Origin of the sequence: Clostridium sp. 1001275B_160808_H3, assembly GCF_015550425.1 — a bacterium.
Lineage (GTDB): Bacteria > Bacillota > Clostridia > Clostridiales > Clostridiaceae > Clostridium.
This window is the reverse complement of sequence record NZ_JADNAT010000009.1, coordinates 57,672-115,342: the sequence shown is the minus strand read 5'-3', so window position 1 is coordinate 115,342 and position 57,671 is coordinate 57,672. Positions and strand designations below refer to the sequence as shown.

Genomic DNA, 57,671 nt, shown 5'->3' with positions numbered 1-57,671 from the left:
AACTCTTCTATTTGTGCATTTATAGAGTTAATTAATACTTCTAAAACACTCATAACTACCTCCTAAATTAAATCCTTTAATACTTCACCAGTTTCTAATATATAAACTTGATTATTGTCTATATCCGTACCTAGTGGTATAATGTCATTGAATGTTTTGTTATGCTCTTTCCCTTGTTTGGTCGCTGGGGATTGAGCTTTTTTATATTGTTCCTCTACTAGTCTTGTAACCGCTTTTACATTTAATTGATTAGTCATATCCGCTTTGACTTTCTCAACTTCTTTTGCTAGTTCTAGTGCCTTTTCCCTTTCAAGAAATTCTTGTATAAGTTTTCCCATGTTTTATACTCCTCCCTAATTTCATTACTATTTAGACATTGTGATTTTTTAATTTTCACACCTTACTAAAACCACTTTCAATATTTCACATATATTTTTAAACTCTTCTTGGTTTGTCCTTTTATTAAAAGCAATTCTATTTGCTTTAATATCGTTTGTTACATCTCTCATAAATGAATAGAAATCGTCTTTTGATAAGCTATCTTTTAGTTCTGTTAAGTATTGAAGTAACATGATAATCCTCCTATTCAATTTTTAATACCAATAAACCTCTCCATTTGGATATTCTCTAACATTAAGCTGGAACAACTCTTTACCGTCCTTATTAGCTATTCCTACTGTTAAATTCCCAGTCTTAGTTATATAGCTCCATACTACATGTAAATCTGTTCCTTCTTCATATATCTCTTTAAATCTATCTAACAATGATTTCATTACTCACACCTCTTTAATGATATTTCTTCTAATTTTTTTGGCTCTATTACCGTATTATTAAAATAGTCACTTATTACTCTTGTTAATCTTTCACTAATTTTTTCTGGATCTACTATTATTACATTAAAATCCTTTTTAACTCTTCTCTTCTTTTCCACTACAAATCTCCTCCTTAATACACACTATTTATAAACTTATTAATAAAATATTGCTGTCCTTTTCCTGTAACCTTTGTGGTTTTACTAACTGTAATATGTCCATCAGAATGTACTATTGGTGTTTCTTTTATTTCAAATAATCCTTGATCCATTGCCCTTTGTGTTGGCATATTATAGTCAGTACCCTTTCTTTTGATTAAATAGCCATTATTTCTGAGCCATGAGAACAGTTTATTCTGACCTGTATCAACGCCATTTTGTTTCAATAACTTAGCAAGTTCTCCTACTAAAATTGAAGAACTGCTTGTACTAACTGCATCTGCAAATATTACTTTTGGAGCATTAACTTTCTTTTCTTCTTCAAGTAACCTTCTTTTTTCTTGCTCTTCTTTAAGGCTAGTTGCTAATTGTATAAGAAAATCTGGACTTGTAAGAGCCTTTTCTAAAGTATTCTCTGTCATATAAGCTCCATTATTTCTTATAGTTGGTAACACTTCATCAGTAACCCAATCTTGAAACTTTTCAGCTTCTTTCTTTTTAGATTTAAATATTAGCTTGTACACCCCGCTTTCTGTTAAAAAGTTTTCTCCAGCATTATTTAATTTTCGGATATGCATGTCATGCACATCTGAATTTTTAAGTTTTTTAACTTGTTTACCATTAAAAGCTCTTATACTACTATTAACATCTGCTATATCCAAACACTCTGCTACATGTTTTGTATTAAATAAAATTTGTCCATCCCATTCAAATACTTCTACATTGTGATTTTCAAAAACCATTAAGTTATTCATTTTTTAACTCCTCCTTAAATCACTCGTTCAAATTATTGAACTTTTTGTTTAAAAAAATAATCTTGTATTTCCTCTAAGGTTATATTTAATAGTTGAGAAATTTTAGTTATTTCATCCTGTGAAAAAAATATTTTATTATTTAATTTTAAAGATAATGTTCTCTCTGAAACCCCTAATGCTCTTGCTAGATTTCCTTGAGTACCAAATTTTTCTACTATTTTCCCCCTTAATTTATCATAATTAAAAGCCATGATATCACCTCCTGCCCCAAGTTCAATTTATTGAACAACTCGATAATACTATGCCATATTTTTCTTGTCAATACTTTTCGTTCAATTTTTTTAACTTTTTTGTTTAAGGTATTGAACTTTTATTCAAAATAATATACTATATTATTGAAAGGACGGTTGTTATGAATAATGAAAATACATCAACTAGATTAAACCAAATTATGAAAGAAAGAAATTTAAGACAAGTAGATTTATTGGAGATGGTAAAACCATTTTGTGAAAAATATAATGTTAAAATTAATAAATCTGATATAAGCCAATATTTATCTGGAAAAGTAAAACCAGGTCAAGAAAAGCTTTCAATGTTAGGAATGGCATTAAATATAAATGAAACATGGTTAATGGGCTATGAAGTGCCTAAGGAAAAACAATTTATTATTGAAAAACCAACTTTATCTGAAAGTGAAGTACTATTATTAAAAAATTTCAACACGCTTAATACAAGTGGAAAATCTAAGTTAATAGAATATAGTAATGATTTAATTGAAACCCCAAAATATATAGAAGATATAAAAACTATTGATCTTTCTAAGAAAGAAAAGCAAATATGGGAAGAAAAAGAGAAAGAACATTTAATGCCTATAGCTTGTCACGATGATAACCTTACCACTGAAGAAAAGGCTATCGTCAATAAAAAAATAAATGAAATCTTAAATAATTTAGACAAATATTAATATATAAAATTAAATATGGAGTACAGATGAGTAATTATGAGAATTTATTATCTTTTGCACATATTAACGGAATTAAAGTTATAGAAAGTGATCTTGGTATAGATAAGCCTTTTGGCAAGTGCATAGGTAATTTAATTATTATAAATAATAGGGTTAATGAACGTGAGAAGCTTTGTGTCTTATATGAAGAGTTGGGACACTTTAAACTCAATGTTGGAGATATAACTGACCAAAGTAATATAAATAATATAAAACAAGAATTAACTGCTCGTAGATGGAGTTATGAAAATCTAGTATCTCTAGATAAAATAATAGATGCTATTCTATCCGGAATAGATAATATATACGATTTAGCTGAAAATTTAAATGTAACAAATGATTTTCTAATTCAATCTATTGAGCATTATAAAAATAAATATGGGGTTTATTATGTTAGTAAAACTCACCTACTAACGTTTGAACCATTAAATGTTATAAGTTTTTAAAATATTTAACACTGATATTCTTACTGAAAAATTCTTTACACTGAACAGAACGTATATTCGTCAAGGAGGTTTATTATGGGCTTTTTAGATTTTTTTAAAAGAAAAAAGAAAATTAATTCAAATATAGATGATAACATATCTTCTATTAAATCACTAACTAATGAAATCAAACATTATAGTTATAATGACTATAAAAAATTAAAAACCATTTCTGTATTTTTAAACTGGGCACAAAAAGGCTATTCTGTAGGACTATCGAATACATATCCTAGTTATATGAAATATGAGTTGGATATAGCAAATCCTTCACAATTTCACAAAGAAATGATCTCTAATGGTTATCTAGAAAAACCTGATTTGGATTCATTATTTGTTAATTTTAAAGTATCAGAACTGAAACAAATTTTAAGTGACAATAATTTACCTAAAACCGGAAATAAATCTTGTCTAATTGAGCGTATTTTAAATAACATTTCCGAAGAATCTTTAAAAAAAATACAAAATAATTTTACTGGTTATGTTTTATCTGAAAAAGGAAAAGCTTTTATTAATAAAAATTATGATTTTATTGAAATGCATAAAAATCCTAACTGGATGATATCTTTAGATGAATATGTTAACAAAAAGAGACAGCTAAAATTTGATACAAGCTTCTATGATATAGCTTGGGGAATATTCAATGATAGAAATATTCAATATGTATCTGAAAAGAATTGGGGCCTTGTAAGAAATAATATATTAAATATGTATGAAATATTAATTAAGGAAAATAAACCTAAAGAATCTTTATCTTTTCTTTTATCTGTACTTTATTATGATTTAAGTGGATTAAAAAATAATAATATGCTTTATAAATTTGAAGATATAGGTTCAGCTCCAGGAATAATTGATAGAATATTAAAATTGAAAGACTTCTATTCTGATGATTTAATAAATGATTGTGCATTTTTAAAGCAACTTCCTTTTTCTTATTTTTCTATAGATACATTTAAACTTCTAGTAAATGATTTAATAGAAAATGATGAAATAAATTTAAATGCTTATAAAAAATATATACAAACTCCCAATAAAAATCTTATCGATATTCTAAAGGAGTGATTAATTTGAAAATTGCAGCTTATTTAAGAAAATCAGTAAAAGGAGATGATAGCTCTATCTCTATAGAAGCTCAACTTGAAATTATTAAAAATTATTTTAATAAAGAGAACTGTGAGTTTACTGTATACGAGGATAATGGCTTTAGTGGGGGTAGTATAAATAGACCTGCATTTACAAAAATGATGGAAGAAAGAAATAACTATAATGTAATAGCATGTTACAAACTCGATAGAATGGCTAGAAATACATTAGACTTTCTTACTACGTTTGAAATGTTAAAAAAAGAAGGTATTGATTTAGTCTGTGTACAAGATAATTATGATCCTAGAACCCCTTCTGGGAAAATGATGATGACCTTATTAGCCTCATTAGCTGAAATGGAAAGAGAGAATATTAGAAGAAGAGCTATAGATGGAATGTATAGTCTAGCAAAACAAGGAAGATGGACAGGTGGCTTCCCTCCTTTAGGATGCAAAGTTGTTACTTTATCAGATGGTAAATATCTAGAAATTGAAGATACTGAAACAATTCATTATATCTTTAATCAATTCTATAAAGGTAAAAGCGTTAGAAAACTTTCAAATGAACTTGGTCTCTCTGAGAGATGTATATCATTAAGCCTAAAAAAGCCTATCTATATTGCCTCTGATGAAGCTTCTAATAGATATTTAGAATCTATCGGTTATACTGTTATAGGTGAGCCTAACGGAAATGGTTATATGACTTATATACATAATAAAAATAATGACTCTAAGACTGTAAATCTTGCTGTTATAAGTAACCATAAAGGTATAATACCTTCTAATATATGGATTGATGTAAAAGAAAAATTAAATTTAAAAAATCATCATAAATATCCTAGAATATCAGAGAAAACTTGGTTAGCTCAAAAAATCACTTGTAAAACTTGTGGTTCTACAATGATAATCTCACTAGGAAATAAAAGAAAAGATGGTACACGTCCATTATATTTCAAATGCAAAAAGAGCTGTTTACCATTTATTAAAGTTGATGAAGCTGAAAATAAAATATTAGAAACTCTAAAGAAAATATCTGTTAAAGATTTGAACTCTAGCAAAAAAAATTTAGAATTTGAAACAAATATAATTAATAATTTACAAAAGAAAATGAGAGATAAAGAGAATTTATTGAAGGGACTAATAGATAAAATTAGTATAGCTTCTGATTCTTTAGCCTCAACTATGCTAAGTAGAGCTGAGGAACTTAATAATGAAATTGAAATTCTTAATACAGAGCTAACACAACATCAATTGTTGATAAATAGCAAGGCTAATAATAAAAATTTGCTTAAAGATAGAGAAAAGGCTAAAAATTTCTTCATTAAGAATTTTTATAATATTACCTTAGAAGAAAAACAAAACCTAATAAATCTAATTATTGGTGATTGTATTTGGGATGGGGAAAATCTTTTTATAAATTAATAATTGTTATTTAGATACTATTGGTTCTTCTAAAGTTGTGATATTAATATCTTTTTTATTAATTTCTTTTAAGATACAATATAGAGAGCTTGATTTTCCACTTCCTGTAGGGCCATTAATAATTACTAATCCATTTTTTAGTCCAAGTATCTTTTTTATTTTTTTTATTTGATTTGTATTTAAATTTAAACTATCAATATTATAATTAAATATTTCTCCATATAGGATTCTAATTACTAATTTTTCGCCATAGATTATCGGAATAGTAGATAATCTTAAATCATAGTTCTTTCCATTTACTTTTATTAGACTTTTACCATCCTGAGGCCTTCTTTTTTCTGTAATATCCATATTCCCACATACTTTTATTTTGGATAATAATTTTTGATATTCTGCATTTTTTATTTTTGTAACTCCTATTAATATACCATCAACTCTAAATCTTATGAAAACATCTTCCCTATGGGGTTCAAAATGAATATCTGATGCATTTAATTCTATTGCTTTAAGTAATAATACATCAAATAGCTCCTCTAGTTCTCCTAAAAATATATTTTTAATTAGTTCATTAATAAAGTCTTCACTTAATTTTACAATTTTTATTTTTTTATTAAACAAAAACTCTATTTCCTCTTTATTTTCTAATATCTCCTTTGATGCTAGTACTATTACTCTATCTTCCTTTATCATAATAGGTAAACATATATTTTCTATAGCTTTTAATTTATTTAATTTTCTAGCTATTTCTAAATTAACTTTCTCCAAGTCAAATTCAAAAATACTCATATAACATCACCATTTAAATTTATATCCAATAAAGTTAAAATTATACATATAAAATTAAAAGAAAAAAGATATTTATAAAATAAATTATAAATATCTTTATCTACACTCTATAAAATTGTATGTTCCCGACTCACCATCAATTATGCTTATAGCATCATTAGTACATCTATATACTTTTTCTGTTATAACATCTTCACCACCAACAAAGATTATATTACCATCCTTATCTTTAGAAAGACCTTTTTCTAAGTTTATTAATTTTGGGAAATCATACACTAATCTCCTAGCTTTCTTATCATGATACTTGTATAATGAATAGCTATTATTTTCCAATTTACCCAATATGAATATACCATCTGGAGTAGACTCAACATCACTAACATCCAAAACATCTTCTATTACTTCATTAACTTCCCCAGATTCGTCTATAACTTTTAATATCTTTTGTTTTCCTTCTTTTTCTTGAACAAAAACTATTCCATTATCTAAAACTTTTAAAAATTCAACGTATCCTAAATCTAATTTATATAAAAGCTTTTCTTCATTATTATTAATGTTATAAGTAAATATTCCATTAATTTTATCTTCACTTATTCCATAATATACTAAAGTATTTTCATTTAGCCAGTCAACTAACTCACCTGAAATTGAAACCTTAGTATCAATTGATATATTCTTATTTTTAGACAAATCTTTAATTTTTAAATCTAAGAATTCATCCTTTAAAAAATAAGCTAAATATTCTCCATTTTGTGCTAGCTTAGGTGAAATGACTTTCTTCCCGTCTTCTATTCTTTCTTCTTTTCCTAGATATTTTATTTTATATTCACCATTTTCATTATATATAAAATTACCACTTTCTAAATCATAAGCTGTAATTATATATTCAGTATCTACTTTTTCATATTTATCATTTGTTAAATTATAAATTTTGTATTCCCCTGAATTTTCTATGGCAATTGCTCCATTTAGTATATCAACTTTATTTTCTTCTTCTATTTCACTTTTACATCCATAAAGAAATATACTTATTAACAAAATAAAATTAACAAGGAAAATATTCCTTATTCTTTTTTTATTCATCTTTTACCTCTTTTAATTAATATAGCTCACCTTTACAAATAAACTCTGCAGATCCTATCATATATACATCATTATTTATAATCTCTACCACTAAATTTCCTCCTAAAGTTTCTACATTAACCTTATTTGAGCATACCCCTAATTTTTTTAAAGCTACAACTGAGGCACAACATCCTGTTCCACAAGCCAAAGTAGCTCCAGCACCTCTTTCCCAAGTTTTTACCTCTATATTGTTAATATCGATTACTTTTACAAAATTAACATTTGTTCCTTCAATAAATAAACTATTTTTTTCTATAGCTTTTCCTTCACTAATATTATATTCATCATTATTATTAATTAAAATAGTATGAGGTACTCCCATCAATAAGGTAGTTAATTGATATTCCTTTTCTTCAATTTTAATTACTTCATTTATTAATGAGTTTTTATTATTTAAAGGAATATCTTTGCCGCTGAAACTTGCCTTTCCCATATTGACTTTAACTAATTCAACCTTATTTTTATCATTTATATAAAGTTCTACGAACTTTATTCCATCTCCAGTTTCTATGCTAATTATATTCTTTTCCACTAATTCATATTCATATAAATATTTTGCAAAACACCTAATAGCATTTCCGCACATATTAGCACGAGATCCATCACTATTTATTATTACCATTTTAGCATCTGCAATATTAGATTTTCTTATTATAACTAATCCATCTGCCCCTATTCCAAATCTTCTATTACAAACAGTTTTAGCAATTTCAGTTTCAGTTTTAATCAGCTCATTTTCATCATCTCTAATAAAAATAAAATCGTTTCCTAATCCTTGCATTTTTATAAAATTCATAAAAACTCCCCCCTTAACCTTATATGCCATTGATAAATTTGCTAATTAAGTGTTATACTATCTTTATCTTATTACCAAAGAAAGGATGATACTTATGGCTTTGGATGGCATCTACTTATATAGTTTAGTATATGATTTAAAAAAATCAATATTAAACTGTAAAATAGATAAAATTAATCAACCAGAAAAAGATGAAGTAATTTTAACTCTAAGAAAAGATAGACAAAATATAAAATTATTAATTTCAGCTTCTTCTAAGTTTCCTAGAATTCATTTAACTAATATAAGTAAGCCTAACCCCTTACAAGCACCAATGTTTACAATGGTTATGAGAAAATATTTAATTGGTGGTCGAATAACAGACATAACTCAATTAAATGGTGATAGAATTCTTCAATTGCATATTGAGTCTACCGATGAATTAGGATTCGATAGTAAATATATATTAATAGTTGAAATTATGGGAAGGCATAGTAATATAACTCTTGTTAGAGAAAGAGACAATAAAGTTATGGAATGTATTAAGCATATTTCGGCTGATATAAATACTTATAGAGTTTTATATCCTGGTGTAAATTATGTATATCCTCCTAACTCTAACAAACTAAATCCCTTTGATTTCTCAATTAACGATTTTGATTCATATTTAAATAATAATGATATAAGTATTGATGAAGGAATATTTTCGAAGACATTTACTGGTATAAGTAAATCTCTATCAATAAGTATATATGAAAATTTCCTACAAGATAATAATACCATAAATCAAGAAAATATTTTTAATTTCTTTAAAAATTTTATGATAAATCTAGAAAATAATTTTAATTTTAAAATCTATAAAGATAAAGAAGTTTTCAAGGATTTCCATTGTGTCAAATTAAGTAATTTAGAAAGTGCTTATTCTTCAATATCTTTTGAAAATCCAAGTGAATTGCTTGATGAATTTTTTACAGTAAAAGATAAACAAGACAGATTATTAAATAGATCTACAGATTTGCAAAAATTAATTTCAACTAATATAGATAGATGTAACAATAAAGCTAAGAAATTAAAAAATATTCTTAAAGAATGTGAAGAAAAAGAAAAATATAAGATTAATGGTGATTTATTAACCTCATATATATATATGTTAAAAAAAGGATTAAAAGAAATATCCTTATTAAATTTTTATAATGCTGAAGAAGAATATGTAACTATAAAACTGGATGAAAATAAGACACCATCTGAAAATATACAATATCTTTATAAAAAATATAATAAACTAAAAAAATCTGAAGAATCTGCATTAGAACAATTAGAAAAAAATACAGAAGAACTTGAATATCTAAATTCAGTTATGACAAACATATTAAATTGTGAAAGCTATATTGAAATAGATGATATAAAAAAAGAATTAATTGAAACTGGATACTTAAAATTCAAAAATACTAATAAAAATAATAAAAAAGATAAATCATCTAAGCCTATACATTTAATTTCTTCTGATGGAATAGATATTTATATTGGTAAAAATAACATTCAAAATGACTATTTAACATTAAAGTTTGCTAATAAAAACCATACATGGCTCCATACAAAAAATATTCCTGGATCACATGTTATACTTTGTAGCGATAATCCATCTGATATAGCTTTAGAAGAAGCTGGAATACTTGCTTCTTATTATAGTAAAGCTAAGAACTCTACAAAAGTTCCTGTTGATTATACTAAAGTAAAAAACTTAAAGAAACCTAATGGCTCAAAACCCGGTATGGTTATATATCATACTAACTATACTTTATATACAGAACCATCATTATATAGTAATTTAAAAATTGAAAATAATAAAATAATAAAATAATAAAATAATAAAATAATAAAATAATAAAAAAGAAACCATATCTTGTATTTGCAAATATGGTTTCTTTAATTTAGCCTTCAATAAAAATTTTATACTTAATTAAATGCATCCAATAATTAATAATGTTTTGTTGCTTTTGTAATTTGTAGTATTACTTAAATTAAATATTATATATGATTTATGAGCATATCACCATCATTTTTAATAAGCTCATTATCAAAATATTGGTAGTAATAGCATTTTAATTTACCATTATATAATTTCCTATTTTTACTTGATTTTTTTCCAAATGGCCCTTCAAAGCCTTCATAAGATGTAAGAATATTATAATCCCAATTGAAAAATTTCTTTTTAAAACTTCCAAATGTTTTATATAACTGCTCTACTTCTTTTTTTTCTCCTAATCTTTCTCCATATGGAGGATTAGAAATTATAAATCCATATTTATTACTACTTGAAAAATCTTTAAAATCTCTTCTTTGGAATTCAATATATTTTGAAACTCCTGCCTTTTCAGCATTACTTCTTGCTACTTTAAGAATTCTACCATCTATATCATATCCTATTAACTTAATATCTTTATTTTTAATTGCTCTTTCAGCACCTTCTCTTACTTGTTCAAAAATATCTGAATCCATTGTTGGCCAAGTTTCGCACGTAAAACTTCTACACATTCCAGGTGCAATATTTTGCATAATCATAGCTGCTTCTATAAGGATAGTACCTGAGCCACAAAATGGATCAACTAAAACAAAATCTTCCTTCCATCTTGAAATAAGAACCATTGCTGCTGCTAAAGTTTCTTTAAGTGGTGCTGCACCTGCCTCTTCTCTATATCCTCTCTTATGTAATCCTGGTCCTGATGTATCTATAGTTAATGTTACTACATCTTTTAAAATTGATACTTCAATTTTATATAATGGACCACTTTCTTCAAACTGGTTTATTCCATAAGAATTGCTCATGCTATCTACAATAGCTTTTTTTACTATAGATTGACAATCTGGAACGCTATGTAAAGTTGATTTAACAGATTTACCATTAACATGCATTATACCATCTTTAGGTATTATTTCACTCCATTTTATATTTTTTGTACCTTGGAATAGTTCCTCAAAACTTCTTGCTTCAAACTCTCCCATTTTTATTAATATTCTATCTGCAGTTCTTAAATGGATATTAGCTATTGCAATATCCATTTCATCTCCAGTAAAATGAACTTTACCATTTTCAGTTTTTAAATCTTCATAGCCTAAAGCTTTTAATTCTTTTGCTGTAATACCTTCTAAACCAAAGGTAGTAGTTGCAATTAAGTTATATTCCATATTTTTCTCCTCTATTTTCCTTCGTAAATTTTTACTGAATCATTTCCATCGATTTCTGCTATTTCAACTGCTATTATTTCACTCTTAGCCGTAGGAAGATTCTTTCCTACGTAGTCAGCTCTAATTGGTAGTTCTTTATGACCTCTATCTATTAATACAGCAAGTTGAATTTGTTCTGGTCTTCCAGAGTCAATTATAGCATCAATTGCTGCCCTTACTGTTCTACAAGTATATAAAACATCATCTACCAAGATAACCTTTTTACCTATAACCTCTACCCCTAAGTCAATATTATTTACTCTTGGTGTGTCTTTTATCTCTGTAATATCGTCTCTATATAAAGTTATATCTACATAACCAACAGGAACTTTTACTCCTTCAATACTTTCTATATTTTTTGCAATTCTTTCTGCTAAAGGATATCCTCTTCTTTTAATACCTACTAAAACTACGTTTTCTACACCCTTATTTTTTTCTATTATTTCATGAGATATTCTTATTAAGGTTCTTTTAATAGCTTTGTCATCTAGCAAATTTGCTTTTAATTTCATTTAATCCACCTCTATTTTCTTATATTTTCTAATAGTTCTAAATAATATTTAGGTAAGTCTGAATCAAACTCCATATACTCATTACTTCTTGGATGAATAAATCCTAATGTTTTCGCATGCAATACTTGCCCTTGTAATTTAAATTTTTGCTTTTTATTACCATACAAAGGATCTCCTACTAAAGGATGACCAATTGAAGCCATATGCACTCTTATTTGATGTGTCCTTCCAGTTTCTAAAGTACATTTTACTAAAGCAGTTCCATTATTATATTGTTCTAGTACATTATAGTGAGTTACTGCTCTCTTACCATCCTCCACTATAGCCATTTTTAATCTATCTTTCTTATTTCTTCCTATAGGCTTATCTACTGTACCTTCTATCTTACTAAACTTACCTTCAACTAAAGCATAATATTCTCTTTTAATAGTATGATCTTTAAATTGTTTAGCTAAATGATTATGTGCATCATCATTTTTTGCAATAACTAATATTCCAGATGTATCTTTGTCTATCCTATGAACTATTCCTGGTCGTATAACTCCATTAATACCTGATAGATCCTTACAGTGATAAAGTAACCCATTTACTAATGTACCACTATAATTCCCTGGAGCTGGATGCACAACTACTCCTTGCGATTTATTTAAAACTATTACATCTTCATCTTCATATATTATGTTAAGATCTATATCCTCCGGTTCAACATCAAGTTCAATTGGTTCTGGCATAATTACAATAATTTCATCTTGGTTTCTCAATTTGTAATTACTCTTGACTTCTTTATTATTTACTAATACAACTCCTGAATCAATTAGTCCTTGTATAAATGATCTTGATTTTCCTTCTATAATATTAGATAAATATTTATCTATTCTAAGTCCTATATTTTCTTCTTCAGTTATTTTAAATATTAATTCATCCATTAATACGAATCTCCACTTTCTTCATAATTGTTAACTCATTATAATTCTTAACACATTATAATACATTAAAACATTACACTCAATAGTTTAAAATTTATTAAAAATAAAAAATCCGTATTAAACGGATTTTATGTATTAGTTTTTAGCGAAAAAGCTCTTTATTTCGTCCATATCCTCAGTATAAACTTCTTCTAATTCCTCTATGTTTTTACTGGATAGTTCTATGCTTTTTTCTACAGCTACTTCTTGTAACGGCTCTGCAATATTATAATTTTTAGTTAAATCTTTTTCTAATTCATCAAAAGTTTCAGTTTGAGCATTCATAAAGTTTCTAAATTTAGCTCTAAACTTTACAAATTCTTGCTTAACTTTCTCATATTCATCATTTATTGAAACTACATCGTTATGAGCCTTATCTAAAATTTTCTTAGCTACATCATTAGCATTTTTCAAAATCATTTCAGATTCTTTTTGAGATGCTTCTCTAGCTTGCTCAGCTGCATTTTGAGCCAATAGCAATGTATTTTGAATAGTATTTTCTATCTTAACATAATGTTCTAATTTTTCATTTACTCTTGATAGATTTTCTTTTAATCTTGAATTTTCTTTATAAAGCTCTTCATAATTTTCTATAATTTCATTTATAAATTCATCAACCTCATCAGTATCGTATCCTCTAAATCCCTTTTTAAATTCTTTGTTACTTATATCCATTGGAGTAAGCTTCATAAAATCACCTCTACACATTATATATATTTTTTAATTACAATTCTCTTTTTACCACTTCTAGTTCCGCCAATAACATCTCCAATTATAAATTTTCCAATTCCTCTAATTGTAATTCTAGTGTCTTTCACAATGTCTTGACTTTTATCTTTTGCTTTTACATAATTTATTAAAACCTTGCCACTATCTATAAGCTCAATAGCTTTTGCTCTTGACAGGTTGGAGAGTTTTGCAACAATACTATCAGCTCGTAAAGAAGAAACATTAATAACTATTTCTTCAAAATTAACAGATGGTATATCACTAATATTATCTATAACCTTTATCTCTATTGGGGATTTCCCGATATGAGATAAATTACTTATTATATAACCACTTATTTCATCTAAAACAGGCAAATATGCCTTATTTTCTTTTACAATTATATCACCTAATTTATTGCGTTCAATTCCTAAAGATAAAATTGAACCTAAATAATCCTTATGCTTTAAATTAGAAAAACTTGATTTGTTCTTAATTTCCAATATTTTTATAGGATAATCAACATTGTAATAATTATTAAAACAAATCATTCTTCTTTCACACTCTTCAAAGAAACCATTTGCTTCAAATGTAACTTCATTATTACAACAATAATTTTCAAAAAAGCTCCATATATTAGGTGAATAAAAGCTATTTGTAAAAACAGTTATGTCTTTTTCATAAGCTATCTTATATTTTTCATATATTTTTATAGCATCCTTTGCATCATCTTCATTAAAACTTTTTAATATTGTTTCTTTTTTAAGCATTAAAATAACACCCTAATGTAAGATAATAACATAATAGCAAATAGCGGTGAGAAGTCAATCATACTATTTCTTAAAAGTTTATCTTGTAAAATCCTAAAAGGTTTTAATATCGGACTATTAAATGATGCAATCAGCCTATAAAAATCACTTTCTCTAATACTTGGTAAAATAGACATTATAACTTCTGCAAAGATAGTTATCTCTAAAACTCTTGTTATTAAATTTATTGCTGCAAATATTATTCCTATTTAAATCTCCTCCTACTTGTTCCAATTAAATAATGCCTTTGAACTAAGTTCATTTTTTAATTCATTTGTAACTTCTACATTTGAAGGTGATAATAAGTAAACTCTTTGTTCAATTTCTTGTAAAGTAGCACCTAAAACATAACAAGATCCACTTATAAAATCTACTAATCTTTGTGCTACTTTTGTTTCTAAAGTAGTAGCATTAACTAAAACTATTTTTCTTGCTTTAATTGCATCTGCGATTTCTCTAGCATCATCATAATTAGTAGGCTTTGTTACCATTACTTTAGCAGTTGATGCAGTATGAATATTTACCACTTTATTTCCTTTTTGCTTTGATATAATTGGCTCAATTTCCTCTTGTACTTCTTCTTCCTCTACTTCAGTATCTTCTAAATCTTCAAAATCATCCTCATATTCACCAAGACCAATTATTTCCCTAAACTTTCCAAACATATTACCCATTCTTCAATCCTCCCACTACATTTCTTTTACCAAATATTCCTTCTCCAACTCTTATCAAGTTAGAACCTTCTTCAATAGCTATTTCATAATCATTTGTCATTCCCATAGATAAAATCTCCATAGAAATATTGTTATATGATTTTTTACTTAAATCATCATATATACTTTTCATTTTCCTAAAATAATATCTATTTTTATCTTCATTTCCTTTTGGAATTATGGCCATTAATCCTTTAATCTTGCAATAATTGCAGATTTTAATTTCATTTATCAAATCATTTAGTTCTTCTTCAAAAATTCCACTTTTACTTTCTTCTTTACCTATATTAATTTGAATTAAAAGATTCGCTATACAATTTTTTTTAGAAAATTCGCTTTCTATCTTTTTTAATAGCTTAATACTTGATAAAGAATGTATTAAGTGAACTTTACCAACTAAATATTTTACTTTATTAGTTTGTAAGCTTCCTATGAAATGCCATCTTATATCTTTTTCAAGAGATTCTTCTTTATCAATAAGTTCTTGGACTTTATTTTCTCCAAAATCTCTTTGACCAGTTTTATACGCAATTTCTATATCTTCTATAGGCTTAGTTTTTGAAACTGCTACTAGTGTGACATCCTTAGGTAAACTTCTTTTTAATTTAATTAAATTTTCTTCTATATCCAAGTCATTTCCTCCTAAAGAAGTTATTTACACATTGTAAATATTCTTCAAAAAAACTTAAATTCCTTCAATTTTAAAATATTTTTTAATAAAATTTTATTTTTCTTCATATCTTTGCATATATCTTGCTTCTACGCTTTGCTTTGTAACAGGAACAATTATCTCATTCCTTACTTCTATTTCTACACTTATCTTTCTTATAAGCAATTTTTGTATAAAACTAGTCTCTGATAATAAATATGCCTTCATTTCTTCTGGATTACCTATAGCATAAATATAAAATGGGGCAGAAACACTTGATTCATCTTCAAATCCTATAGCAGCCGAAAAACAAGCAACTCCAGTATTAGGCAATATCCTATGATCATTTATAGCTATAGCTTCTGCACCCGCATTTTTTAATTCGTTTAGCACCATTGCCATATCTGCATCATGCAATATTTTTCTTGCTATATCTTCATTAGTATCAAATTTAAAATCTATATCTCCATCTTTTATCTTAATTACTAATCCTGATCCTTTAACTGATGCAATTCCACTTAAAGATCCATAATCAACTAGTTGACTTTTCATATCTTCCACTAATTTTTCTTTTTTTTCAGGATCATTTCCTTTATATTTACTTATTTTATATCTATAATCTATATTTTCACTTTTTATGCTTTCTATTTCCTTATATAATTTACTTCTTTCTTCTACTGCATTTTTATATTCTAATGCATTTAAAGAGATGCTTCTTCCTGTATTATTTAAATTAATACTATTTATTATTAAAAATCCTGTTATGATTGTAGCTATTAAAATAAAAAATCCTGATTTTATATTTTTCATTTATTCACCTCGTTTACGAGATTTTAACTTTTCAATTAATAGTCTTCTTATAACTGCAAAGTTATCAAATATTCTACCTCCAAAAACAATAACCGCTGCTATATACATTGGAATTCCAAGTTTATCTCCTAAGTAAGCAAGACCTGCTGCTAAAGCTGCATTACCAAAAAAACCAGAAATAAATATATCTGACTTAAAGTTTTTTGATAAAGATGCTCTTACTGCTCCAAAAACAGAATCTAAGCAAGCTAAAATTGCAACAGACATATAGGGAGATAATGTATCTGGTATATTTACGTCTAAAATTAAACCTAAAAGCACACCTATCAATAATCCTATAAATGCTATCATATAATCCCCCTCCTTTAATCCACAGGTCTAATAAATTCACTTTTTAGAGACTGTGTAGTTTTATTTATAATAATTTCATCACTTTCTTTTACTTCACTATTATAATTTTGCAGCGCACCATACTCTAGCACTCCAACAAAAGTTACTGCATTTTTTAAGATTTGTTTATCACCTATGGCCTTTATTACTATCTTATCATTTGGATCTATTTTCCCAGCAGTCCCTACCCAAATCCAATTACCTGAATTTTTAATACCACTTTGAGGAGTAATTATATAGTCATTTACAGATATAGCCTCTGCCTTTGCGAATTTTAAAGAATTAACTATATAAACTATTTCTTCTTCACTAATAATTCTAGTTGAAGTTGAATTATTTGATCCAAATATATTATTTTTAGAAGTTATAGTTATAACTATACCAGGCCCCTTTACATCTAGTAATCCTAAGTTCATTCTTGAACTGTCAAGTTGTTTTTTTATTTCCGCTTCAACTTCGCCTTCCTTAGCTGCTGTTTCTTCTAATTGTTTTAATTCCTCTGACAAGTTATTATTTGATTTAACTAATTCTTCTTTTTCCTTCTTTAAAGCTTCTATCTCAGCATTTATATTTAAATTTTGCGTTGCTATATTACTTTTATTTTTTTCATTCAACAGCTTAAATTGATGTGCAAGCAAAAATCCGAGAAACGCACAAACAATAGCTATAAATATTTGTGATGTAGTTCTTTTCATATAGTTTCCCCCTTATCTAGTTAATTTGCTTTATAACTGCTGGCCCATTAAAACTCATATCAATATAACCTTTTGAAATAACTCCTTGTTCAATAGCATTAAGTGCTAAATTCATTTTATCCGTCAAGTCACTACTATCACCAATCATTATTTCTATATTTCCTATATAACATACTATATTATTTAAATTTTCAATTTCTATTTGAGAAAAAATATACTCTTGTGGCATAACTTCTATTATGTTATAAAATTTTTCTAGGGTATCTGGAATATTTATATTCTCTGATATCTTATCTCCAACGGTTTTCCCAGATAAATCAATCCCTGTTAGCTTAATTAAGTTTCTATCATCCATTTTATCTAATTCCTCAACTATTACCCCTTCATTATTAATAGCTTTTATTTTTCCATCACTTTCGAAATAATATGCAATTTTATTTTCTTTTATGTTTATATTTAAAGAATTTATTCCCTTTTTATTAACTTTAATTTCTTTTATATATGGATTTTCTTTTAGCTCTTTTTCTATTTCATTATAATCTATAGTAAATATATTTTGTCCTATATAATATTTCAAGTTTTCTTGTAAGCTCTCATTAGATAATGTAACTAAACCAGTTATATCTATTTTCTTTAAATTAAAAATTGGAGATTTATATATAAATATTATAATACCGACTATAATAACAAATAAACCCAATATTAATCTCTTAATTATTTTATTCCTCTTTTTTCTTCTTATAAACTTATTCGACTTATTATTCATAATTCCCCTACTTTTACATAATATAATGACATACTATAATAATATCACTTTCTGGGTATTTTTTCATTATTATTTTTACTAAATTTAAATTTTTTATAATAATTTAATATTTTTTTAATTATTTTAATAACTGCAAAAAAGTGTATTAATTAGTTTCCTTATTATGTAACTTGAAATTTATCAGTATATACCAAATTAAAACTGTATAAAAGAAGGTATAAAGTCGTATATTGATTTTAAAAGTAGTAAATAATTTATATAACTTATTCTTTAAAACATTATACTTTACTGACTATTAAATAAAAAAAGAGTAAAGATCTTATTAATATCCTACTCTTTTTTTATTTAATAGTTATACTTCTTTTCCTTGTACTTGCCTTGATATGTTCAAAAGTATTCCCATTGCCATCATATTTATTACTAGTGATGTTCCACCATAACTAATAAAAGGCATTGGTACACCAGTTACAGGCATTGATCCTGTTACAACCGCAATATTAATAATAGCTTGAACTGCAATTATAGATGTTATTCCTATAGATAAAAGTGTTCCATAAGTATCCTTGGCTTTCATGGCAACTTTAATTCCCCTCCAAACAAAGAATACAAATAATGCAACTATAAATAAACATCCAATTAACCCAAGTTCTTCCCCTATAATAGAGAAAATAAAATCATTATGTGGTTCTGGCATATATAATGTTTTTTGTCTTGACTGTCCAAGACCAAGTCCTGTTATTCCTCCAGCTCCTAATGCATAAAATGATTGAATCAACTGATAACCATCTCCAGCTGGATCTTTCCATGGATTTAAAAAGTTAAGCATTCTTGCTCTTCTATAATCTTCTCCAAATATAAAAAACATAACAGCAACTAATAACACTGGAGCAACTTTCCCAAATAAATCTTGGATTCTTCCACCTGCTACAAATAACATTATAAATGTAACTATCATTATAATAGCTGCTATACTTAAGTTTTTTTCTAATAATATCATACCTGCGAAAAAACCTGCAACTCCTAAATATGGTACTATACCAGTCCAGAATTTTTTAACCCCATCTCCCTTTAAATCTAAGCTCATTGCTAAAAATAAAACTACTACATATTTAGTAAGCTCAGATGGTTGAAAAGATAATGGTCCAAGTTGTATCCATCTCTTTGCCCCATTTACTGCTGGAAAGAAAAATACTGCTACTAATAACGGTATAGTTATAATTAAAAGATGAGGAGTAAATTTTTTCAGCTTATGATAATCTATACTGGCAATAAACACCATAACTACTAACCCAGTAATAGCCCAAATCAGTTGCTTTTTTAAATATAGCATGCTATCGCCCTCTTTAAACATAGCATAATATGAACTTGCTGAATATATCATAATTACCCCTATTGCTAATAATAATATAACAGCATAAAATATACCATAGTCAATTTCGCCCATTCTTACTTTTGGCTTTTTTTCTCTCATAAAAACTCCTCCAATCTAGTGATTAAAGGGCTATAAATCCTACAAAGCATAATATTACAGTTACTATAGCAAAGACTGTAACGATTTTTGTTTCACTCCATCCTACTTGCTCAAAATGATGATGAATTGGTGCCATTTTAAATAATCTTTTTCCTCTTAACTTGTATGATGAAACTTGTAAAATTACTGATAAAGTTTCAAATACATATATTCCACCAACAATAAATAATATTAAAGGTAATTCTAAAATCAATGCAATAGTTGCTATTGCACCTCCAATTGCTAAAGATCCAGTGTCACCCATAAACACTTTTGCAGGATATGCATTAAACTTTAAAAATCCTAACAATCCTCCTGCTAATACAATTGAAAATACCGCTAATGATTCATGCTTCATTGTAAATGCTATAACTGCAAAAAATGTTAAAACTAAAACACTAACAGTAGATGCTAATCCATCTAATCCATCTGTTAAATTTACTGCATTTGTCGCACCAGCATAGTATACTATTACAAAAGGAATATAAAGAATTCCAAGTGGAATTTTTGTATCTATAAATGGTATTCTTAAAGCCGTTCCTAAATTAACATATCCATATACTGCAATTGCAGTTGAGAAAATGATTAATAGCAACATTTTTTGCCATGCTTTTAATCCTTCATTTTGTTTCTTTATAATCTTTAGAATATCATCTAAAAATCCTATAAATCCAAAAGCAAGTAATGAATATAGTGCAATCATTGCTTCATCTGTAGGACTAAATCTCATTACCACCATAACTATTGCTGTTGAAATTATAAATATAATTCCCCCTATAGTTGGAGTTCCTGCTTTTTTTAGATGGCTTTGAGGCCCTTCTTTTCTTATATTTTGACCAAACTTTAATCTTCTAAGCATTGGTATAGTTATAGGACCCAGTATTAATGATACTATAAATGCTAATACTAACCCTATTGTTAAGTTAGACGTAAATATGTCTATTATTTTATCCCCCATTGTACCTGCCTATAAAGGCAGTTCACCTCCTTCGTTATATTGAGACTTCTTCTAATGAACTAACTATATCTTCAAACTTCATACCTCTTGAAGCCTTTACTAAAACTACATCATTTTCTTTTATTATAGTATCTAATTTATCTATACATTCTTCTTTTGTAGTAAAAGTAATGATATTTTCTTCTGTAAATCCTTTTTTAAAACAATCTTTGTATTCTCCTATTGCTATTAATAAATCAACTTTATTTAAAGCATAGTTTCCTACTTCGATATGTGACTTTACAGCTTCTTCACCTAATTCATTCATAGTCCCAAGTATAGCTATTTTTCTTCCTATTTTATAAGTACTAAGTACATCCATTGAAGATTTCATTGAATCCGGGCTAGCATTATAACAATCATTTATAATTGTTATTTTATTTTTCTTAATAACTTGTAGCCTCATTGATGTAGCTTCTAAATTTTTTATACCTTTTTTCATTTCATCAAAAGTAACATTTAATTTTTTAGCTACCCCTATAGCAATCATTGAATTTAATATATTATGCTTCCCCGCCATAGGAATTGTAAATATACTCTCTTCATTTTTATCTTTAACTGTAAATGTTGTTTTATCTTCCTCTAGTATAATATTAAATGCACATACATCATATTCATGATTATAACCAATTTTTAGAATTTCAAAACACTTATCTTTTATTTTTAATAAATTTTCATCTTCTCCATTTATTATAAGAGTGTTTGTTTCATCAAAATAATTAAATATTTCACTCTTAGCTTTTAATATATTTTCTTGAGTTTTTAAATTTTCTATATGAGATAATCCTATATTTGTGATAACTGCTATATCCGGTCTTGCACAATTTGCAAGAACATCTATTTCACCTAAGTTACTCATTCCCATCTCTAAAACAGCTACATCTATGGAATTATCAAGTTCTAAAATCATAAGAGGCAAGCCTATTTGATTGTTGAAATTTCCTTTAGTCTTAAAGACATTGTATTTCTCGCTTAAAAAAGCAGCAATCAAGTCCTTTGTAGATGTTTTTCCACATGATCCAGTAACTCCAACAACTTTTACACCTAGCTTCTTTCTATAATAATGAGCAAGATTTAGTAAAGCTTTCTCAGTATCTTCAACTTTTATTATTGTTTGCAGATTTTGGGTGTTATTTACATCAAATAATATTTCATCAACTATTGCTATAGAAGCTCCTTTTGAAAAAGCTTCCACAACAAATTTATTTCCATTAAACCTTTCGCCTTTTATAGCAAAATATATATTGTTCTTTTCTATTTTTCTTGTATCAATACAAACTCTATTGAAATCAGTTTTTCCTTTAACTATTAATTCACCACTCACGGCTTCTAAAAGTTCATTTAAAGATAATTCCAATTCATCCACCTCTAATTATTTCTTCTTACTTATTAAAATTTCATCTACTACTTCTCTTTCATCAAAATGAATTACACCTTCACTTGTGATTTGATAATTTTCATGACCCTTACCAGCTAAAACAACTACATCGCCTTCTTCAGCCATTCCAAGGGCAAGCTTAATTGCTTCCACTCTATTTTCAATCGCTAAATAATTTGATTTTGTAATACCTGCAACTATTTCTTTTATAATTGCCATCGGATCTTCTTCCCTAGGATTATCTGATGTAATTATAGCTAAATCTGCAAGTTCTGTTCCAATCCTTCCAAGCTCAGCTCTCTTTACCTTATCTCTATCTCCACCACATCCATATACAGCTATTAATCTATTTTTAGTAAATCCTTTTAATGTTTCTAAAATATTTTTTAATCCATCAGGAGTATGCGCAAAATCTATTATTATGTCATAAGGTATGTCATATTTATAACCTATTCTTTCGCATCTACCTGGTACAACAACATCTAATAAGCCTTTCCTTATTGACTCATTGCTAATTCCTAAAATACTCATTGCGCCTACTGCACCTAAAGCATTATATACATTATATTCTCCTGGTAAAACTGAATTGAATTCTTCTCCATTTATTTTAAAATGTATATCTCCTTCTTTTAACATAAGATCTGATGCTTTAAAGTCACTATTATTTTTTATTGAATAAGTTTTGATTTTCTTATTTTCTAATTTTTCAACATCTTTTAACACTCTATATCCAAAATCATCATCAACATTTATTACGCAAGCTTTACTTCTTTCAAACAATTTAAATTTTGCATTGTAATAATTATCAAAAGATTTATGGAAATCTAAATGATCTCTTGTTAAGTTTGTAAATATTCCAACTTCAAACTCACAACCATAAACTCTATCTAGCTGTAATGAATGTGATGAAACCTCCATAACACAATACTCACAATTCGCATCTACCATATCCTTAAATAATTTTTGAAGTTCTAATGATTCAGGAGTAGTTCTTTCAGATTTAAGCTTATTTTCTCCAATATAATTAGCTATTGTTCCAACAAGACCTACTTTCTTCCCTGCTTTCTCAAGCATTGATTTTAGTAAATATACTGTTGTAGTTTTACCATTTGTACCTGTAACACCTATTAATTTTAAAGCTTTTGTTGGATGACCATAATAATTTGCTGACATCGTAGCAAGCGCTTTTCTTCCTTCCTCAACAAGAAGAACTGTTATATCTTTACTTTTTATATCTATTTTTTTCTCACAAAGTATTACTTTTGCCCCTGCTTCTATAGCTTTATTTGCATAATTATGTCCATCAACTTCGAAACCCGTAAGACATACGAATAAGTCACCTTCATTTACTTTTCTACTATCATATTGAATGTGATTTACTTCTTTTTCTACTGTTCCTTCTAATAATTTATAATCTACTCCCTTTAATAAATCTAATAACTTCATTTCACCATCTCCTTAATATTCTAAAAAGAACTCCCTATGTCTTTTGTATAAAAATTTAGCATGTGAGTGTCCCACATGCTAATGTAAAGGGATATTCTAAATTAATCTCCATATTCTTCGTTTAATACAAGTTTTACATTCGTTCCTTTTATTATCATTTCACCCTTTGGAATACTTTGCTTAACTATTGCACCTTCACCTTCAAATGTATAATTTATACCTAAATCATTTAATATTTTAGATGCAGACTCTAAGGAGTACCCCCTTAAATCAGGCATAACGACATTTTTATTATAAGACTCTGAGTCTCCTGTGTCTATATTAATCTTAGAATTTTCTTTAACTGTGTATCCTGGATAAGGCTTCACACTTGTTATTATAGACCCATTTCCTTCGATATTATACTCTAAATTATATTCTTTTAATATTTTTTTTGCTTCTTCTATTTTAAGTCCTCTTATTTCAGGAATAACTACATCTTTAACAATACTATCTATATCATCCTTTGATATTTCTGAGTTCATATAATTAAATATATCTGTAAATAATTCATTAGCAAGTGGAGCTACTATTTGTCCTGCATAATAAGTCCCTGTCCCAGGTTCATCTATAGAAATAAACACTGAAATTTGTGGATCATCAGCTGGTGCAAATCCTGCTAAGGAAGATATATATTTACCTGATTCATATCCACCACCATTTGGATTAACTTTTTGAGCTGTTCCTGTTTTAGCCGCAATATGATATCCTTCAACGTAAGCCTTGCTTGAACCTCCATATGAAACTACTCTTTCTAAATAATCTCTTAAAATAGCAGTATTTTCTTCACTTAAAACTTCTGTTACTTTTGGTTCAAATGTTTTATCAACAACGACATTTCCATTTTCATCTTTAGAAACAACTTCCTTCATTATATGAGGTTGGATTAACTTTCCACCATTTACAATACTATTGAATGCTGTCATATATTGAATTGCATTTACTGTGTTTGTTTGACCAAATGAAATTGTTGCAAGATCAGCTTCATTAATATTTTCTGTTTTCTTAACAATTCCCTTTGCTTCTCCTGGTAAGTCAACTCCACTAACTTTACCAAAGCCTAATTTAGCTATATACTCATTTAACTTTTCTTTTCCTATTCTTTTACCAATTTCCATAAATCCAACGTTACATGAGTTTTGAAGTATTTCTGGTAGTATTTGTGTTCCATGACCTGACGTTTTCCAACATTTTATAGTATGAGGACCAACCTTTAAACTTCCGTTACAAGTAAATGTATCTGACTCCTTAACAAGACCTTCTTCCAAGTTTCCAATCATAGTTACAACTTTAAAAATTGATCCTGGTTCAAAAGTATCATTTACTAAATGATTTCTCCACATTTTTTGAACTTTTTCCCCTGTAGTTGAACCTTCATAATTTTCTGCGCCTTCATATGGATTATTTGGATCAAAATCAGGTTTATTTACCATTGCTAATATTTCACCATTATTAGGATTCATTATAATTATAGAAACTTGTTTTGCCTGGTTATCTTTATAACCTTTTTCAGCTATTTTCTCCGCAAAAGACTGCAAATTAGCATCTATTGTTAATGTAACATCCTTTCCATCTACTGGAGCTGTAAATTTGGATATTGTATATGGTAATTCATCATTATACTTATCTAATTCTGAAATACGAAGTCCTGGAGTACCTGATAAATAATCATTATACTGTAACTCTACCCCAGTTAAACCTTGACCATCAATATTAGTACTACCTAAAACATGGGCCAAAAAGTTTCCATTTGGATAATATCTTTTTGTATCTGGCGATACTATTACTCCTGGTATGTTTAAATCTTTAACTTTATCTGCCTGTTCTTTTTCTATTCTTCTAACTAATGTTGCTGCACCAGCATTAGCCCCACTTGGTAGCTTTGTATTTAGCTTTTTTAAAACTTTTTCTACATCCATTTCTAAGGCTTCTGATATTTTAGGAGCTATGGAATCATTTGTTAAATTTTCTTTCCTTAAATGTGATCTTATTGAATTTAAGTCAAAATCTACTCTATAAACATTTGCAGATACTGCAAGTTCTACCCCATTCCTATCAAGTATTCTGCCTCTTCTCGCATCAATTTTAACTTCACTTGTCCACTGTTCTTCAGCCCTTGCTGAATAATCTCCTCTTTTAACTATCATTATGTAGGAGAGTCTAATTATTAAAAGAGCAAATAAACACGTTAATGCGGTAAGCGCTAATGATATTCTTTTTTTCATTAGCGCTTTATCTCTATAATTCTTCTTATTCACATCAATGCCTCCATGTAATTTTTTAAAAACATGTCGAGTGTAAACTTAACACTCTTTATCTTGGCAAGTGTACTATTTTATAACTTATGTTTATTCCCCTAAGTTAGCAAAAAAGTTTTTAGTTAAATCCACTTCTACTGAATCATTTTTTTCAGGAATTTTCATTCCTGATTTATTTGCTATATCTTTTATATCTGCTAGTGATGAATATCTTAGTAAGTTTACCCTCAATGCTTCTCCTTCCGCAGTAACAGTCTTTATTTCACTTTTTACTTTTGAAAGATCATTTTGCATTCTATAAACTTTGCCATCTCTTGCAATAGTACTAACACCTAATATTAAAGCAATACAAGATACTTGTAATATACTTTTTACAATAGCCTTCTTTGCTGCCTTTTCTTTTCTTTGTAGCTCTCTTTGTTTTCTTTCTTGTTTTTCTCTCTCTATTCTCTTGTCTATCTCATTATACTTTCTCTTTGGAGTTGTTACTGTATTACCCCTTATATAATCATATTCTCTATCAACCATTTTATTACATCCCCCATACATTTTACTTAACTTTTTTTAAATTCTCTCTATAACCCTTAATTTAGCACTTCTACTTCTTGGATTTTCCTCTACTTCTTCTTTTGTGGGTTCAATAGCCTTTCTACTAATTAATTTAACTTTTGCTTTCCCACCACAAACACAAATTGGAAACTCTTTTGGACAAGTACACGATGTTGCTAATTCCTTAAATTTTAGTTTAACTATTCTATCCTCTAAAGAATGGAAAGTTATTATAGCCATTCTTCCACCTTTGTTTAATCTATTTACACCATCTTCAATGGCCTTATTTAGTATAGATAATTCACTATTTACTTCTATTCTAATAGCTTGAAAAGTTCTTTTTGCCGGATGCGGCCCTTCTCTTCTAGCCTTAGCAGGTATAGCAGCTTTAATTATTTCCACTAACTCTAAGGTAGTTTCTATCGGTTTATTTTCTCTATTTTCTACTATAAATCTTGCAATCCTTTTAGCGAACTTTTCTTCACCATAATCTCTAATTATTCTATAAATTTCTTCTTCAGCATACTCATTTACAACTTCATATGCAGATAAAGAGTTTTCTCTATTCATTCTCATATCTAAAGGTGCATCTTGCATATAGCTAAATCCTCTATCACCCTCATCTAGTTGATAAGATGACACACCAAGGTCCATCAGCATTCCATCTATTTTTTCAATTTCTAAATTATTCAAAATAGAATCAATATTATAAAAATTACTATGAACAAACTTTACATTTTTATAGTTTTGTAGCCTTTCTCCTGCTGCTTTAAGTGCATCTTTGTCCTGATCTACCCCAATTAAAGTTCCATTCTCAGATAACTTTTTTAATATTTCTAAAGAATGACCTCCACCACCAAGTGTTCCATCAACATATATTCCATCTTCTTTGATATTTAATCCCTCTATGCACTCATTTAAAAGTACCGATACATGTTTAAATTCCATAATACTACTCCTTATATTCCTAAATCGCTCATTTTTTCAGCAATAGAATCAAAATCTATATCTGATTCATTATATTCTTGCCATTTTTCTTTGCTCCAGATTTCAACTCTAGTTAATACTCCTATACTTACTATTTCCTTTTCTATACATGCATATTCCTTTAAATTTTGAGGAATTAAGCCTCTTCCTTGTTTATCAACTTCAACTTCACAGGCTCCTGAAAAAAAGAATCTAACAAATGCTCTTGCATCTTTATTTGTAAGTGGTAAAGATTTCAATTTAACTTCTAGAGCTCTCCATTCTTCCATTGGATATGCGTAAAGACATCCATCTAAGCCTTTAGTAATAACAAAATTACTACCTAACCCCTCTCTTAGTTTTACAGGGACTATCATTCTATTTTTAGCATCTATTGCATGTTGATATTCTCCTATAAACATCTTTACCCCTACCTCATAATAATATATCCGCTCCACTTTCAACCACTTTTAACCACTTTATAATACTATTTTATAGAATTTAAACCAATTCTTCAAGGCTTATTTGATTTTTTAAGAATTTATTTTACATAATTAATAAAAAGTTATAATTTTTGTAATTATTAGTTTGAAAATAAAAAAGGCTGATACAAAATCAGCCTTTTTAAGAAGTAGCTATACATTAAATCTAAAGTTTACTACATCTCCATCTTTCATAACATATTCTTTACCTTCTAATCTGTAAAGTCCCTTTTCCTTAGCTGCTGCTTCTGAACCACATTCTACTAAATCATTATATGATACTATTTCTGCTCTAATAAATCCTCTTTCTATATCTGAATGTATCTTACCAGCTGCTTGTGGTGCTTTTGTTCCTTCTTTTATAGTCCAAGCTCTTACTTCTTGAACTCCTGCTGTTAAATAACTTATTAAACCTAATAATTTATAACTAGCTCTTATAAGTTTATCTAATCCTGATTCTGTTAAGCCATATTCACTTAACATTTCTTGTTTTTCTTCTTCTTCTAATCCTGATAGTTCTTCTTCTAGTTTTGCACAAACAACAACAACTTCTGAATTTTCACTTTCTGCATGTGCTCTTACTTTTTGAACATACTCATTATTTGTGTTACCTTCCATCATATCATCTTCTGATATATTGCATGCATAAAGAACTGGCTTTGAAGTTATTAAGAATAATCCTTTTATTAATTCTTCTTCCTCTTCTGTTACTTCTAATGTTCTTATAGGTAAGTTTTTCTCTAAATGAGCCTTAACTTTTTCCATTAAAGCATATTCTTCCTTAGCCTTTTTATCTCCAGATCTAACTTGTTTAATTGATCTTTCCATTCTTCTTTCTAAAACTTCTAAATCAGCAAATATAAGTTCTAAGTTTATAGTTTCTATATCTCTTATTGGATCAACTGACCCTTCAACGTGTACAACATTTCCATCGTCAAAACATCTTACAACATGAACTATTGCAGAAACCTCTCTTATATGGGATAAAAATTTATTTCCTAATCCTTCACCTTTAGAAGCACCTTTTACAAGTCCTGCTATATCATAAAATTCAACTGCAGTATAAACCTTCTTTTTAGTATTATACATTTTTTCTAAAACATCTAATCTTTTATCTGGTACACTAACTACTCCAACATTGGGCTCTATAGTACAAAAAGGATAGTTTGCTGACTCTGCTCCAGCTTTTGTAATTGCATTAAATAAAGTACTTTTACCTACGTTTGGTAAACCAACTATTCCTAAATTCATCTATGTACATTCCTTTCTTCTCTTAAATCATATCCTTAAAATTATACTCTACAATATTAATTATTTCAATATATATAAGTTTTAATATAAATTTAGAATTTAATAAAAACGAATATTGATTAGTATTATATAAATTGTAAAAAAGCTTTCATTATCTCATTTTTTTCGTAAAATATTATTTTTTCTCAAAATTCTACCTTCTGAAATAATGCTAATTATGTAGTTTATTAACTAAAGATATATGAACGGTAATTAATAGCATTTATACATTGTATTTCTATGTGTAAAAGATTTATTTTAGATAAAAATAAATTTATATAAGTTGCAATTAAAAATTCTATTTTTATAGACAACTTATAGAAATAGATATTATTTATACAAAGGTGGTGAACTAATGAAAAAAATAAATATTTTTGCTACTTTTATACTATCTTTAATTATTATCTTTACTTCATCTTTTATACCTGTTAATGCTCTAGCCTCTGATGATTTAGAGCTAAATTGGTATTTTGTAAACAGAGAAAAAGGTAAAACCCCAGAACCGCCTAAAGAGTCTGCTGACTTTTTCAACGACTTTGGAGCCTATTATGTAGGTGATACAAATTCAAAAGTACTATATTTAACTTTTGATGAAGGCTATGAAAATGGCAATACTCCTAAAATCTTAGATATTTTAAAAGATGAACAAGTTCCTGCTGCATTTTTTGTAGTTAAGCCTTACATAAAGGAGCAACCTGAAATAGTTAAAAGGATGGTAGATGAAGGACATTTAGTTTGTAACCATACTTCGCATCATCCATCTATGGCTAGTATTTTAGATAATGAAAAATTCAAAAAAGAATTCACTGATGTAGAAGAAGAATTTAAAACATTAACTTCACAAGACATGCCAAAATTCTTTAGACCTCCGATGGGAAAGTATTCTAAAAATTCTTTAAAGAAAACTCAAGATTTAGGATATAAAACAATTTTTTGGAGTTTTGCTTATAAAGATTGGCTTGTTGATAATCAGCCTGAAGAATCTGCTGCAGTAAAAAAGATAGTAAATGGAGCTCATCCAGGTTCTATAATGTTATTACACGCAGTATCTGATACAAATACCAAAATATTAAAAACTGTAATTCAAGAACTTAAAGCTCAAGGATATGAATTTAAATCTCTAAATGAATTACCCTAAAAAAATATAGTCTCTTTTGAGACTATATTTTTTTAGGGTATATCATATTTTCGACTTCATTCATTAAGTTAGACTTTTTAATATAAGAAGCATTAAGTATATTCTTACATTTATTTTCTATTTCCTCACAAATTTTTTCTTCTCTTAAGAAATTTAAATTAACTTTTACATTAATTATTGAACTTTCTATTGCTGAATGTAATAAAACAGTTGCAACACCAGCATCAGAAATCAAGTTTTTATTACCATATTTAATTGCAAATTCAATATTATCATAAAACTTAATACACTCTTCTGCTAATAATAGTGGTGTCTCCATTGCTTTAATGGTGTTTTCTTTAATTTTCGCTTTCCTTATTATAATCTCTTTTTCATTATCTTTAGATAATTTATAGCTATCCATTAAACTTAAAAAATCATTTCTATCTTGTTCCATGAAATTTTGGGCTTTTTTAGTAAACTCTTTAGCTTCTTCTTGCAGTTTAATCATCTTATTTTTTTCATTATCACTTAGTTTTTCAAAAACCTTTTTGCCTATTGTTAATGAATAAACCATAGAATTTAAACTACTAGATAAAGCTGCAACTAATGCAGCAGTACTTCCACCTCCTGGAGAAGGCGCATCTGAAGATAATTCTAATATAAATTTATCTATATTATAATCTTTAAACAACATAATTAACCTCTCTTTTCTAATACTAAATCATAAATCTCTAGTATTTCATTTGTTATTTTTTCTTTAGAAAATTTTGATATACAATCTTTTCTTATATCTTCTGCATTATAGGAATTAATATTTTTCATTATATATTTCATTGCATTTCCTAATTCATCAACATCGTCAACTTTAACAATTAATCCATTTTTAGAATTTATAATATCCTCAGCTCCACCATTATAAGTTCCTATTATAGCTTTTCCTGATGCTAAGGCTTCAATATAAACAACTCCAAATGTTTCATATTTTGATGCTAAAACAAACGAATCACATTTACTCATATAATGTGAAACTTCTTTTCTAGATAAGGCTCCCAAAAACTCCACTTGATTTTTTACTTTTAAATCCTCGCAGAGCTTAATTAAAAACTCCTTTTGACTTCCATCACCACCTATTAAAAGCTTAGAGTCAGTCCCTTTGAAGTATTTAGCATATGACCTTATAAGAGTATCCATACCTTTTTCACCTTCTAAAAATGCTAATGAAAAGAAAGTGAAATTACTATTTTTATTTTTACTTAAATAGAAATTCTCTATAGGTATTAGGTTATGTATAACCTTTATATCTTTTCTTCCACAAAATTTTGATATTTCTTTCTTTAATCCATTACCAACAGCTATTAATTGATCCGCTTCCAAATAAGATTCTTTTATTAAAGGTTTGTAACTTTCTTTTATATACACTGCTTTTTCTAAAGAAGAATGCTCAGTAATTATTAATGGTATATTATACTTTTGGGAAATATAATTCGCACTTATCCCTGCCCAAAATGAAGATTGACAATGTATTAAATCTACTTTACCTTCTTTTTTTACTATTTCCTTATATAACTTTTCTAATCTCCTATTAAATACTTTAAACATCAGAGGATTTTTAGGAAGGTAATTGAAATTTTTATATCTATATGTTTTTAAGCCTTCTTCAACATCATAACTTAATCCCATTTTTTCTTTTACCTTAAAAGCTAATGTTAATGGCCAAATTTCGTTATAAGCAATAGTAATTTTTATTCCACGCCCTTGAAGTGCTAACGCTTGTTCTTTAAAAAAGCTTCCATGCACGGGGTTTCTTTTATTATGATACCAGGATGGTATAAACATAACGTGCATAACTACTCCCCCTTTAAAATAGAATTTAATCTTTTAGATATATTTTCCCATTCATATTCTTTAATTTGGTTTGATTTACTTCCACTTAAAATATTTTGTGATAAATTACAAATACACTTATAGATGTCTTGCTCATTATTTAATGCTATACTGCACTTATCTAAATTGTTTACTACATCAATTACAGGGTCATTTTCATCACCTAATATAACTATAATATATCCATTACAACCAAAGTAATCATATATTTTAGCTGGTATTTGCTTTGAATTTTTATTGCCAAAAAGTAATAATATATCAGCATTAACCATATATGATAATGCTTCTCTATAAGGAATTCTATTTGATACTTTCACATTACTTATACTAGATAATTCATTTTTTATATTTTCATCATCTATATTTCCAAAGAAAAGGATATTTAAACTTTCATATAACTTATTATTTTCCAGCTTAAGTTTATGCATAACATTAATAAATGGTCTAATATTTCTAAGCTTTGAAAAGATTTCTCCAGTATAAACTATATTTATTTTATTCTTATCTATTAATTTTGGATTTTCATTTTCTTTTATATCTGAATATATTTTTTCATCATAGCCTCTTGTTATAATATAAGTATCTTCTCTTTTTATATTATATGTTTCTATATAATCATCCCTATTAGCATTTGTAACAAAAATATATTTATCAGCTAAAGAAATTACATTTTTTTCGTAACTTTTTTCAAAGTTTCTTCTTATTAAATTTGATCCTTCTCTTGTAGAATCCTTAAGCCAAGGATCACTCCAATACGTTATCCATTTAAGGCCAGGAAATTTTTTCTTAATTTTATATGCGCATATATGACTAGATGGAGGTTCATGCATAGAAAACATAACATCAAACTTTTCCTTTTTCATAAGTTCAATTCCATATTTACTAGCCTTAAAAGCCCAATATAAATACATATCTGGCACTGCAAGTATCTTTTTCATCTTTTTTAAAGCACCTTTAACTTTAGCCTTACCTAAACTAGTAGTAACAACTGCTGTTTCTTGAGCTTTTCTCGGCATTATTGCTTCAAATAACTTTCCACCTGAAATTATATGTAATTTAATTTTCTTATCTAACATATTAAATATATGTTCATCATAATAAATTGAATTTGAAGGAAAGTTAACTGTTAATAAATGAATAGTATTATCTTCAATTTTGGCTAAATTATTTAAATATTGAAGAGTTTCAATTGATGCTGAGTTGTTAATTAATGGTGAGTAACATGCAATAAATAATATTTTCATTTTACTAGTTTAAACCTCCCTTTTAAATTTTCCCTTTATCATATTTAAAGCCTCATCAAATTCTTCTATTTTTAGAATTTTACACATAATCATAAATAATATTGCTCCAATACTTCCATCGATTAAAATAATGGTAAAAGAACTTTCTATACCTAATATATTATTTATAAAATAAAGAATTAAAATCATTAATGATGAACTTAGTATAACCTTACTAATCTTTATAATAACTTCTTTTACATTAAAGCCGCCAACTAGCTTCCTAGTTGAATTTAATAATAACAAAGCTATTATTAAAGATGAAGTCGATGTAGCTGTAGCTATACCTAGCACCCCTATGTATTTAGATAAAATTATACTTAAAATTATATTTATAATAACACCTATCAGTCCATTAATTGTAGTAAGTTTTGTTTTTTTCATTGAAAATAATGAAGAATTTAAAATATCTCTTATACCTGCAAAAGGTAGTTGCAAAGAATATCCAAGTAGTGCCATAGAAGTTAAAATAACAGCACTTGAATCAAATTTTCCTCTTTCATAAAATACTGCAACTATTTCTTTACTTAAAAATAACATTCCAAAAGTTATAGGAACTAAAAATAAGCATATTATTATAATTGATTTAGTTAAATATTTTATAAATCCATCATTATCTCCAGAATTCAACCTGTTTGCCATTAAAGGGTAAACTACTGATACTATTGATGTTGTTATTGCTGTATTGGCAAATGTGACTATCCTTTGAGAATACTCTAATGAAGCCATTGCACCTGTAGTTAATCCTGATGCCAAGCTTTTATCTACTAGCATATTAATTGAGTTTGCTCCAGCACCAACTATAACTGGAAGTATTAAAGTCATCATATTTCTAAGTTTTTCATCTTTCAAATCGATATATAACTTAAATTCATATCCTTGTTTGTATAATGAAGGAATTTGAACTAATACCCTTAATAAATTTCCTAATACATTTGCAATAGTTAAACCAACAATACTTACTTCTCCGAAAAAAGCTAAATATACTATTATTGGAAAATTAAAGAATAATCCTAACAATGACGGAACAATAAAATCCTCACATACTTGTAGCATTGAAGCAAAACAAGCGTTAACACATAATAAAACTATATTTATTAATGTTATTCTAGTCAAAAATATAGTTAATTCAATCTGCTCTTTAGTAAACTTAGGTACAAAAACATTAACTATTTCCTTTGTAAAAATTAATCCTAAGATAATTACAAATATTGATAATATACTTAAAATAGTAACAACATTATTTGAAAATTTAAACATCTCGTCTTTACTTTGATTATGTTTAATTTCACTTAACATTGGTATAAAGGTAGTTGATATTGCAAGACCAACTATCATAAATACTGACTCAGGTATTGCAACTGAAGCAACATATATATCATAGGAACCTTCTACTCCAAAGTGATATGCTGCTAACATATCTCTACCAAAACCTATTATTCTACTTAATATAGTCATAGCCATTACTATAAAAGTTGCTTTAAAAATCCTATTCTTACTCATACTTCACCTTTTTGTTTTTAGCAACGAGTAATAAAAATTTAGGAATACTACCAAGCCTCTTTATTCTCCATGGTTCCTTAGAAACTCTATATAACCATTCCAAACCAAGTTTTATCATCCATTTAGGAGCTCTATTGACTTTTTCTGCAATAACATCAAAGCTTCCGCCAACTCCCATAAAGATTTTACACGGCAATTTTTCCATATATTTTGCTATAAACTCTTCTTGTCTTGGGCAACCCATTGCAACAAAAATTGCGTATGGATTTTTTTCTTTTATTTCATTTAATATTTCATCTGCTTTATTTAAATCAAAAAAACCATTTCTATATCCTACAATATTAACTTTAGGATACTTAGCAATTAAGTTTGCAACACAAGCATTAAGATTTTCATCACTTGTTCCTAATAAATATATCCCTTTATTCTCCTTTGAACACTTTTTAATTATTTCTTTCATTAAATCTATCCCTGCTATTTTTTCCTCAACAGGAGTTTTTAAATATTTAGCTGCTATTTGCAGACCTACACCATCAGGTATTATAAATGCTTTATCACTTTTAAAATTTTCTAATAATTTCTTGTTATGAAGACCATTATATAATACTTCTGGATTTCCAGATATAATATGAATCTTTTCATATTTATCAATATATCTTAATGCATCTGATAATTTATTTTTATATACTTTATATCCTAATACATTAATAAAATTATTATCTTTCATCTTTTCTCCTTAATGATACATATATAAAATTATTCATAAATATAATACCATATTTATCTAATTTACTAAAGTTATAAAATGCAAAGCAATTTATTAATGAAAAGTTAATAATAAAAGAGTGAAAAGTTAAGGATACTTTTACTACGCAAAACTTAAAATATAAGTGAAAATCACCTATTATTAAAAAATCCTGTAAGGATTTTCTCCTTAACTTTTTCTGTTAACTATTTCACTATTTATTTAATATCTTCTCCAAGTCTTTTACAATTTCATCTTCTGGATCTAACTTTTTAGCTATATCAAGATGTAATTTAGCTTCTTCTAAATTATTTAAATTCATATAGCACATAACAATATTTGTGCAAATTTCTACTTCTTTTGTAACTTCAAAAGCCTTTTTAAAGTATTTAATTGCACTTTCAAAATCATTTATACACGCATAGTTTATTCCAAGTTCAACAACTACTTCATATATTCCACTTTCTCTTGCTAAGCTTTCATTTAAATAATAAATAGCTTTTTCATAATTTTCAAGTTTTCTATAGGCAACCCCTAAATAATAATAAACCAATGGATTATTTTCAAATTTCTCTAATAATTCAAGTAATAATTTTACTGTTTTAACTGGATCGTCCTTTAAATGTTCTATTGCGACTTCATAATTTGAAATATTAGTAATATCATCAATTAATATATTTACCTCTTCTGTTTTCTTACCACCATTATTTAAATATTCATTGATAGCAACTTTTGATCCTTTAAAATCTCCATCATCTTTTAATATCAAGGTTTTATAAAGATATGCTTCAGGAATTTTCAATGAGTTTTCTTCGCAATATTCAATATCTTGCAATATTATATTTTTAAAAGCATTATCCTTTTCTCTTAAATTTTCACCAACTAATAAAACCTTTTTCATGACATCAATATCTTTTGAATATCTATAGAAACCTTTTAAAAGTAAGTAAGCATCTATCAATTTATCATCATTTATTTTTTTAGAAATTATGCTTTTTATACAACTTTCTGTATCTTTAATGTACGTTAATATTGTTTCATAATCATCATTAAATCTTAAATTTTCATCGGCACCCATTGCCAAAAACATTCCCTCGACAAAATAATATATAGGTAAATTTTTCAACTTAATTTCATCATTAACATTTGATGTTATGTATTCTGGAGAAATAGGTAAATATAAATCTTTATTTTTAAAATCTACATAACTAGGAATATTTACACTTTTTTTAAACCCTTCCTTATCCATTTCTAAAAATAATAATTTACCTAATTTTTCTTTAAATGCTGCATTATAATCCAATACAGATACCTCCTTAAAAATTACTTTATTATAAATAATACTATATATTTTACTAGCTTTCAAATAAGAAAGTGGATATATATAAGTTTACTTACTTTCATACTAAATTAATCAACTTATATATATCCACCTAAATAAAATGTTTAATATTAAGTATTCATTCTTTTTATACTTTATATTTAAAGTTAGTATTTATTATTACTCTTTATCTATTACACTTTAAAATATTAAATAAGGTAAGTTATTTTAACAATAACTTACCTTATTATCACTATATAGTTCTTAGTCTAATTTGCTATTTACTAAAGCAACAACTTCATTTTTAAAGCTTTCTAATAATTCTTCTGAATCCTTTAAGCTATTTCCTTTAACAGCAACATAAGCTTTCATCTTTGGCTCTGTTCCTGAAGGTCTAACTACAAACCATGCTCCATTATCTAAAACAAATTTTAAAACATTTGATTTTGGAAGATTAATTTCTTTCTTTTCTCCATTAACCATATTTTCTTCAACACTTAGTTTATAATCGTATTTAGTAGCTACTTTTACTCCATTAACTTCAACAAGTTTTTCATTTCTTAATGAATCAATGCACTTAGCTATCTTTTCGCTACCTTCTTTACCTTTTAACTCAAAAGATACTAGAGTTTCTTTAAAGAATCCATACTTTTCGTATAATTCTACTAATCCATCGTATAAACTCTTTCCTTGTTCTTTATAGTATAAAGTCATTTCTGAAATTAACATAGCAGCTACTACAGCATCTTTATCTCTAGCAAAATCTCCTGCTAAATATCCATAACTTTCTTCAAATCCAAATAAATAAGTTTTGTCTTTATTTACTTCGAATCCTTGCATTTTTTCGCCTATATATTTAAAGCCTGTTAACACTTCCATAAGCTCAATATTATAAGCCTCAGCAATTTTCTTAGCTCCATCTGTAGTTACTATAGTTTTAATGATAACACCATTTTCAGGCAGTCTCTCTTCTTCTTTTAAAGCATCTAATATATATTGAGTTAATAATAATCCTGTTTGATTTCCAGTTAATACTTTGTATTCACCTTCGCTATCTTTTACAACAACCCCTATTCTATCCGCATCTGGATCTGTTGCAAAAATAACATCTGGATTTTCTGTTTTAGCCATTTCTAATGCTAGTTTAAATACTGCAGGCTCCTCTGGATTTGGATATGATGCTGTTGGGAAGTTTCCATCTGGCATTTCTTGTTCTTTAACTACTGACACTCCAGTATATCCAAGCTCATTAAGTACTCTTCTTACAGGCATATTTCCTGAACCATGTATTGGAGTGTATATTAGCTTTAAATCGCTAGCATTTTCTTTTACTAAATTCTTTCTAATAGTTAAACTCTTAATTGCTTCAATATAAGCCTTATCTACTTCTTCACCAATATATTTTAATAAACCTTTTTCTAAAGCTTCTTCTTCATTTATTGTATTTATTTCAGCAAAGTTATTTATTTTGTTTACTTCATTAATTATTATGTTAGCCTTTTCATCAGTAACTTGACCACCAAATTCATCATAGACCTTATATCCATTGTATTCTTTTGGATTATGTGAAGCTGTAACTACAATTCCACCTGTACAATCTAAATGTCTTACTGCAAAAGAAAGCATTGGTGTTGGTCTTAAGCTTTCATATAAATATACTTTAATATTGTTTGCACAAAGAGTTAAAGCTGCAGCTTTTGAAAACTCCTTTGACATGTTTCTTGAGTCATATGCTATTGCAACTGAAGGATTTTCAAATCTACCATTTAAATAATTTGCAAATCCTTGAGTTGCTTTAGAAACAGTATATATGTTCATTCTATTGCTTCCAGCACCAATTACACCTCTAAGTCCACCTGTACCAAACTCAAGATCTTTATAAAATCTATCTTCAATTTCCTTTTCGTCCACTATCGCTCTTAATTCATCTTTAATCTTTTCATCTACTATTTTTGATTCTAACCAATCATTATATTTTTCTCTGTATACCATGCTACCCCTCCTGAAACTAATAAACTAATAATCAGGTAATATTATACACTAAAGAATTTAATTAGGGAATAAAAAAATGTAAAGAGACAAAACATTGTATATCTTTACATTTTTCGAAATTATTTTTATTGTTTTTTACTATTTTCTGCTTCTATTTCTTCCATATCATCACTTACAGTTTTTCTTTCATAGCTTACTGAAGCAATTACAGTATTTAAATCATCGATTATTGAAAGTTCAGATGCTATTTCTAAATCTCCTACTCTATAAACATAACCATCATTACTTCCATTAATATTTATATCTACATGTTTTGGTAGTGTATTAGGTGTACATTCTATTCTTATACTATCTTTTTCTTTTTGTAGCACCATCCCTCTTTTGCTTAAATGATTTTCTCCTACATAATGAATTGGTACAGAAGATACTATTTTTTGATTTTGTTCTAATTCTTCTAAATCTAAGTGAATTATTTTGTGTGATACTGGATCTCTTTGAACATCTTTAATTAAAGCTTTGTGAGCACTTCCATTTAAATCAACATCCAATACCCCGTGCTCTCCGTTTTTAGAAATTTCTCTACATAATTCTAATTCTCCAACCTCAAACATAAAATCATTTAAATTCTTGCCATATAATATTCCTGGAACCTTTCCAGCTTTTCTCACCTTCTTGGCATTATTAGGTATGTTTGCATCTCTCTTATTTAAGTTTAAATTATTCACAGATAATTCCTCCTATTATTCATCTTCTCTTCAAATATTGTTGTCAGAAATACTATTTTTTATTCAAACTTCACTAATTTACATATTTCTTTTAATTAAATTGAGTATTTTATTGCATAGTTTAAACTAATAAAATATAATATTATTGTTTGTATAAAACTTATTGGATAACCAATAATAGTTATAAGAGAGAAGGTGTTCTAAATTGTATAAATTAAATCAAAACGAAACTCCTCTTTTTGATGCCCTTAAGGAGTATGTAAATAGAGAAACACTACCATTCCATGTTCCTGGACACAAGAAAGGAGTAGGTATAGATAAAGAGTTTAAGGATTTTATAGGTGAAAATCCATTTAAAATAGATGTTACGGTATTTAAACTAGTTGACAGCTTACATCATCCTACTGGTCCTATAAAAAAGGCTCAAGAATTAGTAGCAGATGCTTATAAATCACATGCTTCATTTTTCTCAATTCATGGTACATCAGGTGCTATACAAGCTATGATACTTGCAGTAGTAAATGATGGTGATAAGATAATTGTTCCTAGAAATGTACATAAATCAGTTACTTCTGGTATTATTTTAAGTGGTGCTGTTCCAGTATTTATGGAACCTGAAATTGACAAAAAATTAGGGATTGCTCATGGTGTAACTCCTGAAACTATTGAAAAAACACTTAAAGAAAATCCAGATGCTAAAGCTGTGTTAATTATAAACCCTACTTATTATGGTGTAGCTACAGACATAAAAAACATTGCTGATATAGTTCATAGTTATGATATTCCATTAATAGTTGATGAAGCCCACGGTCCTCATTTAGCATTTTCAGAAAAATTACCTATGTCAGCATTAGAAGCTGGTGCTGATATTTGTGCTCAAAGTACACATAAAATAATAGGATCACTTACTCAAGGTTCTTTATTGCATGTTAAAAGCAAATATGTAGATCCTAAAAGAGTTCAACAAATTTTAAATTTAATGCAGACAACTTCTCCTTCATACATACTAATGGCCTCTTTAGATTGTGCTAGAAGACAAATTGCATTAGAAGGAAAAGAGTTACTTGAAAAAACAATAGAACTTTGCAAGTACACTAGAGATGAGATAAATAAAATCCCTGGATTCTATTGCTTTGGTGAGGAAGTTTTAGGCAAGCCTGGTTCGTATTCATTTGATCCTACAAAGCTTACTATTTCTTCTAGAGAACTTGGAATAACAGGATTTGAACTTGATATGATTCTTTCAGATAAATATCATATTCAAATGGAGTTATCTGACTTTTATAACGTTTTAGCTGTTGGTTCATTTGGAGATACTAAAGAAGGTATGGATAGATTACTTGCTGCACTTAAAGAAATATCTAATGAGTATTATGGTAAAAATAAACCAGTTCAAGATTTCTTAGACATTCCTTCAATACCAATAAAAGTTCTTAATCCAAGAGAAGCTTTTTATAGCGATAAAATTTCAATTCCTTTAACTGAAAGCATAGGTAAAATTTCCGGTGAATTTTTACTTGCTTATCCTCCCGGAATTCCAGTACTTTGTCCTGGAGAAGAAATAACTCAAGAAGTTGTAGATTATGTTCATGATTTAAAAAGAGCTAATTTATATGTTCAGGGAACTGAAGATTTAACTGTAGAAAATATTAAAATTGTAAATAAATAAAACTTACAAAAACCTTATTTATTTATAACAAAATTAAAAACATTTTTATAAATTTCGTAAATAACAAAAAAGGTAATTTGATAAAATCAAATTACCTTTTTTATTACAATCCTAAATATTCTTCTAAAGTCAAATCATTATCTTTAAAATTTTTACTATGATCAACTCCAATATATCTAAAGTGCCATGACTCATACATATATCCCGTTTTCCATTCCTTACCTTCAGGATATCTTAAAATAAATCCATATTTATAACTATTATCTTTTAACCATTTTGCTTCATCTGTATATTTAAAGTCCTCTTCTGCCCAAAGCGATCTATCAACACCACCAATATCGAAAGCTAGTCCTGTTTGGTGCTCGCTAAATCCAGGTTTAGCAGAAAATGTGTCTGTAGGATCCTGACCATAATTAGATACATAGTTCCAATATAATCTATCTTGACTCCAATAACTTCTATAAGTTGAAAATGCATTTAAATAAATACCTTCGTTAGCCGCATCTGCTTTCATATTCTCAAATGCTTGCCTTGCTTCTGCACTTTCTCCTGGTGCAAAACTATCTGGTAGTCCAAATTCTTTGTTAACAATTAAAACTCCATTTATATATTTGGCCTCTCTTAAACTTGCATCTTCACTTGACTTTTCTTCATATGTTTCCTTTATTCGTCTTTCATTAGCAATCTTTTTAGTTTCGTTTATATAATTAATTAATGAATTTAATGTTTCTTTAGCTTGTTTATATTTTTTTTCACTAAATAATTGATTATATTCATCAATAATTTCATTAACCTTATTCATTTCTTCTTCTGAAAAACCCTTTAGGTTGTCCCCATTTATATCATTAAACATATTTTCAAGTTCTATTTGATTAGAAGCACTTAATTCATTTATTTTTGATTTTAGATTTGAAATTAAACTTTCTAACTCTTCAGTTATTCCTTTAGACATATTCTTTTCAATATTTTCTATGAATGTATTAACTTCATTTAAGTTTTCATCTGTAGTATATATATTGTTAAAACTATCTTTAATAGCTTTAAAGTCATTTAAAGCTCCCATTTGAAGAGTAAACTTTTCATTCGCTTCTGTTTCTGAATTCAATAAACTAAAGTGTTTAAATTTAATAGGTGTATATAAAAAAATTCCAATTATAACTCCAAAAATAGTTAATGAAGTAATTCTTCGTTTTAACATTTTCCTTTTTCTACTTGTTTTATTATTTTTCAAAATTTATCCTCCATTACTTTTCAGCATTCATAAGCATACATAAAATAAAAATATAATTTATATTTTTATAAGATAATTACTCATTTAACAAACTCTTAATTTTTTCTCTCAAATTTTTATCTAAGGAATATTCACTTAAATAATATAGTTTGCTATTTATATCAGCATCATTATTATCTAATGTAAAATAAGTTATTGCTGCATCAATCCTTAAAGAATCATCAATCTTATCAATTGAAATAGTTCTTGGATCATCTTCTTCTATCATCATAATTTCTTCTAAATTTATTGTATTATTTCCCATAGCTATTGCTTTTAGAAATTTTAAATGTCCTTTAGTAAATCTTTCTGCAGCATTTATTAAATGTTTTAATGTTCTATAAGCATTTCTTATTTCTCCATTTTTTACGAAGCTCTTATAAAAATGTTGTATTAATCCAATTACTTGATTATTTTCCTTGATCTGAGACATAAATCCTAAAATAATAATTTTATTTTCATCATTAAAAGCAATTAAATTATTCATAATTGAATTAATTATCTCATCTGTTTTTACATTTTCACTAGCTAACTTGCATAATAAATTTGTAGCCTTTAAATTTAAATTTGAATTCCTTTGAGAAACTCTTTCTAAAATAGGAACTGCTTCTTCCTTGTAGCTATAAATTATCATTAATACTGAATTTTCAACAACTATAGACCACTCTCCTATTTCATCGTACTTATCTATAAACCTACTTGGCTTATGTATTTTTCCATTTAAGTAATTTGGTAATTCACTTAAATATTCTCTACCTATATTATTTGCTGCTTCTCTTGCTGCTACCCTAACTTGATTAAAATCATCATATAGTTCAATTACCTTCAAAATTTCACTGCTAATTAAACTATCTATTTCTTCTTTTGATAGTTTAACCTGTTCTTTTAAATTTATTTCTTCAAAATTTTGAATAGAATTTTTTTCTTCTTTCAAATCTATTTCTTCTTTATAATTAATTTCTATTTCATAATTATTATCCTTTGAATCATCTATATATTCTTCATATTCTTCATATTCTTCATATTCTTCATCATAATCATCTTCAAATTCTTTTCTTTTTGCTCTTTTAAAAATGTCTAGTATCCCCATAATTATTCTCCTTCCAAATCAATATCACTTATAACATCTATTCCATTTTTTTTTAAAATAGTAGCTGTCAAACCTTTTCCCTTTATTTTCGTTCCATTAAAATTCCCATCATAAACATAATTAACTCCGCATGATGGACTTCCTTCCTTTAAAATGGCCTTATTTATATTACTTAATTTTGCTATATGTAAAGTTTCATATGCTCCCTTTAAAAACTCTTTGGTAACATCTAAACCTTCTTTAGTTATAATTTTATGATTACCATTTAAAATTCCTTCTGAATCTCCTTGAATTTCTGCAGGAGTTCTAGGTGTAGGAAGTCCTCCGAGTTGTTCAGGACATATCAATATGGCTTTACCTTCTTTAAAAAGATCCAAGCACTTACTATTTACGTTATTACCGCCATTATACTTACAATTAATCCCACATAAACAACTGCTTATAAGATACATATATACACCTCTTTTCCTATATAATTATAGCATAAAAAAAGACTCTAAAACACGAGTCTTTTCTTATCTTAATAGTATTTTAATTATTATTTTATTTAAGAATTGCTATTGTTACTCCATCTCCACCTTCACCATATTCGCCTAATCTATAGCTTTTAACATGAGGATGTCTTTTTAACATGTCATTTATAGCTTTTCTTAAAACTCCTGTTCCTTTTCCATGAACTATTGTTACCTCTCCTAAATTAGCCATATATGCTTCATCTAAATATTTATCTGCTTTGTAACAAGCTTCTTCTGCATCCATCCCTCTTAAATCGACTCTATTTTCTACTGATTTTAAGTTTAACTTAAGCTCTCTTTTCTTCTTTTCTTTTTTAGTTGGTGCATTATTAACTTTTCTTAAATCTTTCAACTTAACATTTATCTTCATTATACCTGCTTCTACTTGAACTTCTCCCCTTGAATCAGGCATTGAAATAATTATTACATTTTGATTTAAAGAAGGTAAATATGCATCCATTCCTAAAATTACTTTTTCAATGACTTCTCCTGTATTTTCTCTTGTTTTATATAATGATTCTTCTTTCTTTTCTAAACTATCTTTAAGTTTTTTTCTTTCTTCTTCTAATCTAGCTCTACCACCTTGAGAAATTCCGAGTTTCTCAAGTTCTCTCATTGCCTTTAAGATTTCATCTGCTTCATCTTTTGCTTTTGCTATAATATCCTTTGCTTCTCTTCTTGCTTCATTATAAGCTTTATCTCTAACTTCCTCTAATTTTTTAAACTTTTCATCGTACTTCTTTTTAAGTTCTTCCGCTTCTGTTTTTATTCTTTTAGCTTCTCTTGCATCTCTATTAGCTAAAATACTTTTTTCTTGAAGATCCCTTATTAAATCTTCAAATTGAAGGTTTTCTGATGAAATATTACTTTTAGCTTTATTTATTACATCATCTTGAAGTCCTAATCTCTTTGAAATTTCAAATGCATTTGATTTTCCAGGAACACCTATTAAAAGCCTATATGTAGGTCTTAATGTTTCAACGTCAAATTCAACAGATGCATTTTCAATTCCAGGAGTTCTTAAAGCGTATCCTTTTAATTCGCTATAGTGTGTTGTTGCTATTAATCTAGATCCTTGATCTCTCAATGTATCTATTATAGCTATTGCTAGTGCTGCTCCTTCAACAGGATCAGTTCCTGATCCTAATTCATCAAATAAAACTAATGAGCTATCATCTGCTTCTTTCATTATTTTTACTATATTTGTCATATGAGATGAAAAAGTAGATAATGATTGTTCTATACTTTGCTCATCTCCTATATCTGCAAATATCTTTGTGAAAAAGCTTATACTTGAAGCATCTTTTGCTGGAATTAAAAGCCCACTAAGGCCCATTAAATGCAGTAATCCAACAGTCTTTAATGTTACAGTTTTACCTCCAGTATTAGGTCCAGTAATCATTAAAGTATTAAATTCTTTACCTAAATAAATATCAGAAGGCACAACTATCTTAGGGTCAATTAATGGATGTCTTCCTTGAATTATGTCAAAGCTTCTATCTTCATTAACTTCTGGGCAAATGGCATTTAAACTAGACGCATATTTCCCTTTTGCAAATATAAAATCTAATTCTGTAAGAATTTTATAATTAGATTCTACAGTTTCAATGTTTTCATAAACCTTATTAGATAAATCCATTAATATTCTTTCTATTTCTGCTTTTTCTTTTAATTTAAGTTCCTTTATTTCATTATTTAAATTTACAAGGCTCATAGGCTCAATAAATAATGTTGCTCCAGTTGAACTTTGATCATGTACAAGACCTGGAACTGCTCCCTTATATTCAGCTTTTACAGGTAAAACATACCTATCTCCTCTCATTGTATATAAAGCATCTTGAAGGTACTTTGCATTTGCTCTTACAATTGAATTTATTTTATCTCTTACAGAAGAATTCTTTTCTTTTAAACTTCTTCTTATTCCATTTAATGTACTACTTGCTTTATCACTTATTTCCTCTTCAGAAATTATAGACATTTCTATAATTTCTTCAAGATTTTTTATAGGGGTTAATATATATGCCAAATCTTCTAAAATTATATGAGGAACTTCATCTTCTCTTCTAGCTATATATTCCTTAAATCTTCTTGAACATTTAAGCATACCACCAATTCTTAATAGCTGTCCTGCTGATAATACCCCTCCCTTTTTAGCTCTTTCTACTCCTTCTCTAACATCAAATAATCCTTCAAATGGAGGATTTCCTTTTGTTATTAATAAATCTAGTGCTTCATTACTTTCTTTAAGCTTATTTTTAACTTCAAATACAGTATCATAAGGTATAAGATTATCTATAAGATTTTTCCCTCCATGTGTTACTGCATATTCTTTTAATTTTTCTTTTATTTTATTAAATTCTAATACTCTAAGAGTTCTTTCTTCCATAATATCTCCTCTTCATTACCCTAGCCTTTAATTTTATTTAATAAATTAACTATTCCTCTATTAAAATTATTATAGTTATATGTAGCTAAGAATGCTGAAATTAGCACATATAAATTACTTATAACTGCAAATGTATTAATTGCAATCTTATTATCATTTTCTCTAATCAATATAGCTAATAAAAATAATGTTACTCCTATAGCAATCATTATAATTTGATTTTTCCAAAGATCTTTTAATAGTTTACTAAATTCTCTTCTATATTCAAGAGTTGTATTTACTATTTCAATATTCTTTTTAAATTTTCTACTTCCTAATATAACCAGCAAATTTAATAAAACTACTCCTAAAAGTAAATATTTAAGTACTGTAATACTCATATCTTCGCCTCTATTCTATCCCTCTTCTATAATGACCTTTTGTATAATTATTAGTATTGACTTTTTCTTCTCCTCTTATCATTCTAAGTACCTTTTTTACTTCATTCGAACTTTCATCCCTAAATTCAACTCTAAAAGAATTTACTCCAAGATTTTTTAAATCCTCTTTTTCTTCAATAAGATTCAATGGATGAGGATTTAAAATATAGCTTCTACAAAAAATATCAGTCATTACTCTAAACTTTTCATTCATTCTATCTATTAGTGTAAACTCATCCCTTGTACATGCCAGATTACAGTCGCTGCAAGATGACTTTTCACCAAAAGTACTTCCAATAGGACAATATTCACTTATCATAAGCTCAGTTTTACCATATATTATTCCTTGTACATTCCCCTTATTTTCCTTTAACATATGTTTAATTTCTTTTCTATTAAGCTCTAAACTTAATGTAGGAATATTGATTTCATTTTGATAAAACTTTAAAGCTTCTGAATTTATTATATTCAGTTTATAATCACCTATTATCATCATTTCATTTTGATATTTACGAATTACTCCAACATTAACAGTCACTATACCTTTAATATATTCTTTTACCTTTTCTATTATATTTATTACATTATTAAATTCACTTTTAATTATATTTGGAACTTTTAAATATATGTTTAGATTTTTATTTTGAGATACTTCTATTAGATCTTTAACCTTTATAGCATCCTTATCTCTATTAAACACATCAACTATTATATCCTTAATTCCTTCTTCTATTAAGGTATCAAGTTGTTCTCTAGTAATACATTGATATACTATCTCTAAATTGATGTCATTACTTTTAATATTATTAATTTTTTCTAATTTTTGTGGTCTTTTTCTTCTAAATGATTTCGTAATAGATTTTTGAATTCCTTCTAAAGCTTCTCTTCTGAAGTTATTTAAATCACTAACTCTTATAAATCCCTCTTCAAAAGATTCAAAGTTAACTTCATCTATTTTAAAAGTACACTCCCCTGATTTACTTAAAGCTTCTATAACTCTATCTTTTTCTAAAGGTCTCTTTTCTGCCTTTTCAATAACTTCACCTAAGAATTCATAATTCTTATTATTATATTCTATTCTCATCTTTAATGGTTCTGAAACCTTAAAAGTAACCTCAGCCTTTAATGAAATCTTTCTATTATATGGTTTTATAGAATCCTCCAAAGAATCAAATAGCTTTTTATCTAATGATTTAAATATCTCATCGCCTACCTTATAAGCAGTTGGAAATATTTTAACTTTTTCTCCTCTTTTGGCTTCTTTTACTTCTTTTCCATTAGCAATAATTTTATTTATTGAAAAGCCACTTTCCCTAAATCTAAATCCATCACCTAATGCAATATCTTCTTTTAAAACTATTTCTCCATTTTTTTCTATTCTACCTAGAGGTACTCCAGTATTTCTTGGATGCTTAAAGCTCATCATATCCCTGCCAACATTTTTATGTAAATAAGCTTTAGAAAATCCTCCTCTATTAAATAGTTGAAGTAACTCTCTTTTTCCCTTACTAACATTATATTCAGTATCATATAATTCTTTTTCTACTGCATTTTTATAATTTTCTACTACTCCTGCAACATATTCTGGTCTTTTCATTCTTCCTTCTATTTTTAATGAATATGTTCCTGAATCTATAATATCTTTAATATCTTCTATTGTACATGTATCCTTAGGACTTAGAAGATACGCCTTTCTTTCTCCAGCTGTATTTCCCTTTAATGTATATTCCATTCTGCAAGGTTGTGCACATCTACCTCTATTTCCACTTCTACCACCTATCATAGAGCTCATAAGACATTGTCCAGAGTATGATATACATAATGCACCATGAACAAATATTTCTGTTTCTATTCCTAAATCTTTAGAAATATATTTAACTTCATCTACAGATAATTCTCTAGATAAAACTATCCTATGAAAACCTCTTTCTTTAAAAAATAGCGCACCTTCTCCATTATGTATTGTCATTTGTGTAGATGCATGTATTTCAAAACCTGGATAATCTTCCTTTATTCTTTTAAATAACCCTAAGTCCTGAAGTATTATTGCATCTACTCCTATTTCATATAAAAAACCTACATATCTAACAGCTTCTTCTAGTTCATTTTCCTTCAATATAGTATTTAATGTTACATAAACCTTAGCTCCATAGCTATGTACATAATCAACAGCTTTTATCATATTATCATTATCAAAGTTAGATGCATATGCTCTGGCTGAAAATTTATTCCCACCTAAATAAACTGCATCTGCACCTTTATTCATTGCTGCAACAAGACTTTCCATGCTCCCTGCCGGAGCTAAAATTTCTATCTTTTTCATAAATACTTCTCCTAAACTTTAGTTTCTTATGCTTTTATCTTTCTTAAATATATATATCATAAATTCTAACTTTTTTCTATTATAGTTTTAAACTTACTCTCTAAATATAAAAAACAGCTTAATTAATAGGAATCAAGCTGTTTAAAACATCATATACATTATAATTAAACATCTTTAAGTAAGACATTTTTTTGCTTTTTTTCACAGGCTAGCTTTACTTGTATATCAATCAATTTTTTTTCTAAATCTAAAACTTTATATTTTGAATTTTGTAGTTGGAATTTTATTTCTTTATTTCTTTGCTTTAACAAATCTTTTTCTGCTTTTGTCTTTTTAAAATCATCTTCCATTATCTTGCACTCTTCGTTAAGCTTAATAAACTTTTCTTTATAGCCAACCTCATTATTCTTTAATAATCCATTAGTTTCTTTTAAGTTATCTAACTCTTTATAGCAGTTCTCTACTTCTTCTCTTAAACTTAAATTTTCATCTTTTAAAGAATCTATTTCTAATTTTAAAGAATCTTTTTCATTTATCTCTACTTCTTTAGCACTTATTTCTTCCTCTAATTTTGATATTTTTTCTCTTAAAAGATTATTTTCTTCATTTTCATTTTCAAGAAGTGTAACTTTGGTTTTTATTTCTTCTGCCTCTAGAAGCTTTTTATTTAATTCATCTATTATTTGATTTAGTTTATCAATTTCTCTTGAGCTATTAAATTCTATCCCCTCAACCTCTTCTCTAATTTCTTTTATTCTCTCCTTCAGTGTCAAGTTTCTTTCATCTAAAGAAGTATTTTTCTTCATTAGTCCTTCTATTTCTATATCTGCTTTAAATAGTTCGTCTGCTATATTTAACGCAACAAGAGTAGCGGCTGCTGTAGAACTTAGCTTTCTATTGTTTGCCATAATATCTTTCACTTTTCCATCTACATATCTTGCTACTTCTAATAAGTATTCTTCATTTTCTCTTCCCTTTAGATTGTATTCAATCCCATTTATCTTTATAGTTACAGTATTCATAATACACCTCGTTAACATAATAATATACCTAATTTAATTTTAACATAAATATTCCAAAGAATGTATATATGTTGCAATAAAGATTTAAATTTAACTAAAAATATACAATTGATTACTATGTTTGCTTAACTGAAAGAGTTATTTTAAAAATAAAAAGATATTTTAGACTTAATAATATAAAAACCTAAAATATCCTTTGTTATTTATATTTCACTTCTTCCTATAACATAAGCAATAACAAATCCTACTATTAAGGAAATAATAGATACTATCCCCATTAACCCAAATGTAAAACCTGGATAAATTACAAATACTGAACCTACTACTAACCCAAAAATTATGCAGTAAGCAGTTTGAGGATACTTATTAAATATTTTTTCTATAAGTTTAGTCATTAATAAAAATCCACCAACAACTCCTACTCCAACAATAGCCATATTTACGATATCAAAGTTTTTTACTATTTCTATTATCGGTTCATACAAACCTATTAATAATAATATAAATGAACCACTTATTCCAGGTAATATCATTGTTGCAGCTGCAATAAATCCAGCTACAAAGAATCCTATTGCATTAGGCTTAAATATTGAGCTTAAAAATGCGGCATCAGGATTTATTTTTTCTAATAACCCTAGTCCAGCAACAATTATAAATCCTATTACTAATCCTATCCAATTTCCACCACTTACTTTTGTTTCTGTTGCTTTTTTTAATAATAATGGTGCTGTACCTAATATTAATCCAATAAAGAAAAAGTTAGTTTGTTCATTATAACTTTTAAGTAAATAATCAATTAAATTAGTAAATAATAATATTCCTACTACAGCTCCAATACCAAGAGAGGCTAAAAATAACATATTTTTCTTTATATCTTTAAAGAAGTTATTAACAGAATATATTATTTTATCGTAAATCCCCATTACAACAGCCATAGTTCCACCACTTACTCCTGGAATAACATTTGATACTCCTATAACCATTCCTTTTAATACATTAATTAAATAATTCATATTTTTCTCCTTTACATAAATATAAATATGTTTTATTTTATCACAAATTTTATACTGTAAAAAATATATTATATATAAATATTTCAACTTATAATATACAAAATTCAAGTAATAATATAATGAATAGTTAAGATATATTTTTTGTTTAAATAAAATGGTTTATTTCCTTTTATGTATGTTTCCAAATAGCAACTATATATTGGATATTAATTATTTAAATAAAATTTTAGTAATTAAATGTTTATTGTATAATTATATAAAAATAATAAAGCTGTATTTTAAGAATTTTTCTTATAATACAGCTTATTAATCTTCTTATATAAATTTATTTATTATATAAATAAATTTATACATTATCTTAAAGTAGCACCTAATTTATACTCAAGACTTCTTAATATTTTATCATGAACTTTATTAACATCATTATCTGTAAGCGTCTTTTTCTCATCTCTATATGCAATTGCATAAGCTATACTCTTTTTACCTTCTGGTATTTGAGTTCCTTTGTAAATATCAAATAATTTTACTTTTTCAACTAAGTTTCCACCAGCTTTTTTAATAGTATCTTCTATTTCTTGCACTAATACTTCATCATTTACTAATAAAGCTATATCTCTTGTAACTGCTGGGAACTTTGGAAGTGGCTTATATTTCTTAGTTGTTTCAGCACTATTAAATAATAAATCTAAATCTAATTCAGCTAAATAGCAATTAACATCAACGCCATAGTTTTCTGAAACGTCAGGGTGAACTTCACCTAATACCCCTACTTTTGATTTACCAATCATTAAAGCAGCAGTTTTACCTGGGTGATAGCTAGGATTTTCAGCTTCACGAGCAAATGTTACTTTATTTAAACCTAAAGCTTCAACAATATTTTCTACAACTCCCTTTAAATCTAAATAATCGCAGTTTCCATACATACCAATTGTTAATATATTCTTTTCAGTTGGAAGAACAGTTTCATCTTCATTTGGTATATATATCTTACCAACCTCAAATAATCTAGCATATTCATTATTTCTTGAATAGTTTCTTCCTAAAGATTCCATCATTGAATGAATAGTAGTTGTTCTCATTACAGAATAATCTTCGCCAAGTGGATTTTTAATCTTTACAACATTTCTTAGCTCACTATTTTCTGGTAAATTGATTTTATCAAAAACTTTAGGTGATACAAAAGAATAGCTTATAGATTGATTTAATCCACTTCCTATCATAGTATTTATAACTTCTTCAGTTAATATTTCATTTTTATATTTAGGCTCTCTTTCAGTAGATACCTTAAATATTGTAGTTGGAATCTTATCATATCCATATATTCTTGCAACTTCTTCAGCTATATCTTCTTTAATTGCTATATCAATTCTAAATGTTGGTATATTTATAACTAAATCATCATTTACAACTTCTGTTTTTAAATCTAAAGAATCAAGATATTTTTTCATATCTTCTTTTGCTATTTCTGTTCCTAAAAATTTATTTATCCAGTTAGAATCTACTGTAATATTTCCTTCTTCTTTCTTTTGAGTATATACATCAATAGTTCCTTCCATTACTTCACCACATCCAAGCTCGCAGATTAAAGCACAAGCTCTATCTATTGCAAGACTTGCAAGATTTGGATCTATATCTTTTTCAAATCTTGATGAACTTTCAGTTCTTAAGTTAAGTTTTTTAGAGTTAACTCTTATATTAGTTCCATCAAAGTTTGCACATTCAAAAATAACTTCAGTTGTATCTTCTTTAATTTCTGAATTTAATCCACCCATTATTCCTGCTAAAGCTATAGTTTTATCTCCATCTTTTATGCATAAGAAGCTAGAATCTAAGTTTCTTTCAGTTTCATCTAAAGTAACGAAAGTTTCTCCATCTTTAGCTCTTTCTACAACTATTTTTCCACTTTGAATTTCTCTTGCATCAAAAGCATGCATTGGTTCCCCAAGTTCTAACATTACAAAATTAGTTATATCAACTATATTGTTTATAGGTCTAACCCCAGCTTCTAATAGTCTTTCTTGCATCCAACCTGGTGAAGGCATAACCTTAACATTTTTAACTCCTCTTGCCATGTATCTTCTACATAAAGAATCTTTAACTTCAACTTTTAATTTATCATTAATATTTTCAGAATTCTTTACTTCATAGTTGAAATTTGGCATTTTATAAGATGTAGAAAGAGTTGCTGCAGTTTCTCTTGCCATCCCAACTATACTTAAGCAATCTGGTCTATTTGAAGTTATTTCAAAATCTAATATAGATTTGTTAAGACCTAAATATTTTTTAATATCCATCCCTAGCGGTGCATCTTTAGGTAAAATCATTAAACCATGAACTGGTTCATCGCCAGCTATTCCAAGTTCTTCTTCTGAACAGAACATACCATTAGACACTACCCCTCTAAGTTTACCTTTCTTAATTTCTGTTCCATCTGCTAAAATTGATTTATGAAGTGCAACTGGTACTACGTCATCTTCCTTCATATTTGTTGCAGCTGTAACAATTTGAATCTTTTCATCTGCTCCAATATCAACTTGGCACACCTTTAATTTATCAGCATCTGGATGTGTAGTTATCTCAACGATTTTTCCAGTAACTACATTTTTAATTACATCCCCTTGAGTAATAACTTCTTCTACTGCTGAACCTGTTAATGTTAATCTATCTCCAAGCTCTTTTGCATCTATATTCACTTCAACATAATCTTTTAACCAATTAAATGGTACTTTCATCTTTTTTTACCTCCTCTAATTAAAATTGATTTAAAAATCTCATATCACTTTCGTATAATAGTCTGATGTCATCTATTCCATATTTAAGCATAACCATTCTATCAACGCCAAATCCGAAGGCAAATCCGCTATAAACTTCTGGGTCTATACCACAATTTCTTAATACTTGTGGATGAACCATTCCACAACCTAAAAGTTCTATCCATCCACTTCCTTTACAAACTCTACATCCTTTACCTTCACATACGAAGCAAGTTGCATCCATTTCTGCTGAAGGTTCTGTAAATGGGAAGTGGTGAGGTCTAAATTTAGTTTTAACCTTATCTCCAAACATCTTCTTTGCAAAAAGCTCTAGAGTTCCTTTTAAATCTGCAAATGTAACTCCCTTATCAATAACTAATCCTTCCATTTGATAGAATATAGGTGAGTGAGTTGCATCAACTGCATCTGATCTATATACTTTACCTGGCGCTATCATTTTTATTGGTGGAGCTTGATTTTCCATAACTCTAATTTGAACTGGTGAAGTTTGTGTTCTTAATACTAAATTATCATTTATATAAAAAGTATCTTGCTCACTTCTTGCTGGGTGATCCTTTGGAATATTTAAGGCTTCAAAATTATAATGATCTAATTCTACTTCTGGTCCTTCTTCTACTGTAAAACCCATTGATATAAAGATACTCTTCATACTTTCTAGAGTTAAATCTAATGGATGTCTCTTACCAATTAAGTTCTTTTTTCCTGGAAGAGATATATCTATAACTTCAGATGCTAATTTAGCATTTTTTTCTTTTTCCTTAATTCCTCTTGATATTTCTTCAATTCTATCTTCAACTTCTTTTTTTACTACATTTACAAGCTTTCCTACTATTGGTCTTTCTTCTTGAGATAATGATCCCATTCCTCTTAATATAGTAGTTAGCTCTCCTTTTTTACCCAAATATTTTACTCTTATTTCTTCTAATTCTGAGCTAGTGTTGACATTTGTTAATTCATTAAATGCATTTTCTTTAATAGCCATTAACTTTTCTTGCATATTTGTTCCTCCTTTTTGATTAAAATAAAAAAACTCCGTCCCCTATATAAAAGGGACGAAGTGCCGCGTTACCACCCTAATTGGTTATAAAATTTTGTAATTTTATAACCCAACTCAAATTTAAATAACGGATAAAACCGCTAGAAACTACTGTTAATTTCACTTCTAGGACTCCTGAGGGAACTTCAATATAAATTTCTTTAAAATAGCTTCCAGTCTTAGACTATTTCTCCCTGCAAAGTCCTTTATATCTACTTTCTCATTCACAGTCTTTTTATATTTAATTTATAATTTATTATACAAATAAACTTTATTAATTTCAATAGAAAGTTTCTATTTATTTCTATATTAAATTTTGTCTTACTTTTTCAAATAAAATTATGGATGTTGCTACTGCTACATTTAAAGATTCCGCTCCACCTGGCATTGGAATTTTAACTTTTTTATTTGCAAGTTCAAAAAGTTCATTGCTTATTCCATTACCTTCATTACCTACAGCTAACATAATCTTTCCACTTAAATCTTCTTCAAAAAAGTTTTTAGATTCCTCAAGAGATGTTGTTACTAATGAAACTCCACTATATTTAAGTTCTTTAATAATACTAAAATCTTCATTATCATAAAAAATTGGAACATAAAATATAGATCCCATAGTAGATCTTATTGTTTTATCATTATAAATATCTACAGTTCCTTTTGTAAGTATTATTCCATCTACTCCAGCTGCATGACCAGTTCTTATTATAGTGCCCAAATTGCCAGGATCTTGAACCTTATCACATACCAAGAAAAACTTACCTTTTAAATCAATAGACATTTCTTTATTTTTAACAACAGCTACAATTCCTTGAGGATGCTCTGTAGAAGATATTTGTGAAAATAAATTATTTGAAAAAACATATATATTATTACCATTAATAGTTTCTTTTAAACTGCTACTATTAAATTTTTCCTCATCACCCTGAGATAAAACTATATATTCTACTTCCATATTAGCTTTCACAGCTTCTTCTATTAATCTAAATCCTTCTAAAATAAATTTACCTTCTTTTTGTCTAAATCTTCTTTCCTTAAGTTTTTTTGTAGACTTAAAAAAATTATTATCCTTACTTTCTATATAAATCAAAATTTACACCTCGTTAATTTGATTTAGCTATCATACCTTCTAATCTATTTAGATCTTCTGCTGATCCTATAGCAACAATTACGTCATTATCTTCAACTATATCTTCTGCTGATGGTGATAAATTAACATCATCACCTCTTTTAATTGCCATAACGTTTATTCCATATTTACTTCTAAGTCTTAATTCATTTAGAGTTTTGCCTGACCATTCATCTAAAGCTTGAATTTCCATAACGCTGTAATCTTCTGAAAGTTCAATATAATCTAATATATTTGCAGAAACTAAATTATGAGCAACTCTTACTCCCATATCTTTTTCTGGTAGTACAACTCTATCTGCTCCTATCTTATAAAGAACTTTTGCATGTAAATCGCTATGCCCTTTAGCTATAATATATTTAACTCCTAATTCTTTTACTAATAACGTAGCCATAATACTTGATTGAATATTATCACCTATAGTAACTACTGCTACATCAAAATTTCTTATTCCTAATGCTCTTAAAGCATTTTCATCTGTTGCATCTAGCTGTACAGCATGTGTAACACTATCAGCTATTTCCTGTACTATATCTTCATCTCTATCTATTGCTAACACATCATTACCTAAAGAATATAAGGTTTTTGCTATTGAAGACCCAAATCTTCCAAGTCCTATAATTACAAATTGTTTGTTAGACAATTGAATTCATCTCCTAACCAATCAAAATTTTTCCTTCTGGATATTTATAACCAGATTTTTTACGTTTTCTTGTTAATGCAAGCATTACAGTAAGAGGACCAACTCTTCCAAAATACATCATAAGCATAATTAAAATTTTACCTATAGAACTTAGGTTAGGAGTAAGACCTAATGTTAAACCTACAGTTCCAAATGCAGATGTTGTCTCATACAACAAGTCTATAAAGCTAGAGCCAACTTCAGTATAAGATAAAA

The 57,671-nt window shown here is 27.4% G+C and carries 58 protein-coding genes and 1 other annotated feature (2 of these 59 cut by a window edge); of the genes, 7 read left to right on the top strand and 51 right to left on the bottom strand.

Annotation, left to right across the window (positions count from 1 at the left end):
- The 7 genes in view from I2A75_RS08650 to I2A75_RS08620 are tightly spaced (at most 48 nt apart) and all read right to left on the bottom strand, a layout consistent with a single transcriptional unit that may run on beyond the window.
- Positions 1–53, bottom strand: the 5' end (the start) of a protein-coding gene (locus I2A75_RS08650) for a hypothetical protein (RefSeq protein WP_195264072.1). 115 nt of this gene lie to the left of the window's left edge; 53 of the gene's 168 nt are visible here — the first part of the coding sequence; its start codon is at positions 51–53; the stop codon falls past the left edge of the window.
- Positions 54–62: 9 nt separating this feature from the next.
- The gene (locus I2A75_RS08645) at positions 63–338 is read right to left on the bottom strand and encodes a hypothetical protein (RefSeq protein WP_195264071.1); all 276 of its coding nucleotides are present in this window, start codon (positions 336–338) and stop codon (positions 63–65) included.
- A gap of 48 nt (positions 339–386) precedes the next feature.
- Positions 387–572 (bottom strand): hypothetical protein, encoded by a 186-nt coding sequence (locus I2A75_RS08640; protein WP_195264070.1) that lies wholly within the window; start codon positions 570–572, stop codon positions 387–389.
- Between the two features lie 21 nt (positions 573–593).
- Positions 594–773, bottom strand: coding sequence for a hypothetical protein (locus I2A75_RS08635; protein ID WP_195264069.1), 180 nt, complete (start codon positions 771–773; stop codon positions 594–596).
- A complete protein-coding gene (locus tag I2A75_RS08630; protein WP_195264068.1) occupies positions 773–931 on the bottom strand; it encodes a hypothetical protein in 159 nt (52 codons plus the stop codon). Before I2A75_RS08630 ends, I2A75_RS08635 begins: the two co-directional genes overlap by 1 nt.
- A 14-nt stretch (positions 932–945) precedes the next feature.
- A complete protein-coding gene (locus I2A75_RS08625; protein ID WP_195264067.1) occupies positions 946–1,725 on the bottom strand; it encodes a phage antirepressor KilAC domain-containing protein in 780 nt (259 codons plus the stop codon).
- A 32-nt stretch (positions 1,726–1,757) separates the two neighbouring features.
- Positions 1,758–1,976, bottom strand: coding sequence for a DUF739 family protein (locus I2A75_RS08620; RefSeq protein ID WP_195264066.1), 219 nt, complete (start codon positions 1,974–1,976; stop codon positions 1,758–1,760).
- Between the two features lie 161 nt (positions 1,977–2,137).
- Between I2A75_RS08620 and I2A75_RS08615 the strand changes: the two genes are divergently transcribed.
- The 4 genes from I2A75_RS08615 to I2A75_RS08600 all read left to right on the top strand — a co-directional run bounded on the left by I2A75_RS08615 (position 2,138) and on the right by I2A75_RS08600 (position 5,714).
- The gene (locus tag I2A75_RS08615) at positions 2,138–2,689 is read left to right on the top strand and encodes a transcriptional regulator (RefSeq protein ID WP_195264065.1); all 552 of its coding nucleotides are present in this window, start codon (positions 2,138–2,140) and stop codon (positions 2,687–2,689) included.
- A 26-nt stretch (positions 2,690–2,715) separates the two neighbouring features.
- Positions 2,716–3,174 carry an ImmA/IrrE family metallo-endopeptidase gene (locus I2A75_RS08610; protein ID WP_195264064.1) on the top strand — a complete coding sequence of 153 codons (459 nt, stop codon included), beginning with the start codon at positions 2,716–2,718 and terminating at the stop codon, positions 3,172–3,174.
- A 75-nt stretch (positions 3,175–3,249) separates the two neighbouring features.
- Entirely contained in the window at positions 3,250–4,272 is a 1,023-nt protein-coding gene (locus I2A75_RS08605) for an SAP domain-containing protein (RefSeq protein WP_195264063.1), read from the top strand.
- 5 nt (positions 4,273–4,277) lie between these two features.
- On the top strand, positions 4,278–5,714 hold the full coding sequence (locus I2A75_RS08600) for a recombinase family protein (protein WP_195264062.1): 1,437 nt from the start codon (positions 4,278–4,280) through the stop codon (positions 5,712–5,714).
- 6 nt (positions 5,715–5,720) lie between these two features.
- On the opposite strand, the gene I2A75_RS08595 is transcribed toward I2A75_RS08600, so the two are convergent.
- The 3 genes from I2A75_RS08595 to dapF form a co-directional block, all read right to left on the bottom strand.
- Positions 5,721–6,500, bottom strand: coding sequence for an ATPase, T2SS/T4P/T4SS family (locus tag I2A75_RS08595; RefSeq protein ID WP_243242112.1), 780 nt, complete (start codon positions 6,498–6,500; stop codon positions 5,721–5,723).
- 96 nt (positions 6,501–6,596) lie between these two features.
- Positions 6,597–7,583: a hypothetical protein gene (locus tag I2A75_RS08590; protein WP_195264061.1), complete on the bottom strand. Its 987-nt coding sequence runs from the start codon at positions 7,581–7,583 to the stop codon at positions 6,597–6,599.
- A gap of 16 nt (positions 7,584–7,599) precedes the next feature.
- Positions 7,600–8,421 (bottom strand): diaminopimelate epimerase, encoded by an 822-nt coding sequence (gene dapF, locus I2A75_RS08585; protein WP_195264060.1) that lies wholly within the window; start codon positions 8,419–8,421, stop codon positions 7,600–7,602.
- Positions 8,422–8,515: 94 nt separating this feature from the next.
- Between dapF and I2A75_RS08580 the strand changes: the two genes are divergently transcribed.
- Positions 8,516–10,261: an NFACT RNA binding domain-containing protein gene (locus tag I2A75_RS08580; protein ID WP_195264059.1), complete on the top strand. Its 1,746-nt coding sequence runs from the start codon at positions 8,516–8,518 to the stop codon at positions 10,259–10,261.
- A gap of 167 nt (positions 10,262–10,428) precedes the next feature.
- On the opposite strand, the gene I2A75_RS08575 is transcribed toward I2A75_RS08580, so the two are convergent.
- The 20 genes from I2A75_RS08575 to ychF form a co-directional block, all read right to left on the bottom strand.
- Positions 10,429–11,586 (bottom strand): class I SAM-dependent RNA methyltransferase, encoded by a 1,158-nt coding sequence (locus tag I2A75_RS08575; protein ID WP_195264058.1) that lies wholly within the window; start codon positions 11,584–11,586, stop codon positions 10,429–10,431.
- Positions 11,587–11,597: 11 nt separating this feature from the next.
- A complete protein-coding gene (pyrR, locus tag I2A75_RS08570) occupies positions 11,598–12,137 on the bottom strand; it encodes a bifunctional pyr operon transcriptional regulator/uracil phosphoribosyltransferase PyrR (RefSeq protein WP_195264057.1) in 540 nt (179 codons plus the stop codon).
- Between the two features lie 11 nt (positions 12,138–12,148).
- Positions 12,149–13,063: an RluA family pseudouridine synthase gene (locus I2A75_RS08565; protein ID WP_195264056.1), complete on the bottom strand. Its 915-nt coding sequence runs from the start codon at positions 13,061–13,063 to the stop codon at positions 12,149–12,151.
- 135 nt (positions 13,064–13,198) lie between these two features.
- Positions 13,199–13,792, bottom strand: a complete 594-nt coding sequence (locus I2A75_RS08560) for a DivIVA domain-containing protein (protein WP_195264055.1) — start codon at positions 13,790–13,792, stop codon at positions 13,199–13,201.
- Positions 13,793–13,809: 17 nt separating this feature from the next.
- Positions 13,810–14,580, bottom strand: coding sequence for a YlmH/Sll1252 family protein (locus I2A75_RS08555; protein WP_195264054.1), 771 nt, complete (start codon positions 14,578–14,580; stop codon positions 13,810–13,812).
- 260 nt (positions 14,581–14,840) lie between these two features.
- Complete coding sequence (gene sepF, locus I2A75_RS08545) at positions 14,841–15,293, bottom strand: cell division protein SepF (RefSeq protein ID WP_195264053.1); 453 nt, start codon at positions 15,291–15,293, stop codon at positions 14,841–14,843.
- Positions 15,286–15,963 (bottom strand): YggS family pyridoxal phosphate-dependent enzyme, encoded by a 678-nt coding sequence (locus I2A75_RS08540; RefSeq protein ID WP_195264052.1) that lies wholly within the window; start codon positions 15,961–15,963, stop codon positions 15,286–15,288. The genes sepF and I2A75_RS08540 overlap by 8 nt, the downstream gene beginning before the upstream one ends.
- A 93-nt stretch (positions 15,964–16,056) precedes the next feature.
- A complete protein-coding gene (locus tag I2A75_RS08535; protein ID WP_195264051.1) occupies positions 16,057–16,791 on the bottom strand; it encodes a DUF881 domain-containing protein in 735 nt (244 codons plus the stop codon).
- Positions 16,792–17,142 carry a small basic family protein gene (locus I2A75_RS08530; protein WP_195264050.1) on the bottom strand — a complete coding sequence of 117 codons (351 nt, stop codon included), beginning with the start codon at positions 17,140–17,142 and terminating at the stop codon, positions 16,792–16,794.
- Between the two features lie 14 nt (positions 17,143–17,156).
- A complete protein-coding gene (locus I2A75_RS08525; RefSeq protein WP_195264049.1) occupies positions 17,157–17,876 on the bottom strand; it encodes a DUF881 domain-containing protein in 720 nt (239 codons plus the stop codon).
- Between the two features lie 16 nt (positions 17,877–17,892).
- Entirely contained in the window at positions 17,893–18,642 is a 750-nt protein-coding gene (locus tag I2A75_RS08520; protein WP_195264048.1) for an FtsQ-type POTRA domain-containing protein, read from the bottom strand.
- Positions 18,643–18,994: 352 nt separating this feature from the next.
- Positions 18,995–20,113 (bottom strand): stage V sporulation protein E, encoded by a 1,119-nt coding sequence (gene spoVE, locus I2A75_RS08515; protein WP_195264047.1) that lies wholly within the window; start codon positions 20,111–20,113, stop codon positions 18,995–18,997.
- A gap of 22 nt (positions 20,114–20,135) precedes the next feature.
- Entirely contained in the window at positions 20,136–21,110 is a 975-nt protein-coding gene (gene mraY / locus I2A75_RS08510) for a phospho-N-acetylmuramoyl-pentapeptide-transferase (protein WP_195264046.1), read from the bottom strand.
- Between the two features lie 34 nt (positions 21,111–21,144).
- Positions 21,145–22,506, bottom strand: coding sequence for a UDP-N-acetylmuramoyl-tripeptide--D-alanyl-D-alanine ligase (gene murF, locus I2A75_RS08505; RefSeq protein ID WP_195264045.1), 1,362 nt, complete (start codon positions 22,504–22,506; stop codon positions 21,145–21,147).
- Between the two features lie 15 nt (positions 22,507–22,521).
- Positions 22,522–23,973, bottom strand: a complete 1,452-nt coding sequence (locus tag I2A75_RS08500; RefSeq protein ID WP_195264044.1) for a UDP-N-acetylmuramoyl-L-alanyl-D-glutamate--2,6-diaminopimelate ligase — start codon at positions 23,971–23,973, stop codon at positions 22,522–22,524.
- Positions 23,974–24,074: 101 nt separating this feature from the next.
- Entirely contained in the window at positions 24,075–26,270 is a 2,196-nt protein-coding gene (locus I2A75_RS08495; RefSeq protein ID WP_195264043.1) for a stage V sporulation protein D, read from the bottom strand.
- Between the two features lie 90 nt (positions 26,271–26,360).
- Positions 26,361–26,798, bottom strand: a complete 438-nt coding sequence (locus I2A75_RS08490; RefSeq protein ID WP_195264042.1) for a cell division protein FtsL — start codon at positions 26,796–26,798, stop codon at positions 26,361–26,363.
- Between the two features lie 36 nt (positions 26,799–26,834).
- Positions 26,835–27,767 carry a 16S rRNA (cytosine(1402)-N(4))-methyltransferase RsmH gene (gene rsmH, locus I2A75_RS08485; protein WP_195264041.1) on the bottom strand — a complete coding sequence of 311 codons (933 nt, stop codon included), beginning with the start codon at positions 27,765–27,767 and terminating at the stop codon, positions 26,835–26,837.
- Positions 27,768–27,778: 11 nt separating this feature from the next.
- Positions 27,779–28,207 carry a division/cell wall cluster transcriptional repressor MraZ gene (gene mraZ / locus I2A75_RS08480; protein ID WP_195264040.1) on the bottom strand — a complete coding sequence of 143 codons (429 nt, stop codon included), beginning with the start codon at positions 28,205–28,207 and terminating at the stop codon, positions 27,779–27,781.
- Positions 28,208–28,420: 213 nt separating this feature from the next.
- A complete protein-coding gene (ychF, locus tag I2A75_RS08475; RefSeq protein WP_195264039.1) occupies positions 28,421–29,518 on the bottom strand; it encodes a redox-regulated ATPase YchF in 1,098 nt (365 codons plus the stop codon).
- Positions 29,519–29,912: 394 nt separating this feature from the next.
- Between ychF and pdaA the strand changes: the two genes are divergently transcribed.
- Entirely contained in the window at positions 29,913–30,695 is a 783-nt protein-coding gene (gene pdaA, locus I2A75_RS08470) for a delta-lactam-biosynthetic de-N-acetylase (RefSeq protein WP_195264038.1), read from the top strand.
- A 22-nt stretch (positions 30,696–30,717) separates the two neighbouring features.
- Here the strand turns inward: pdaA and I2A75_RS08465 are convergent, their stop codons facing one another.
- The 8 genes from I2A75_RS08465 to I2A75_RS08430 all read right to left on the bottom strand — a co-directional run bounded on the left by I2A75_RS08465 (position 30,718) and on the right by I2A75_RS08430 (position 40,130).
- Positions 30,718–31,371: a cyclodeaminase/cyclohydrolase family protein gene (locus tag I2A75_RS08465; RefSeq protein ID WP_195264037.1), complete on the bottom strand. Its 654-nt coding sequence runs from the start codon at positions 31,369–31,371 to the stop codon at positions 30,718–30,720.
- A 2-nt stretch (positions 31,372–31,373) separates the two neighbouring features.
- Positions 31,374–32,522, bottom strand: coding sequence for a glycosyltransferase (locus I2A75_RS08460; RefSeq protein WP_195264036.1), 1,149 nt, complete (start codon positions 32,520–32,522; stop codon positions 31,374–31,376).
- A 2-nt stretch (positions 32,523–32,524) separates the two neighbouring features.
- Positions 32,525–33,805 carry a glycosyltransferase gene (locus I2A75_RS08455; RefSeq protein WP_195264035.1) on the bottom strand — a complete coding sequence of 427 codons (1,281 nt, stop codon included), beginning with the start codon at positions 33,803–33,805 and terminating at the stop codon, positions 32,525–32,527.
- Between the two features lie 9 nt (positions 33,806–33,814).
- Positions 33,815–35,347 (bottom strand): murein biosynthesis integral membrane protein MurJ, encoded by a 1,533-nt coding sequence (murJ, locus tag I2A75_RS08450; RefSeq protein ID WP_195264034.1) that lies wholly within the window; start codon positions 35,345–35,347, stop codon positions 33,815–33,817.
- Positions 35,340–36,074, bottom strand: a complete 735-nt coding sequence (locus tag I2A75_RS08445) for a WecB/TagA/CpsF family glycosyltransferase (RefSeq protein ID WP_195264033.1) — start codon at positions 36,072–36,074, stop codon at positions 35,340–35,342. The genes murJ and I2A75_RS08445 overlap by 8 nt, the downstream gene beginning before the upstream one ends.
- A gap of 232 nt (positions 36,075–36,306) precedes the next feature.
- Complete coding sequence (locus I2A75_RS08440; RefSeq protein ID WP_195264111.1) at positions 36,307–37,341, bottom strand: tetratricopeptide repeat protein; 1,035 nt, start codon at positions 37,339–37,341, stop codon at positions 36,307–36,309.
- A gap of 336 nt (positions 37,342–37,677) precedes the next feature.
- Positions 37,678–39,405, bottom strand: coding sequence for a phospho-sugar mutase (locus I2A75_RS08435; protein WP_195264032.1), 1,728 nt, complete (start codon positions 39,403–39,405; stop codon positions 37,678–37,680).
- A gap of 125 nt (positions 39,406–39,530) precedes the next feature.
- Positions 39,531–40,130 (bottom strand): 50S ribosomal protein L25, encoded by a 600-nt coding sequence (locus I2A75_RS08430; RefSeq protein ID WP_195264031.1) that lies wholly within the window; start codon positions 40,128–40,130, stop codon positions 39,531–39,533.
- Positions 40,131–40,335: 205 nt separating this feature from the next.
- Between I2A75_RS08430 and I2A75_RS08425 the strand changes: the two genes are divergently transcribed.
- On the top strand, positions 40,336–41,799 hold the full coding sequence (locus I2A75_RS08425) for an aminotransferase class I/II-fold pyridoxal phosphate-dependent enzyme (protein WP_195264030.1): 1,464 nt from the start codon (positions 40,336–40,338) through the stop codon (positions 41,797–41,799).
- 103 nt (positions 41,800–41,902) lie between these two features.
- On the opposite strand, the gene I2A75_RS08420 is transcribed toward I2A75_RS08425, so the two are convergent.
- From I2A75_RS08420 to I2A75_RS08360, 13 genes are all read right to left on the bottom strand, one after another.
- Positions 41,903–43,030 (bottom strand): M15 family metallopeptidase, encoded by a 1,128-nt coding sequence (locus tag I2A75_RS08420; RefSeq protein ID WP_195264029.1) that lies wholly within the window; start codon positions 43,028–43,030, stop codon positions 41,903–41,905.
- A 76-nt stretch (positions 43,031–43,106) separates the two neighbouring features.
- Entirely contained in the window at positions 43,107–44,159 is a 1,053-nt protein-coding gene (locus tag I2A75_RS08415; RefSeq protein WP_195264028.1) for a hypothetical protein, read from the bottom strand.
- Between the two features lie 2 nt (positions 44,160–44,161).
- Positions 44,162–44,611: a DUF523 domain-containing protein gene (locus I2A75_RS08410; RefSeq protein WP_195264027.1), complete on the bottom strand. Its 450-nt coding sequence runs from the start codon at positions 44,609–44,611 to the stop codon at positions 44,162–44,164.
- Positions 44,612–44,702: 91 nt separating this feature from the next.
- Entirely contained in the window at positions 44,703–47,060 is a 2,358-nt protein-coding gene (locus tag I2A75_RS08405; RefSeq protein ID WP_195264026.1) for an endonuclease MutS2, read from the bottom strand.
- A gap of 20 nt (positions 47,061–47,080) precedes the next feature.
- On the bottom strand, positions 47,081–47,440 hold the full coding sequence (locus I2A75_RS08400; RefSeq protein ID WP_195264025.1) for a hypothetical protein: 360 nt from the start codon (positions 47,438–47,440) through the stop codon (positions 47,081–47,083).
- Positions 47,441–47,450: 10 nt separating this feature from the next.
- On the bottom strand, positions 47,451–49,802 hold the full coding sequence (locus tag I2A75_RS08395; RefSeq protein ID WP_195264024.1) for a U32 family peptidase: 2,352 nt from the start codon (positions 49,800–49,802) through the stop codon (positions 47,451–47,453).
- A gap of 164 nt (positions 49,803–49,966) precedes the next feature.
- Positions 49,967–50,824 (bottom strand): cell division protein ZapA, encoded by an 858-nt coding sequence (gene zapA, locus I2A75_RS08390; RefSeq protein WP_195264023.1) that lies wholly within the window; start codon positions 50,822–50,824, stop codon positions 49,967–49,969.
- Between the two features lie 203 nt (positions 50,825–51,027).
- Complete coding sequence (locus I2A75_RS08385; protein ID WP_195264022.1) at positions 51,028–51,837, bottom strand: DUF368 domain-containing protein; 810 nt, start codon at positions 51,835–51,837, stop codon at positions 51,028–51,030.
- A gap of 353 nt (positions 51,838–52,190) precedes the next feature.
- Positions 52,191–54,569, bottom strand: a complete 2,379-nt coding sequence (pheT, locus tag I2A75_RS08380) for a phenylalanine--tRNA ligase subunit beta (RefSeq protein ID WP_195264021.1) — start codon at positions 54,567–54,569, stop codon at positions 52,191–52,193.
- A 19-nt stretch (positions 54,570–54,588) separates the two neighbouring features.
- Entirely contained in the window at positions 54,589–55,608 is a 1,020-nt protein-coding gene (gene pheS, locus I2A75_RS08375; RefSeq protein WP_195264020.1) for a phenylalanine--tRNA ligase subunit alpha, read from the bottom strand.
- Between the two features lie 48 nt (positions 55,609–55,656).
- Positions 55,657–55,884 (bottom strand) — a binding site (T-box leader).
- A gap of 67 nt (positions 55,885–55,951) precedes the next feature.
- Positions 55,952–56,734, bottom strand: a complete 783-nt coding sequence (locus tag I2A75_RS08370; protein WP_195264019.1) for an RNA methyltransferase — start codon at positions 56,732–56,734, stop codon at positions 55,952–55,954.
- Positions 56,735–56,747: 13 nt separating this feature from the next.
- A complete protein-coding gene (locus tag I2A75_RS08365) occupies positions 56,748–57,416 on the bottom strand; it encodes a TrkA family potassium uptake protein (protein ID WP_195264018.1) in 669 nt (222 codons plus the stop codon).
- A gap of 13 nt (positions 57,417–57,429) precedes the next feature.
- Positions 57,430–57,671, bottom strand: partial view of a TrkH family potassium uptake protein gene (locus I2A75_RS08360; protein ID WP_195264017.1) — the 3' end only. Its footprint extends 1,099 nt past the window's final position; 242 of the gene's 1,341 nt are visible here — the last part of the coding sequence; the start codon falls outside the window, past its right edge — the gene reads right to left on this strand; its stop codon occupies positions 57,430–57,432.

Coding starts and splice junctions, on each gene's coding strand:
- I2A75_RS08640 (WP_195264070.1), bottom strand. CDS start 572: ATGTTACTTCAATACTTAACAGAACTAAAAGATAGCTTATCAAAAGAC.
- I2A75_RS08440 (WP_195264111.1), bottom strand. CDS start 37,341: ATGGATAAGGAAGGGTTTAAAAAAAGTGTAAATATTCCTAGTTATGTA.
- I2A75_RS08625 (WP_195264067.1), bottom strand. CDS start 1,725: ATGAATAACTTAATGGTTTTTGAAAATCACAATGTAGAAGTATTTGAA.
- mraY (WP_195264046.1), bottom strand. CDS start 21,110: ATGGGGGATAAAATAATAGACATATTTACGTCTAACTTAACAATAGGG.
- I2A75_RS08435 (WP_195264032.1), bottom strand. CDS start 39,405: ATGGTATACAGAGAAAAATATAATGATTGGTTAGAATCAAAAATAGTA.
- I2A75_RS08555 (WP_195264054.1), bottom strand. CDS start 14,580: ATGCTTAAAAAAGAAACAATATTAAAAAGTTTTAATGAAGATGATGCA.
- I2A75_RS08490 (WP_195264042.1), bottom strand. CDS start 26,798: ATGGTTGATAGAGAATATGATTATATAAGGGGTAATACAGTAACAACT.
- dapF (WP_195264060.1), bottom strand. CDS start 8,421: ATGAATTTTATAAAAATGCAAGGATTAGGAAACGATTTTATTTTTATT.
- I2A75_RS08385 (WP_195264022.1), bottom strand. CDS start 51,837: ATGAATTATTTAATTAATGTATTAAAAGGAATGGTTATAGGAGTATCA.
- pdaA (WP_195264038.1), top strand. CDS start 29,913: ATGAAAAAAATAAATATTTTTGCTACTTTTATACTATCTTTAATTATT.
- I2A75_RS08635 (WP_195264069.1), bottom strand. CDS start 773: ATGAAATCATTGTTAGATAGATTTAAAGAGATATATGAAGAAGGAACA.
- I2A75_RS08645 (WP_195264071.1), bottom strand. CDS start 338: ATGGGAAAACTTATACAAGAATTTCTTGAAAGGGAAAAGGCACTAGAA.
- I2A75_RS08535 (WP_195264051.1), bottom strand. CDS start 16,791: ATGAAAAATATAAAATCAGGATTTTTTATTTTAATAGCTACAATCATA.
- I2A75_RS08530 (WP_195264050.1), bottom strand. CDS start 17,142: ATGATAGCATTTATAGGATTATTGATAGGTGTGCTTTTAGGTTTAATT.
- I2A75_RS08590 (WP_195264061.1), bottom strand. CDS start 7,583: ATGAATAAAAAAAGAATAAGGAATATTTTCCTTGTTAATTTTATTTTG.
- murJ (WP_195264034.1), bottom strand. CDS start 35,347: ATGAGTAAGAATAGGATTTTTAAAGCAACTTTTATAGTAATGGCTATG.
- I2A75_RS08575 (WP_195264058.1), bottom strand. CDS start 11,586: ATGGAATATAACTTAATTGCAACTACTACCTTTGGTTTAGAAGGTATT.
- I2A75_RS08620 (WP_195264066.1), bottom strand. CDS start 1,976: ATGGCTTTTAATTATGATAAATTAAGGGGGAAAATAGTAGAAAAATTT.
- I2A75_RS08415 (WP_195264028.1), bottom strand. CDS start 44,159: ATGGGGATACTAGACATTTTTAAAAGAGCAAAAAGAAAAGAATTTGAA.
- I2A75_RS08605 (WP_195264063.1), top strand. CDS start 3,250: ATGGGCTTTTTAGATTTTTTTAAAAGAAAAAAGAAAATTAATTCAAAT.
- ychF (WP_195264039.1), bottom strand. CDS start 29,518: ATGAATTTAGGAATAGTTGGTTTACCAAACGTAGGTAAAAGTACTTTA.
- I2A75_RS08565 (WP_195264056.1), bottom strand. CDS start 13,063: ATGGATGAATTAATATTTAAAATAACTGAAGAAGAAAATATAGGACTT.
- rsmH (WP_195264041.1), bottom strand. CDS start 27,767: ATGGAATTTAAACATGTATCGGTACTTTTAAATGAGTGCATAGAGGGA.
- pheS (WP_195264020.1), bottom strand. CDS start 55,608: ATGCAAGAAAAGTTAATGGCTATTAAAGAAAATGCATTTAATGAATTA.
- pyrR (WP_195264057.1), bottom strand. CDS start 12,137: ATGAAATTAAAAGCAAATTTGCTAGATGACAAAGCTATTAAAAGAACC.
- I2A75_RS08610 (WP_195264064.1), top strand. CDS start 2,716: ATGAGTAATTATGAGAATTTATTATCTTTTGCACATATTAACGGAATT.
- I2A75_RS08500 (WP_195264044.1), bottom strand. CDS start 23,973: ATGAAGTTATTAGATTTATTAAAGGGAGTAGATTATAAATTATTAGAA.
- I2A75_RS08445 (WP_195264033.1), bottom strand. CDS start 36,074: ATGAAAGATAATAATTTTATTAATGTATTAGGATATAAAGTATATAAA.
- mraZ (WP_195264040.1), bottom strand. CDS start 28,207: ATGTTTATAGGAGAATATCAACATGCAATAGATGCTAAAAATAGAATG.
- I2A75_RS08595 (WP_243242112.1), bottom strand. CDS start 6,500: ATGAGTATTTTTGAATTTGACTTGGAGAAAGTTAATTTAGAAATAGCT.
- I2A75_RS08465 (WP_195264037.1), bottom strand. CDS start 31,371: ATGTTGTTTAAAGATTATAATATAGATAAATTTATATTAGAATTATCT.
- pheT (WP_195264021.1), bottom strand. CDS start 54,569: ATGAAAGTACCATTTAATTGGTTAAAAGATTATGTTGAAGTGAATATA.
- I2A75_RS08560 (WP_195264055.1), bottom strand. CDS start 13,792: ATGAAGCTTACTCCAATGGATATAAGTAACAAAGAATTTAAAAAGGGA.
- I2A75_RS08395 (WP_195264024.1), bottom strand. CDS start 49,802: ATGAAAAAGATAGAAATTTTAGCTCCGGCAGGGAGCATGGAAAGTCTT.
- zapA (WP_195264023.1), bottom strand. CDS start 50,824: ATGAATACTGTAACTATAAAGATAAATGGGATTGAATACAATCTAAAG.
- I2A75_RS08400 (WP_195264025.1), bottom strand. CDS start 47,440: ATGAGTATTACAGTACTTAAATATTTACTTTTAGGAGTAGTTTTATTA.
- I2A75_RS08520 (WP_195264048.1), bottom strand. CDS start 18,642: ATGAATAATAAGTCGAATAAGTTTATAAGAAGAAAAAAGAGGAATAAA.
- I2A75_RS08405 (WP_195264026.1), bottom strand. CDS start 47,060: ATGGAAGAAAGAACTCTTAGAGTATTAGAATTTAATAAAATAAAAGAA.
- I2A75_RS08460 (WP_195264036.1), bottom strand. CDS start 32,522: ATGCACGTTATGTTTATACCATCCTGGTATCATAATAAAAGAAACCCC.
- I2A75_RS08580 (WP_195264059.1), top strand. CDS start 8,516: ATGGCTTTGGATGGCATCTACTTATATAGTTTAGTATATGATTTAAAA.
- I2A75_RS08525 (WP_195264049.1), bottom strand. CDS start 17,876: ATGAAAAGAACTACATCACAAATATTTATAGCTATTGTTTGTGCGTTT.
- I2A75_RS08615 (WP_195264065.1), top strand. CDS start 2,138: ATGAATAATGAAAATACATCAACTAGATTAAACCAAATTATGAAAGAA.
- I2A75_RS08410 (WP_195264027.1), bottom strand. CDS start 44,611: ATGTATCTTATAAGCAGTTGTTTATGTGGGATTAATTGTAAGTATAAT.
- spoVE (WP_195264047.1), bottom strand. CDS start 20,113: ATGAGAGAAAAAAAGCCAAAAGTAAGAATGGGCGAAATTGACTATGGT.
- I2A75_RS08455 (WP_195264035.1), bottom strand. CDS start 33,805: ATGAAAATATTATTTATTGCATGTTACTCACCATTAATTAACAACTCA.
- sepF (WP_195264053.1), bottom strand. CDS start 15,293: ATGGGTAATATGTTTGGAAAGTTTAGGGAAATAATTGGTCTTGGTGAA.